The 57,671-nt window shown below is 55.3% G+C and carries 44 protein-coding genes (1 of these 44 running past the window's edge); 10 read left to right on the forward strand and 34 right to left on the reverse strand.

Translation table 11 applies throughout. The features are described 5' to 3' along the window. Positions 1-2: 2 nt before the first annotated feature. On the forward strand, positions 3-65 hold the full coding sequence (locus RO22_RS25400) for an IS3 family transposase (protein ID WP_152618913.1): 63 nt from the start codon (positions 3-5) through the stop codon (positions 63-65). A gap of 95 nt (positions 66-160) precedes the next feature. Here RO22_RS25400 and RO22_RS21350 read toward each other — a convergent pair whose 3' ends face one another. After that, entirely contained in the window at positions 161-895 is a 735-nt protein-coding gene (locus tag RO22_RS21350; RefSeq protein WP_022520897.1) for a lysophospholipid acyltransferase family protein, read from the reverse strand. Beyond that, positions 892-1,782 carry a sugar nucleotide-binding protein gene (locus RO22_RS21355; RefSeq protein ID WP_022520898.1) on the reverse strand — a complete coding sequence of 297 codons (891 nt, stop codon included), beginning with the start codon at positions 1,780-1,782 and terminating at the stop codon, positions 892-894. The genes RO22_RS21350 and RO22_RS21355 overlap by 4 nt, the downstream gene beginning before the upstream one ends. A 696-nt stretch (positions 1,783-2,478) precedes the next feature. Here RO22_RS21355 and RO22_RS21360 point away from each other — a divergent pair. The 3 genes from RO22_RS21360 (at position 2,479) to RO22_RS21370 (ending at position 14,793) form a co-directional block, all read left to right on the forward strand. Continuing rightward, positions 2,479-4,800 carry a hypothetical protein gene (locus tag RO22_RS21360; protein WP_041159370.1) on the forward strand — a complete coding sequence of 774 codons (2,322 nt, stop codon included), beginning with the start codon at positions 2,479-2,481 and terminating at the stop codon, positions 4,798-4,800. Positions 4,801-4,943: 143 nt separating this feature from the next. Continuing rightward, positions 4,944-5,429: a delta endotoxin C-terminal domain-containing protein gene (locus tag RO22_RS25110; RefSeq protein WP_041159371.1), complete on the forward strand. Its 486-nt coding sequence runs from the start codon at positions 4,944-4,946 to the stop codon at positions 5,427-5,429. After that, a complete protein-coding gene (locus RO22_RS21370) occupies positions 5,416-14,793 on the forward strand; it encodes a carbohydrate-binding protein (protein ID WP_052475744.1) in 9,378 nt (3,125 codons plus the stop codon). Before RO22_RS25110 ends, RO22_RS21370 begins: the two co-directional genes overlap by 14 nt. Positions 14,794-14,882: 89 nt before the next feature. On the opposite strand, the gene RO22_RS21375 is transcribed toward RO22_RS21370, so the two are convergent. Beyond that, positions 14,883-15,530, reverse strand: a complete 648-nt coding sequence (locus tag RO22_RS21375) for a single-stranded DNA-binding protein (protein ID WP_022520910.1) — start codon at positions 15,528-15,530, stop codon at positions 14,883-14,885. A gap of 72 nt (positions 15,531-15,602) precedes the next feature. Continuing rightward, positions 15,603-16,982: an MFS transporter gene (locus RO22_RS21380; RefSeq protein WP_041159372.1), complete on the reverse strand. Its 1,380-nt coding sequence runs from the start codon at positions 16,980-16,982 to the stop codon at positions 15,603-15,605. 193 nt (positions 16,983-17,175) lie between these two features. Here RO22_RS21380 and uvrA point away from each other — a divergent pair, with 193 nt between their 5' ends. Both uvrA and RO22_RS21390 read left to right on the forward strand, forming a co-directional pair. Further along, complete coding sequence (uvrA, locus tag RO22_RS21385; protein ID WP_041159373.1) at positions 17,176-20,022, forward strand: excinuclease ABC subunit UvrA; 2,847 nt, start codon at positions 17,176-17,178, stop codon at positions 20,020-20,022. 154 nt (positions 20,023-20,176) lie between these two features. After that, positions 20,177-20,920, forward strand: a complete 744-nt coding sequence (locus tag RO22_RS21390; protein ID WP_027958773.1) for a Crp/Fnr family transcriptional regulator — start codon at positions 20,177-20,179, stop codon at positions 20,918-20,920. Between the two features lie 5 nt (positions 20,921-20,925). Here RO22_RS21390 and RO22_RS21395 read toward each other — a convergent pair whose 3' ends face one another. Both RO22_RS21395 and RO22_RS21400 read right to left on the reverse strand, forming a co-directional pair. Then, the gene (locus tag RO22_RS21395; RefSeq protein ID WP_022520913.1) at positions 20,926-21,720 is read right to left on the reverse strand and encodes a hypothetical protein; all 795 of its coding nucleotides are present in this window, start codon (positions 21,718-21,720) and stop codon (positions 20,926-20,928) included. A 57-nt stretch (positions 21,721-21,777) separates the two neighbouring features. Beyond that, positions 21,778-23,889, reverse strand: a complete 2,112-nt coding sequence (locus RO22_RS21400; protein ID WP_041159374.1) for an adenosylcobalamin-dependent ribonucleoside-diphosphate reductase — start codon at positions 23,887-23,889, stop codon at positions 21,778-21,780. Between the two features lie 196 nt (positions 23,890-24,085). Here RO22_RS21400 and RO22_RS21405 point away from each other — a divergent pair, with 196 nt between their 5' ends. Continuing rightward, positions 24,086-24,688 (forward strand): hypothetical protein, encoded by a 603-nt coding sequence (locus tag RO22_RS21405; RefSeq protein WP_041159375.1) that lies wholly within the window; start codon positions 24,086-24,088, stop codon positions 24,686-24,688. A gap of 8 nt (positions 24,689-24,696) precedes the next feature. Here the strand turns inward: RO22_RS21405 and RO22_RS21410 are convergent, their stop codons facing one another. From RO22_RS21410 to RO22_RS21540, 27 genes are all read right to left on the reverse strand, one after another. After that, on the reverse strand, positions 24,697-26,703 hold the full coding sequence (locus tag RO22_RS21410) for a sensor domain-containing diguanylate cyclase (RefSeq protein ID WP_084625514.1): 2,007 nt from the start codon (positions 26,701-26,703) through the stop codon (positions 24,697-24,699). Positions 26,704-26,726: 23 nt separating this feature from the next. Continuing rightward, positions 26,727-27,401 carry a flagellar motor protein MotB gene (locus tag RO22_RS21415; RefSeq protein ID WP_022520916.1) on the reverse strand — a complete coding sequence of 225 codons (675 nt, stop codon included), beginning with the start codon at positions 27,399-27,401 and terminating at the stop codon, positions 26,727-26,729. Positions 27,402-27,406: 5 nt separating this feature from the next. Next, the gene (locus tag RO22_RS21420) at positions 27,407-28,228 is read right to left on the reverse strand and encodes a motility protein A (RefSeq protein WP_022520917.1); all 822 of its coding nucleotides are present in this window, start codon (positions 28,226-28,228) and stop codon (positions 27,407-27,409) included. A 40-nt stretch (positions 28,229-28,268) separates the two neighbouring features. After that, a complete protein-coding gene (locus RO22_RS21425) occupies positions 28,269-28,970 on the reverse strand; it encodes an RNA polymerase sigma factor FliA (protein WP_009288446.1) in 702 nt (233 codons plus the stop codon). 26 nt (positions 28,971-28,996) lie between these two features. After that, positions 28,997-29,428, reverse strand: coding sequence for a flagellar protein FlhE (locus tag RO22_RS21430; RefSeq protein ID WP_039860577.1), 432 nt, complete (start codon positions 29,426-29,428; stop codon positions 28,997-28,999). Between the two features lie 25 nt (positions 29,429-29,453). Further along, a complete protein-coding gene (locus tag RO22_RS21435; protein ID WP_041159377.1) occupies positions 29,454-30,026 on the reverse strand; it encodes a hypothetical protein in 573 nt (190 codons plus the stop codon). Continuing rightward, the gene (flhF, locus tag RO22_RS21440; protein WP_009288443.1) at positions 30,023-32,206 is read right to left on the reverse strand and encodes a flagellar biosynthesis protein FlhF; all 2,184 of its coding nucleotides are present in this window, start codon (positions 32,204-32,206) and stop codon (positions 30,023-30,025) included. The genes RO22_RS21435 and flhF overlap by 4 nt, the downstream gene beginning before the upstream one ends. 58 nt (positions 32,207-32,264) lie before the next feature. Further along, positions 32,265-34,352 (reverse strand): flagellar biosynthesis protein FlhA, encoded by a 2,088-nt coding sequence (gene flhA, locus RO22_RS21445; protein WP_027958766.1) that lies wholly within the window; start codon positions 34,350-34,352, stop codon positions 32,265-32,267. Next, the gene (gene flhB / locus RO22_RS21450; protein ID WP_009288442.1) at positions 34,349-35,515 is read right to left on the reverse strand and encodes a flagellar biosynthesis protein FlhB; all 1,167 of its coding nucleotides are present in this window, start codon (positions 35,513-35,515) and stop codon (positions 34,349-34,351) included. Before flhB ends, flhA begins: the two co-directional genes overlap by 4 nt. Before the next feature lie 104 nt (positions 35,516-35,619). Then, positions 35,620-36,315 (reverse strand): protein phosphatase CheZ, encoded by a 696-nt coding sequence (gene cheZ / locus RO22_RS21455; protein ID WP_009288441.1) that lies wholly within the window; start codon positions 36,313-36,315, stop codon positions 35,620-35,622. A 41-nt stretch (positions 36,316-36,356) separates the two neighbouring features. After that, positions 36,357-36,746 (reverse strand): chemotaxis response regulator CheY, encoded by a 390-nt coding sequence (cheY, locus tag RO22_RS21460; RefSeq protein WP_022520923.1) that lies wholly within the window; start codon positions 36,744-36,746, stop codon positions 36,357-36,359. Positions 36,747-36,848: 102 nt separating this feature from the next. Then, a complete protein-coding gene (locus RO22_RS21465; protein WP_041159378.1) occupies positions 36,849-38,558 on the reverse strand; it encodes a methyl-accepting chemotaxis protein in 1,710 nt (569 codons plus the stop codon). Positions 38,559-38,617: 59 nt separating this feature from the next. After that, positions 38,618-39,679 carry a chemotaxis response regulator protein-glutamate methylesterase gene (locus RO22_RS21470; protein ID WP_009288439.1) on the reverse strand — a complete coding sequence of 354 codons (1,062 nt, stop codon included), beginning with the start codon at positions 39,677-39,679 and terminating at the stop codon, positions 38,618-38,620. A 91-nt stretch (positions 39,680-39,770) separates the two neighbouring features. Further along, positions 39,771-40,643: a CheR family methyltransferase gene (locus tag RO22_RS21475; RefSeq protein ID WP_022520925.1), complete on the reverse strand. Its 873-nt coding sequence runs from the start codon at positions 40,641-40,643 to the stop codon at positions 39,771-39,773. Beyond that, a complete protein-coding gene (locus RO22_RS21480; RefSeq protein ID WP_041159379.1) occupies positions 40,640-42,787 on the reverse strand; it encodes a PAS domain-containing methyl-accepting chemotaxis protein in 2,148 nt (715 codons plus the stop codon). Before RO22_RS21480 ends, RO22_RS21475 begins: the two co-directional genes overlap by 4 nt. A gap of 60 nt (positions 42,788-42,847) precedes the next feature. After that, positions 42,848-44,110: a methyl-accepting chemotaxis protein gene (locus tag RO22_RS21485; protein ID WP_035538269.1), complete on the reverse strand. Its 1,263-nt coding sequence runs from the start codon at positions 44,108-44,110 to the stop codon at positions 42,848-42,850. 133 nt (positions 44,111-44,243) lie between these two features. Further along, positions 44,244-44,741 carry a chemotaxis protein CheW gene (cheW, locus tag RO22_RS21490; RefSeq protein ID WP_009288435.1) on the reverse strand — a complete coding sequence of 166 codons (498 nt, stop codon included), beginning with the start codon at positions 44,739-44,741 and terminating at the stop codon, positions 44,244-44,246. Then, positions 44,738-46,834, reverse strand: coding sequence for a chemotaxis protein CheA (gene cheA, locus RO22_RS21495; protein WP_022520928.1), 2,097 nt, complete (start codon positions 46,832-46,834; stop codon positions 44,738-44,740). The genes cheW and cheA overlap by 4 nt, the downstream gene beginning before the upstream one ends. A gap of 42 nt (positions 46,835-46,876) precedes the next feature. Further along, positions 46,877-47,824 (reverse strand): flagellar motor protein MotB, encoded by a 948-nt coding sequence (motB, locus tag RO22_RS21500; RefSeq protein WP_022520929.1) that lies wholly within the window; start codon positions 47,822-47,824, stop codon positions 46,877-46,879. Next, on the reverse strand, positions 47,821-48,690 hold the full coding sequence (gene motA, locus RO22_RS21505; RefSeq protein ID WP_027958761.1) for a flagellar motor stator protein MotA: 870 nt from the start codon (positions 48,688-48,690) through the stop codon (positions 47,821-47,823). Before motA ends, motB begins: the two co-directional genes overlap by 4 nt. A 246-nt stretch (positions 48,691-48,936) precedes the next feature. After that, positions 48,937-49,479 carry a flagellar transcriptional regulator FlhC gene (gene flhC / locus RO22_RS21510; protein ID WP_009288432.1) on the reverse strand — a complete coding sequence of 181 codons (543 nt, stop codon included), beginning with the start codon at positions 49,477-49,479 and terminating at the stop codon, positions 48,937-48,939. Continuing rightward, positions 49,476-49,808, reverse strand: a complete 333-nt coding sequence (gene flhD, locus RO22_RS21515) for a flagellar transcriptional regulator FlhD (RefSeq protein WP_022520931.1) — start codon at positions 49,806-49,808, stop codon at positions 49,476-49,478. The genes flhC and flhD overlap by 4 nt, the downstream gene beginning before the upstream one ends. A gap of 106 nt (positions 49,809-49,914) precedes the next feature. Next, entirely contained in the window at positions 49,915-50,208 is a 294-nt protein-coding gene (locus tag RO22_RS21520; RefSeq protein ID WP_027958760.1) for an EscU/YscU/HrcU family type III secretion system export apparatus switch protein, read from the reverse strand. After that, positions 50,192-51,607, reverse strand: a complete 1,416-nt coding sequence (locus RO22_RS21525; RefSeq protein ID WP_027958759.1) for a flagellar hook-length control protein FliK — start codon at positions 51,605-51,607, stop codon at positions 50,192-50,194. The genes RO22_RS21520 and RO22_RS21525 overlap by 17 nt, the downstream gene beginning before the upstream one ends. After that, entirely contained in the window at positions 51,604-52,014 is a 411-nt protein-coding gene (gene fliT / locus RO22_RS21530) for a flagellar protein FliT (RefSeq protein ID WP_022520934.1), read from the reverse strand. Before fliT ends, RO22_RS21525 begins: the two co-directional genes overlap by 4 nt. Positions 52,015-52,021: 7 nt before the next feature. Further along, on the reverse strand, positions 52,022-52,438 hold the full coding sequence (fliS, locus tag RO22_RS21535; RefSeq protein ID WP_027958757.1) for a flagellar export chaperone FliS: 417 nt from the start codon (positions 52,436-52,438) through the stop codon (positions 52,022-52,024). Positions 52,439-52,636: 198 nt separating this feature from the next. After that, on the reverse strand, positions 52,637-54,325 hold the full coding sequence (locus RO22_RS21540) for an HD domain-containing phosphohydrolase (RefSeq protein ID WP_041159380.1): 1,689 nt from the start codon (positions 54,323-54,325) through the stop codon (positions 52,637-52,639). Positions 54,326-54,656: 331 nt separating this feature from the next. On the opposite strand from RO22_RS21540, the gene RO22_RS21545 reads away from it, so the two are divergent. Further along, on the forward strand, positions 54,657-55,022 hold the full coding sequence (locus RO22_RS21545; RefSeq protein ID WP_039860569.1) for a flagellar protein FlaG: 366 nt from the start codon (positions 54,657-54,659) through the stop codon (positions 55,020-55,022). Positions 55,023-55,040: 18 nt separating this feature from the next. Here RO22_RS21545 and fliE read toward each other — a convergent pair whose 3' ends face one another. Beyond that, positions 55,041-55,373, reverse strand: coding sequence for a flagellar hook-basal body complex protein FliE (gene fliE, locus RO22_RS21550; protein WP_039860567.1), 333 nt, complete (start codon positions 55,371-55,373; stop codon positions 55,041-55,043). 255 nt (positions 55,374-55,628) lie between these two features. On the opposite strand from fliE, the gene fliF reads away from it, so the two are divergent. Both fliF and fliG read left to right on the forward strand, forming a co-directional pair. After that, entirely contained in the window at positions 55,629-57,419 is a 1,791-nt protein-coding gene (fliF, locus tag RO22_RS21555) for a flagellar basal-body MS-ring/collar protein FliF (RefSeq protein WP_027958753.1), read from the forward strand. Next, a protein-coding gene (gene fliG / locus RO22_RS21560) for a flagellar motor switch protein FliG (protein ID WP_027958752.1) crosses the window boundary here: on the forward strand, positions 57,412-57,671 show its start. It continues 748 nt past the right edge of the window; the window shows 260 of its 1,008 coding nt (coding positions 1-260); the start codon lies at positions 57,412-57,414; its stop codon lies beyond the right edge, outside the window. Before fliF ends, fliG begins: the two co-directional genes overlap by 8 nt.

Raw genomic sequence — 57,671 nt, forward strand, 5'->3', positions numbered from 1 at the left:
GGATTAAGACCAAATTAAAAGGCCTGAGTCCGGTGCAGTACCGAAATCAGGCCTTGGCTGCTTAGTTTTTCACTGTCCAAGTTTATGGGGTCAGTTCAATTGGGCGCCGTTTTTATGCTCAGGCTTTTATGTACAGGCGTAACGTATACGCAAAAGACGGTTACCGAGAGGTAGGCCGTGGCACGTCTGAAATTTCCTGTAACTGCGCTTCAATCCACGCCTCGACGTCTGCGAGCACTTCATCGGGCATACGCCCGGCTGTTTCAATCGGCTTACCAATGCGCACACGCAGTACGCCTGGCCGCTTAACCCAGTGGCGGCCTGGCCAGCGTTCACCCGCATTATGAGCCACCGGCAATACCGGCACCCCTGCCCGACACGCCACCACGCTGCCACTTTTGTTATAGCGTTTGCGGATGCCTGGATCTACCCGTGTCCCTTCAGGAAAAATCAGTACTGAAAGCCCCGTTCCCAAACGCTCGACGCCTTGAGTAAGCACTTGCTTCATCGCCCGTGCTGGTTTCGAGCGGTCCAGACTAATCGGGCGAAGCAGACGCAACCCCCAGCCAAAGATCGGCAGGCGCAGTAATTCGCGCTTTAACACGGTACATACCGGTGGCTTCATCACCTGTAGAAACACGGTTTCCCACTCACACTGGTGGTTGGCTTGAATCACACACGGGCCACTGGGCAGGTTTTCCCGCCCTTGGATGTCGTAGCGCACCCCGCAGGCAATACGAAACCACACCATCAAAAAGTAGTTATACAAATTAAGCAATCGGTAGCGGCCAGACAGTGGAAGAAACGGCGCAATGGGCAGAAACAGGATGCCGATCATCAGCATGGCCAAAAAGTAGCCAGCATAAAAGACCAAGCTGCGAACCACATTTATCAAGCCGACGCTCCTGTATTGCTGACACGGTTACTTTCACGGGTTAAACACCACGTATCCAACATACGCCCAGCCTCTAACCGCCACGGTTTTTGATGGACGCCAAACACATCCAGCACACGCCGGCAGTTCAAAACGCGCCGTAGCTTTGCATCATGATGATGTTTAAGCGGCTGAACCTCGCCGAGGGTAATCTGCTCACCGCGCCCCTCAAGGTGCGTTAACAGCTGAGTACGCACCATGGAGGTAAAGGTAAAGGCGCTGACCGGCTCGGTGCCAGCAAGATGGTAAGCCCCCCAAGCCTCAGCACCGCTGACCTGCTGCTGTAGCATGCCAATCAGCGCCATGGCAACGGCATCCGCGGAGGTCGGGCAAAAAATCACATCCTCCGCAGCGCGCACTGCCTTCCCGAGTACCAAATCACCAATGATGTCATTTAGCCACGCATGGCTTCCTTCCAGCGCAAACAGCGGGCCTAAGCGCACAATCAAATGACGCCGAAACTCCGCACGGATGCGATCACCGGTCTGCACCAGACGGCGCAAGCTATCATCCCGTGGCGCGGGCACCACATGCTCATCAATGGGGACATCCAAACCATCTTCATAGAGCTGATCGGAGACACACCATATCAACGCTACGTCTTGCGCCTGGCAGGCATCCAGACAAATATCTACCGCATCGGCATGCGCCGTCACATCCGCTGGCGCCATATTCAGTGGATGGGCCAACGGTGGAATAATCACGGCGTCGGGGGCTATCGCCTCAAGACGAGAGGCGGTAATGATTGTACCCTGTTCAATGACTAACTCCGTATCGGCGCGACGGCTTGCTTCCCGAGCCAGTGCCAAGTTTAAGCAGTGGCCGGCATCCAATATCAAAAGTTTCACAACCATCCTCTGCACAATTTACAAACATTAGTGCCAACCACCCAAGATCTAGGCACTGTCGTACAAGATAAGGCTCATGGCTGCCGCTCGGCGACAGGAGCGGTACACTTTACTGGTTCTCGCCCCCCGTAGGAAGCCTCCTCACCGCCGTGACCGACGAATTTGGCCGCTATTACGGTCAGAATAAACCGCGTGAAAAACCAATCTTAAATAGCTGCATAATGGATATTATCAGAGTAAAGCGCCTTAAACACTGGTGACGAGATGGAATCAACCACAGTCTATTGCTTAAAAAACTAATAACTCTCTAATGACATTCTTGACTATATAGGCAGTAAAAAGGGTTCAAATAGTAATCAATCATCAACTCCAAAAAACTAAAGCCTCATCATAAGATAATCATTTTTTTAGCCATATTTCTAAACAACTTACCAAACACTCATATTACATGAGCTATAACCCTCTACTTTCTAAAAATAATATTTAATAAACCAACCAGACAATACAACGACATTAGAAATTTAACCCTTGTGAGATATGAGAGGTTAACTAAGGTAGAAAATTGTAACGAGCATGGAGCCGAGGTGGCCACTACACGGCTCATGGGGATCTGATGCTCAGCACCTTCTCAATATCAACAACCCTAATATGCCAGGTGTTGCCTGCAATTAGCTAATTACATCACAGGGGTGTCTTATGTTCTCTATTTCTTGGGTCGATGCAGCGAGTGGTGAAGTCCAGCGTGGCTTAAACAGCGCGCAGACAGTGGCAGTAGATGAAATAGAAAATAGTGCAATCCGTATCATTCCTATCATTAATACCCCCCTTGATTCGTTATCTCTTACGGAATCAATCGAATTAACCATCATTAATAGCGAGGGTGAGTCACTAACGCTCACGAAAACATCTCCACCTTTTATCTTCGATAACCTCCCTAACCTTACCAATGGTGACGTTCAACTGCTGATTAGCGCACTCGACAGTGGAGGCAACTTAATTGAAGCTGGCAGTGAGGCGGTCACCTTTGAAGTCACCGAAAGCCTTCCCGTGCCCCCTGTTTTCATCCCCATCCGTATTCAGGCAGAAGATACCGACAATACAGATGGCGACAGCAACTATGCTGTTATGACAGGCGGCGTGACCACGTCCGCCGTCGGTGAACCCAATGCCGTTAATGCTGATGGCAATGCCTATGCCGATTTTGTCGGCCCGAGTGGTGAAACTCTTACCTTCAATATCGATGTCCCGGAGGCGGGTGAATATGAACTGGCGGTAAGCTACGCCTTGAGTCGAAACAACGATGCTGTCGCCAGCGAACGTAACCGCCCTCTGCGTCTAGAAGTGAATGATCAGTTGGTTGATCGCATGTTTGACCTACGCAGTACCAGCCCCGAAGGCAATAATAATGCAAGTGACTTCACTACCTTCGCTGAACGCACCATTATTGTGCAGCTTCAAGAGGGGCAAAACAGCGTCAGCTTTACGTCAAATGGCCTCAGCGGCCCCAATGTGGATTATCTCGAGATCCGCAAACCCGCGCTAGGCAGTCAGGTGATCCAAGGCGAAGAGCTTTTTTTGTCACCAGAACCCGACCTAACCCCAGATGGCATCGATACCAATCGCCCGGTGACTACCGCCAATATCGTAAGCCTCAACGACACCTTTCGAGTAGGTGCCGAAGAGGCTAGCTACCTGGATTGGGCATTTGGCAATGTAGATGCTTATGGGGAATTTGTTTATCAAGCCCCCGTCGCAGGCACCTATTCCATGACCGTGACCTATGCCAGTTCCAGCGGCAGGCCGCTTGATTTGTCGCTGGTCGAAGGCAGCGGCTTAACGAGTATTGGCACCTTTGCATTTGCAGAAACAACGCCCGCCCTTTATATGCCCGATGATCTCGATGATCTGCCCAGCGGCGTAACTACCAGTACGCCCGCTGCCACGCAATGGGAAGGTTGGACGACAGAAACACTCGAATTCACGCTAGCCGCTGGCGAAAACTTACTGCGGCTGGGCGGCCGCGCCAACGGCCCCAATATCGATAAAATTGAGATGGCGTTGGTGGCGGCAGAGCCTTCCGCACCCACCGCCCTGCTGCTAGATAACAACAGCGTGCTGGAAAACCAGGAAGGCGCCGTTATTGGTCAGCTCATTGTGGAAGACCAGGATGACGACACCCATAGTTTTACTGTCAGCGACGAGCGCTTCGAGGTAGATGTCAGCGGCGTATTGCGCTTGAAAAGCGGCACAAGCCTTGATTTTGAAACGACAACCTCGGTCAGCGTCGAGATAACCGCCACTGACCCGGCGGGTGCGAGTGTTAGCGAAACATTCGTCATTGCCGTTGGTGATGTTGAAGATAGCGTTACACCTCCTCCCGAGCCCGCCGATCCCATCCGTTTACAGGCGGAGGCGTTCGATACTGCCACAATCTTCACCATCGAGAACATCGCCGCCGCCGATGGCGGCCAAGCTATTCGCTTACCCGGCAGCAGCGAAGGCACGGCCAGCTATGCACTCGATGGCAAGGTGGCTGCCGGTACCTATACCATCATCGTCGGCTATATCGACGAGAGCGATGGCGAAAGCACTGCTCAACTGAGCATCAGCAACGCCGAAGGCGAAAGCTTCAGCGGCGATTGGACGTTTGACGACGATGCCGACAGCGGCAACGGTGTTCAGCCGCAAAACTTTCGCACTGCCACCTTTACCGACGTGACCGTAGGTGATGACGCTACCCTGTCACTCAGCGCCAGCTCGACGGCGCTGGAGTACGCACGCATCGACTATATCGAGTTTGTGCCCACCGGCAGCGTAGATCCGGAGCCCACTATCCTGCTGGGCATTGCCGATGCCGACCCGGTGGTAGAGAGTGGCGATGAGGGCGTCACCACGCTGAGCTTTGCGTTGAGCGCCTCAAACGCTTTTAGCGGTGACGTGGAGCTTAGCTTACCCTGGAAATTAATGGCGTTGCCGACACCCGCACGGTCACCTTCACTGACGGGGTCGCCACCCTAGCGGTTGATGTCGCCAACGACGACGAAGATAACGGTAGCGAAACCGTCACGGTCGCGCTTATCGGCGCCACCGGTGACAGCTTCGCCATCGACAGCGCCGCCGCGACGGCCAGCGGTAGCGTCAGTGAAGATGACGAAGCGGTAGTGCCTGCCGATCCCATCCGCCTCCAGGCGGAAGCGTTCGACACTGCCACGACCTTTACCATCGAGAACATCGCCGCCGCCGATGGCGGCCAGGCCATTCGCCTGCCCGGAAACAGCGAAGGCACCGCCAGCTACGCCCTGGAGGGCAAGGTGGCCGCCGGTACCTATACCGTCATCGTCGGCTATGTCGACGAGAGCGACGGTGAAAGCACTGCCCAACTAAGTATCGGTAACGCCGACGGCGAGAGCTTCAGCGGCAGCTGGACATTCGATGACGACGCTGACAGCGGCAACGGTGTTCAGCCGCAAAACTTTCGCACTGCCACCTTTGCCGACGTGACCGTGGGCGATGACGCTACCCTATCGCTCAGCGCCAGCTCGACGGCGCTGGAGTACGCACGCATCGACTATATCGAGTTTGTGCCCACGGACAGCGGCGAGCCGGAGCCGACTATCCTGCTGGGCATCGCCGATGCCGAGCGATGAGGGCGTCACTACGCTGAGCTTTGCATTGAGCGCCTCAAACGCTTTTAGCGGTGACGTGGAGCTTGCCCTGGAAATTGATGGCGTTGCCGATACCCGCACGGTCACCTTTATCGACGGTGCCGCCACCCTAGCGGTTGATGTCGCCAACGACGACGAAGATAACGGTAGCGAAAACGTCACGGTCGCGCTTATCGGCGCCACCGGTGACAGCTTCGCCATCGACAGCGCCGCCGCGACGGCAAGCGGTAGCGTAAGCGAGGATGATGCCGTTCCAGACACTGTCGCGCCCATCGTTATCCAGGCAGAGGATGCTGCTCTGGTCACCGTCAATGATAGTGGCCTACCCTCCAATGCCGATTTCACGCGAGTGGTAGATCCTAATAATCCCGATGCCTTCACTAATTACCGTGAAGGAGCCGTCGGTGGTGCCTATATGGACTTTGGCACAAACCCCGGCGACGAAGTTATCTTCAACGTTGAAACCGAGGTAGCTGGCACCTACACCGCGGTAATTCGTTACGCCAACGGTAGCGCAGGGCCCCGCCCCCTTGACCTAATGATCAATGGAACGCCTGTTCCCCAAGCGGCTTTCCCGCCGGCAGTCAATGATGGCGTCAACGACCCATGGGATAGCTGGCTAGAGCTTGAAGTGGAGATGGAGCTTCAAGCTGGCCCCAACAGCGTCTCATTTGCCATACCGGCAGTGGCCGATGGCGGTGTCAATAACGGCCCCAATATCGATCAGATTATCTTCAACTACCAGCAGGACGACGGCGGTGAAACACCCACCGGGCCCTTCCTGTTTGAGATTCAGGGTGAAGCGCTCACCATCGACGATGATGAGCCTACCCCTGATACAATGGTTCGCGACGCTAGCAATCCCGAAACCAATGCAGCCGCTGGCCCGGACGGCCTATGGGATGGTTTTACCGGCAGCGGCTACCTCGATATGGGCAACGAAGCCGGTGATGCGGCCTTCTTTGAGGTAGCCGTCGAAGAAGCGGGCACTTATACCCTGAATGTGCGCTATGCCAACGGTGATGGCGCCGGGGCTAGCCGACCGATGACTCTCCTGGTAGGTGGCGCCCCCCAGGGCCAACTGGCCTTCCCCACCACTGGCGCAGGCAACGACGGCTGGGTGAATTGGCAAGACGCCACCATTGAGCTGGAACTGATGGCGGGCAACAACACCATCCGGCTGGAGAACGTCGGTAATGCCGGCCCCAATATTGATAGCCTGAGCGTCAGCCGAGAGGGTACTCAAGAGCCACCGGTTGTCGAGCCAGGTGAGCGCTTTGCCGTCAAGATTAATTTCGAGCCCGATGGCTTTGCCACTCCGGAAGGCTATATCGCCGATACCGGCTTAGCGTTTGGCGATCAATCCGTCGAGATCGATGGCCAAGTTTACCAGTACGGCTGGGTTACCGAGGCCTCCATCGCCGATGGCACCGAAAATGGCACTATACCGATGGCGATCAATACCCTCTCCAGTGTCGCCGTCAACGACCGTACCGATGAGATTGCCGGGCTTGATCCTCGCCAGGGCACCTACGCTCACTTCGACCAGCCTGCGGAAGGCTATGTACGCGCCGGATGGGAAATGGAACTGGACGACGGCTATTATGAGGTCACGATTTCTATCGGCGATACCTCAGGGCCTTACGACAGCGTCAATCTGATCAACGCCGAAGGTGAGCAATTCAGCACCCCCTTTACGCCGTTCCGGCCCGATGATTTTCCAGCCGACAATAGCCCCAGCAACGACACCGAAGGCTTCCGCTCCGAGTTGGTCACCCGCGTGGTACAGGTTACCGATGGCCGCTTGACCCTGGATTCGATTGGCCTTGGTGATAATACCGAGGTCCAGTATATCGAGATCCAGTCGATTCCCGACCTGACACCGGAGGATGACCGTGAGGCACCGGAAGATTACGCCTTCTTCACCGACCCGCGTGCTATCGCCGGAGTGGGCGAGAACGAGATTCGGGTCGAGTTAGACGCCGAAGACGGCACGCCCCCCACCGGCGTCGATCCCGATTCGGATATTTTCGTGGGCATCTCGGTCGTCGATGGCCGTGGCGGTGCCCTGCTGGAAAGCTTAGGTGACGGCTCCGTACGGCTCTTCGAAACTGTCAGCGGCGAAGAGGTAGCTCTCAACGTCAACACTACCGGCGGCTTCGATTCGTTGACGATTTCTCCCAACAGCATGCTCAAAGAGTTCACCAGCTACACCCTGGTCATCGAAGGCTTTCAGGATCGTGGCGCCAATGACAACCCTGACGCTCCAACTCGGGAGTTCCAGAAATTCACCAACACCTTCATCACCGGTGAAGCCTCTGAAATTGTGCCAAGAGAAGTAGCATTCAACGATGTCATTGAGCTCAACGGCGCTGCCGACAACGCTTACCAGTTCACCTCGCTGGAGCTATCACCTGATGGCAGCAAGATGTACATCTCGAATATGCTGGGCGAGATCAAGCGTTACGACGTTAACCCGCAAACCGGCGCGCTCTCCAATGAGCAAGTGTTGGCACTCGACTATTTTGCAGGGGATTCGGCAGGATCGCGGGGCATTATCGGCCTAACCTTCGACCCTACCGATCCCAATGTCCTGTGGGTAAGCGATAACTATCCGATTCCACTTGAAGGGCGTGATAATGGCGTCCCCGATTTCAGTGGACGCATTTCCAAGATTACCCTGGAAGAAGGTGACGCTTTCAACGCCACTGCTGAAGCCTATATCACCGGACTGCCGCGCTCCAACGGCGACCACGTTACCAATAGCCTCGAATTCCGCGCCAACCCCGAATTCGATGCCAACACCAACCCAGACGTACCAAGCCACTTGCTGTATCTACTTCAGGGATCGAACTCGGCAATGGGGGCACCCGATAGTGCTTGGGGTAACCGTCCGGAGCGCCTGCTCAGTGCCGCTGTCATGGAAATAGATCCGACCCGTGAAGCGCCAGCAGGTGGCTTTGATGTGACCACCGAGCCCTTGCCTGAGGATGGCTTCAACCGCCGTTTCACCGACGATGACGGCGTTGATTTCAAGGCAGACCCGATTGCCATGGGTGATGACCGTTTTCTGGTCTTCGCGGCCAACGGTACCGCAACAGTAGAGGATTCCGATGGTAACTTGATCGAGAGTTATTATGATCCTTTCGCCGATGACGCTGTGGTCAAGATTTTTGCCACCGGCGTACGCAATGCCTATGACCTGGTGTGGCACTCCAATGGCAATCTCTACGTCCCGACCAACGGCTCGGCGGCCGGCGGCAATGTACCGGATGACCCTTCAACGCCGCAAAATGAATACGTAGGTAACGTCGAAAAACAGGACGACTACCTGTTTACGGTTAAGGAAGGAGGCTATTACGGACATCCCAATCCCCTGCGCGATGAGTTTATCCTCAACGGCGGTAACCCAACCGCAGGCAACGATGCCAACCAGGTAGGTAACTACCCTGCTGGCCAAGACCCTGACCCCAACTACGATATTGAGGGAGTCTATTCATTAGGCGAGAACCGTTCTCCCAACGGCGTCACCGAGTACACCAGCGGCGTGTTTGGCGGCAACCTGCAAGGCAGCGTGCTGTTCACCGAATATTCTGGTGGTGACGATATACGCTCCATTACTTTCGACGCCGCAGGCAACATCACTGGGGACGAAGTGCTCCGCGATGTGAATGGTAACGTTATCACCTACATAGACCCGCTGGATATTATCGAAAACCCGGCCACCGGCCAGCTCTACCTGCTGACGCTGAACCGCAACAACGGTCAGAGCCAGATCATTCGCCTCGACCCCGCTCCTGGAGGTGTCATCGTTGACCCAGAAGAGCCTGATGATGAGCTGGTGTCGCTACTCACTATTCAGGCAGAAGACAATACGCCCAACGATGGTACCAGCGTATCAATTGCTCAAGGTGGTGGTGCTGAGATTCAGATCCGCACGGTGAATAACCCCGAAGCCAACCAGCCAACCGGTGTCCGCCCTGGCGCCTTCGGTTTGGACGGTAACAATGATGATACCGATGGCGTATTAGGCGGCTATGCCGATTTTGGCAGTACGAATAGCGACTTTATCACCTTCAGTTTCGAGCTATCAGGGGCCGATGCGGGTGATTCAGTGCTGCGAGTTCGCTACGGTAACGGCGACACGGTTAATCGCCCGCTGGAAGTATTCGTCAATAACGTTAGCGTAGGTACCTTCGGCTTCAGCCCACCCGCTGGCGTCACTGGCGATGATGCCTGGAACGAGTGGCTAACGCTGGATATCCCAGCGTCGCTGGTATCAGGGCTTAATACGGTACGCTTCCAGGCCGTCAATAATACGGGCCCCAATATCGACCAGTTGGAGATCCTACAGGCCCCCGAAGACACATCGCCCGGCTACACCGACTACGAAGCTGAAAACGCTCAGCTCGATGGGCCGGTGATTATCACCAACAGTGAGGATGACCGCAACGCCTCGGGTGAAGGGTTCGTCGATTTCAATGGCACCAGCGACCAGAGTATTACCTGGACAGTAGAGGTCGATGAGGCTGGCACCTACGACGTTGGCTTCCGCTATGCCCTGGCAGCCTCCAAGGCTGACCGTCCAATGGTAGTCACCGTCAACGGTATCGATATTGGCACGCTCAATTTCCCAGGTCAGAGTAACGAAGCTGAGGATAACTGGTTCTTCCAGTCAACCGAGTTAACCCTGGGCACAGGCAGCAATACTATTACCGTCACAGCCCCGGGGGCCAATGGCCCCAATGTCGACCTGCTGCGCATCGCGGATACCCCATTGGATACCTTCGAGCCCGTTTACGCAGACATTGATGGCAGTGGCCGTATCGAGCTGGAAAGCGGCGATAGTGCTCGGGCTGTCAATGACCGTACCGCCGACTTCTACTTCACGGTGAATGAGGACGGCGCCTACAAACTTGACCTGGCCGCCAATGCGGGCGCACCGGATGGTGGTGCGTTGACGCTGCTGCTCAACGGGCAGCCGGTGGATGAGATGAGTTTCCCAGGCGTTGGCGAGGCCGGCGAGCAGTCCGCCTATATCGAGCTTCAGGCGGGACTCACCTACAACCTGCGGGTTGTTTCCACGGCGGATGGCGTCGATGAAATCGACTACCTTGATATCTCGCCCGCCCCCGGCGACCCCGATGCAGGTATCGGTATCCAGAGCAACGATGCGGCCTACTACTCCGACCGCTTGCACTTCAGCTACCTGGAGAACGACAGCGCCTCCAACCCTAACCGTGACTATAAAGAGGATGCCACGGTCACTATCAGCAATACCGGCACCAACGAGCTGGTTTTTATTGACGCCGATCTTGATGGCCCCTTCACTCTCGTCGATCCCGATATCTTCGCTGGCCTGACACTGGCTGCAGGAGAATCGATTGACGTGCAAGTGCTGTTTGACCGCGCGGCCTATACGCCACCCACTAACGATGCAGGCGACGGCGTCTTTGAGGGAACGCTGCGCCTGGTCACCAACGACGCCGACACCCCCGTCGCCGAGGTGCACCTAGCAGGCTTCTGGCAGGCGCGTGACGAAGGCGGCTGGGAGCCCAACGTCAACGAGGTCTGGGAAGTGTTCGGTTTTGGCAACGTCATCCAGGGGCTAACCACCGTAGGTGGTGGCGAGAACTCGGTTCTCAACGACTTCGACCTTTACCGGCCGGTCAATGATGACGAGGTGATGTCACGTTACTGGAAGATAGCCGATGGCTTTGAGTCGGCCACGATTACCCAGTTGGCGGCCTACCACGGCAACGGGGGAGCAACGCTGGGGATTCATAATCCCGGCAATAAAAACCAGGATATTATCCTTTCCGATCATGCAGGCGACAATAACCAGTCGCTACTGCCTATCAAGGCCAATGGACAATTCGCGACGGCAACGTTCACTCGCGACCAAATCCCCGACGGCTGGATCGGTAACGATATCTTTGGTATCGAGGTTGCCAATCTCTCAACCGACCCGTCGCTCAATCCCACTGGAGGCGGCACGGTACCGCCAGGGGCGGAAGACATTGAGCGTGGCTATACCGTGCGGGTATTCCAGGCACTGGATGCCAATGGCAACGTAATCCCTAACACCTACCTGGGCGTGATGGATTACACCGGCATCAACTATGACTACAACGACAACATGTTTGTCATTGAAGGGATCTCACCGGTTTCCGGCGGCGAGATCTCCATCACCAACCTGGATGGGGTACCCTCGGATGATCGCCTGGTGATGAGCCGAATAGAAAACCCGGCCAACGCCAGCCAGGTGTTCCACGACGAATCGACCTTTACCATCACCAACGATGGCTTCGCCGACCTGGAGATCAGCAGCCTGGCAATTTCCGATCCGAGCCTATTTGAGATCGTGGGAGCCACCGAAAACCTGCTCATTCCCGCCGGCGGCACACTGGATGTCACCGTTCGCTTTATCGCCGAGGATTTCGATGACGGTACGCTGTATGAGTCCACGCTGATCATTAACTCAAACGACGGTGATGAGGGAACCAAAACGATCCAACTGGCGGGGATTGCCCAGGGCCAGTCAGAGAATGGCCAGGAGCCGCTGGTACAGGAGATCATCGATGCCTTCGGCTTCTCGACCAATGTGGCCGAGGGGCAGATGAATCAGGGCGGGTTGGTGGAAGCGAACGGGGATGAGATTCTCTCGCCCTACTTCCAGCGTGCCGACGGTCAATCGCCGATCAAGATCACCCAGTTGGCGGCATATCATACCCAAGGCGATGTGGCGCGACTGTTTATCCACGATGTGGATAGCCGGGATCGTGACGAGATACTGGCCCACGACGAGCAGGATGGGCAAACGCTGCTGCCGCGGGCACTCAATAGTGGCGACTTGCTGACCACCACCACTCTGGATCGGGACGCGCCCTTTGGCTTCTTTGCGGACATTACCGGTCGCCAAGGCTACATCTCCTGGTCTGACCCCGATGCCAACCTCTACGAAGACACCATCGATGCTATCGGCAGCCCCGGCACCAACCTGAACTGGGACGAAAACGACGGCCACCTGATTCGCGTCTACGTAGCGAAAGACGCAGCAGGCAACGTCATTCCCAATACCTATATCGTGATTCAGGACTATGCGGGGGTGAACTACGACTACAACGACAATATCTTCCTGGTCGAGAATGTTCAGACCTATGACCCCACCGGGGTGGAGGATGCCGATGGCAACGGCCGCATCGATCTCTATGACGACAGTGACGGCGATGGCATTCCGAACTTCCTGGATGACCAGGCACCTGTAGAGCAAACTGCTTACAACACAGGCGAAACGCCGTGGACACTCGGGGCGGGTGGATTGACGCTGGAAGCCAAGCTGTTCGATAACGGTGGCCAGGGCGTGGCCTACAACGACACCACCACCGCCCATCAGGGTGCAGCGTTCCGCTCCGACGAAGCGGTGGATATCTCCAACGGCACCGAAGCCTTGGGCTATATCGCCGATGGCGAGTGGGTCGAGTACACGCTCAATGTTGAAACGGCAGGCACCTATGCACTGAGCTTCCTCACCTCGGCAACATCAAATGGAAAATCCATCACCGCCGCTTTTGAGCAGGATGGCAACTTCCAGAGCAGTGCCTCGATCAACCTGCCCAATACCGGCAGCTTCACCAGCTTCCAGACGGTTGGCCCACTGGAGTTCGATCTTGATGCTGGCGAGCAAGTGTTGCGACTGACGTTCAACGGCGGCCAGCTTGACCTGCAGTCGTTCAGCTTCGAGGCGATCGACCTGGGAGAGGAGGAGCAACAGCCCTTCAACACCAACCAAACGCCATGGCTGGTAGAGGATGAAGGCCTCGTGCTGGATGCCGTCAACTACGATAGCGGCGGTCAGGATGTCGCCTACAACGACAGCAGCGAGAATCAGGAAGGTAGCAACTTCCGGGGCGATGGCGTGGACATCGTCGGTGACGGTTCGGCCATCGGCTGGATCGAAAACAATGAGTGGGTCGAGTACACGCTCAATGTGGCTCAGGCAGGCACTTACGAGCTCTCCTTCCTCTCGGCGCTGGGGTCGACCGGTGGTGCCGCACGCTCCATTACTGCGTCCTTCGCCCAAGGAGATAGCCCTTACACCACCGCCTCGCCGGTCAGCGTGAACTACAGCGGCAGTTGGACGACCTTTGTACCCACCGACAGCGTACAGGTAGAACTGGAAGCCGGTGAACAGGTGCTGCGCTTAACCTTTAACGGCGGCTCCCAAGACCTGGCCTCGTTCTCACTCGCCCCGATCACTACTATCGGCAGCCAAATACCCTTCAATGACAGTGGAACCCCCTGGGAGGTGGGCGACAGCTTCACGCTGGATGCCGCACTATTTGATGTCGGCGGTGAAGGCATCTCTTACAGCGATAGCGATCCTCAGCAAGAAGGTAGCAATTTCCGTGAAGGCGGCGTTGATATCGTCGGTAATGGCACAGCGATCGGCTGGGTTGATGTTGGAGAATGGGTTGAGTACACCATCGACGTGGCCCAATCCGGCACTTACAGCCTATCGTTCCTCGCTTCGACTCCCTCAAGCGATGTCACCATCACTGCCGCCGTCGAAAAAAATGGGGCGTTCTATCTGGAAGCCAGCTCACCGCCGCTGCCCAACACTGGCTCCTGGAGCAACCCTGTTGCCAGTGACGGTATGTTGCTCGATTTACAGGCCGGGGAGCAGACCCTGCGGTTAACCTTCAACGGGTCAGCGGGCAGCGACTTGATGGACTTCCAATCATTCACCCTTGAACGTGAGAACGTACAGCAAGCCTTTAACGAGGAGGGCACCCCCTGGTTGATTGACGACGACGGCCTGTTTCTCGACGCTATCAACTACGACCAGGGTGGCGCGGGCATAGCCTACAACGATAGCAGCGAAACCCAACTGGGTAACGCCAGCATTCGCGGCGAAGGTGTGGATATTGTTGGCGACGGTGAGGCCATAGGTTGGATCGCCAATAATGAATGGGTAGAGTACACCGTCGATGTCGTTGAAGCTGGCGAACACACCTTCTCGTTTATTACCGCGACACCTTGGTCTGGCCGCAGCATAACGGTCGCCGCTGAGAAAGATGGCGTGTTCTACGCACAAGCCTCCCCGCTTAGCGTTCCCAATAGCGGCGACTGGGGAAACTATGTCCAAGGGCCGGAGGTGACGCTCAACTTGCAGGAGGGGGAACAAGTAGTACGGTTAACCTTCAATGGTGGCTCAATGGATCTTCAATCACTCATCATTGAGCAAAGCGAGAACCAGCCCTCAGCACTAAGCCTTAATAGCGGTGAAGATGCCCTGGGGGTGACGGGAGTTCAAGAGCCATCAACGAGTGAGCTGTTGTTCTAACCGCGGTTACCAAGCCTGGTACGCAATATAGCCCGCTTTTTAGCGGGCTATATTGTGATCTCGTTAATCGTTTTAGGCGTTTTACGTCTTTAGAACGGGATCTCATCGTCGAAGTCGTCGAAGTTACCCGGATCCGGAGCGCCGTAGCTGCTGTTCTGCTGGTTGGGCGGTGGAGCTTGGTTGCCCTGGTGCGGTGCTGGCTGAGCGGGCCGTGGTGGCTGCTGTGGGCTCTGCCCGCCAGGGTAGTTATTTCCGCCTTGAGGCGCACCACCCTGAGGGGGATAGCCGCCTTGGTGATTAGCAGCAGGATTATTTTGAGCCGGCGCATTCTGGGGGGCGTTCTGAGGAGCGTTCTGGGAATAGTTATTTTGCGGAGCGCCACCGCCCTGGTAATCACCGCTACGGCCATCAAGCATCTGCATATCGTTGGCAACGATTTCCGTCGAGTAGCGATCTTGCCCATTCTGATCCTGCCACTTACGGGTTTGCAGGCGCCCTTCAATATAGACTTTGGAGCCTTTTTTCAGGTACTGCTGGGCGATCTCAGCGGTTTTATTGAACATCACCACGCGGTGCCATTCGGTGCGCTCTTGGCGTTGACCGCTTTGGCGATCCATCCAGGTATCAGTGGTGGCCAGGTTTAGGTTGGCCACAGCGGTGCCGCTGGGAGTGAAACGCACCTCTGGATCCTGCCCGAGGTTGCCAATCAGAATGACTTTGTTAATGCCGCGAGCCATAAGGCGCTCCTTTAATAGCTGTCATGTAGAGTTTATTGCCAACCGCCGCCACACTTCATCGGCACGGCTGGATTAAGATTTGGGGGGTGCCATGAGCTTGTTCAACGCCGCCTGATCGAGCTGCTGGCGGTTCACCTTTAAATAGACCAAACGCTCTTCTGGCACCACCATTACGTCTTCGACGCCGACCACATCGGCTAAGTGTTCCATCAACAGGTCGAGCGCATCTGCCTGGGTCTCGTGTAGCGCCACCACTTCGCTGGAGAGCGGGGGCGGTGCGGGCATCCGCCACATGGCGATCCACCAGCATAGCGCAAGCCCAGCACAGCCAATAAAAACCGCGTTGAGGCCACCGTAATGCGCCAGTAAACCGCCTAGCGTACCGCCTAAAAAAGCGCCTAAAAATTGGCTGGTGGAGTAGACCCCCATCGCGGTACCTTTGGCGCCCGCCGGGGCTAACTTACTGAGCATGGAAGGTAGCGTCGCTTCCAGCAAGTTAAAGCCGGTGAAGAACACAAACAGCCATACAAACAGCCAGTAACTTGGCGAGAGTGGCAACCCCAGCCCGGCCAAACTAATCACAATAGCGCCGATCGCAACCAAGCACATCAAACGCATGCGCTGCTGCTTCTCGGCCACAATTATCAGCGGCACCATGGCCACAAACGATAGCGCCATAATGCCAAGATATGCCAGCCCGTGATACTCAATCGCTACACCGGCGTCTAGCAGGCGAAAAGGTACCGCGACAAATATCGCCATCAGCACTAAATGCAGGGCAAAAATCGACATATCCAGCCGCCATAAATCGGGGCGGGTGATGACACTTTTAAACTGCTGGCGATCCATGCCCACATCGCGGTGACGTCGCCGCCGCGGCGCGGCAGGCACCCAGCGCCATAGCACCAGCAGCCCCACCAGCGTTAGTAGCGAGGTAAACCAGAAGACCCCAGCCAGCCCAGCCCAGGCGGCAAGCCATGGCCCCAGCACCATCGCAATCGCAAACGAAACGCCAATAGAAAGCCCAATGGTGGCCATAGCGGCGGTGCGCACTTCTTCACGGGTTTGATCCGCCAGCAGCGCCATAATCGCCGCGGCAACGGCACCGCCACCCTGCAGCGCTCGCCCGGCAATCACACCAATAATGGTATCGGATAGAGCGGCGACCACGCTGCCGAGTGCAAATATCACCAGCCCCATGGCAATCACCTGCTTACGACCAATGCGGTCAGAGAGTAAGCCAAACGGGATTTGCAGCGTTGCCTGGGTTAAACCATAAATCCCCAGCGCCACGCCCACGAGTAGCGGGGTCGAACCCTCAAGGGTGTCGGCATACAGCGCCAACACCGGCAGCACCATAAACAGACCCAGCATGCGCGATGCATAAAGCCCGGCCAAACCACTGATCGCACGTCGTTCAGAGGCCAGCAATAGTGCGGAAACCTTGCGCATAATGCCCTTTTATATGGTGGTTAAGCATGTGGTGAGTCAGAGTGGATTGTGACAATCCTCTATTCTAGCGGTTTGGGCTGGCGCTGGAAACGTCGCGAGTTGCCGCAGGTTATCTTGGGTTATGAAAGCGGTTTTGCCGGGAGGGTGCCGACAAACGTATAATCACGCTTTTGCCGCGCGATTCGAGGTGTTGATGGACAGCATTCTGGTCAGGGGTGCCCGCACCCACAACCTCAAGCAGATCGATGTGGAGCTGCCCCGTAACAAGCTGATTGTGATTACCGGCCTCTCCGGCTCGGGTAAATCGTCGTTAGCATTCGACACCCTTTACGCCGAGGGGCAGCGCCGCTACGTGGAATCGCTCTCCACTTATGCGCGCCAGTTCCTGTCGATGATGGAAAAGCCCGATGTGGATCACATCGAAGGGCTGTCACCTGCGATCTCCATTGAGCAGAAGTCCACTTCCCACAACCCGCGCTCGACCGTGGGCACCATCACCGAAATTTACGACTACCTGCGTCTGCTGTTTGCGCGTGCCGGGACGCCCCGCTGTCCAGAACATGGCGAAGACTTGGAAGCCCAGACCATCTCGCAGATGGTCGACCAAGTCATGAACCTAGCCGAAGGCACCAAGCTGATGCTGCTGGCGCCGGTAGTCAAAGGCCGCAAAGGCGAACATTTACAGTTATTAGCCGAGCTGCGCGCCCAGGGCTTCGTACGCGCCCTGGTCGATGGCCAAGTGCTGGAACTGGACGACATCGCACCACTGGATAAGCGCAAAAAGCACGATATCAGCGTCGTCGTTGACCGCTTCAAAGTGCGCGACGACCTTGCCCAACGTTTGGCGGAGTCCTTTGAAACCGCGCTGAACCTCGCCGACGGCACCGCCATGATTCACTTTATGGACGGTGAACGCGACGATATTGCCTTTTCATCGCGCTTTGCCTGCCCGGTGTGCGGCTACTCGCTGGCGGAACTTGAGCCACGCATGTTCTCGTTCAACAATCCTGCGGGCGCCTGCCCTACCTGCGACGGGCTAGGCGTACAGCAGTACTTCGACCCGGACAAGCTCATCAGCCACCCGGAGCTATCGCTTGCCGAAGGCGTGATCAAAGGCTGGGATCGGCGCAATATTTACTACTTTACCCAGCTCCAGGCGCTGGCCAAGCACTACGGCTTTGAGCTGGAAACGCCCTGGCAAGAGCTCGCCCGCCACGAGCGGGAGGTTATCTTAAACGGCAGCGGTGACGAGCAGATCCCGTTTGTGTACGTGGGCGATCGCGGCCGTAAAGTGACCCGCGAACACGCTTTCGAGGGCGTGCTGCCCAATATGCAGCGCCGTTATCGGGAAACCGAATCCAACATGGTCCGCGATGACCTGGTCAAATACATCGCGGTGCAGCCTTGTGCCACTTGTAACGGCTCACGACTGCGTAAAGAGTCGCGCCATGTCTATGTGGACGATCACAACATCGCCGAAATTGTGCGCTTCCCCATTGGTGAAGCGTGGCGCTATTTTGCTGATCTAAGCCTGCCCGGCCGCAAGGGTGAGATCGCCGATAAAATCGTCCACGAGATTCACGCCCGGCTAGAGTTTCTGGTCAACGTGGGGCTGGACTATCTCAACCTGGAGCGCAGCGCCGACACCCTATCCGGCGGTGAAGCCCAGCGTATCCGTTTAGCCAGCCAAATTGGCGCAGGCCTGGTCGGGGTGATGTATATTCTCGATGAGCCGTCGATTGGCTTGCATCAGCGCGACAACGACCGACTGCTGAAAACCCTTGAGCGACTGCGTGACCTGGGCAATACCGTGATTGTGGTAGAGCACGATGAAGACGCCATTCGCGCCGCCGACCACGTGCTGGATATCGGCCCTGGGGCAGGCGTCCACGGTGGTGAAATCGTTGCCCAGGGCACCCCTCAAGATGTGATGGACAACCCCAACTCGCTGACCGGCCAATACTTATCTGGCTCCCGGGAAATTGCCGTGCCGCCCTACCGCATACCCGGCAATCCAGAAAAGCAGCTGATTGTGCGCGGCGCTACCGGCAATAACCTGCAGAACGTCACCCTTAGCCTGCCGCTGGGGCTGTTTATCGCCATTACCGGCGTTTCCGGCTCGGGTAAGTCGACGTTGATCAACGGTACCTTGATGCCGATTGCGGCGCGCGAATTAAATCGCGCGACGACATTGACCGCCGCGCCCTATGAGAAGATCGAGGGGCTCGACCAGCTCGATAAAGTCATCGATATCGACCAGAGCCCGATTGGTCGCACGCCACGCTCCAACCCGGCCACCTATACGGGTATTTTTACGCCGATTCGCGAGCTGTTTGCGGGCACCCAAGAAGCGCGTTCCCGGGGCTATAAGCCCGGTCGTTTTAGTTTTAACGTCAAGGGTGGGCGCTGCGAGGCGTGCCAGGGCGAAGGCATGATCAAGGTAGAGATGCACTTTCTGCCGGATATCTACGTGCCCTGCGATGTCTGTAAGGGCAAACGCTACAACCGCGAAACCCTGGACATTCATTACAAGGGTAAAACCATCCACGAAGTGCTGGCCATGACGGTGGAAGACGCCCTGGAGTTCTTTAGCCCAGTGCCCGCCATTGCACGTCGCCTGCAAACCTTGCTAGATGTAGGCCTTTCCTACATTCGCTTAGGGCAGAGCGCCACCACCCTTTCCGGTGGCGAAGCGCAGCGGGTTAAACTCGCCCGTGAATTGGCCAAGCGTGATACCGGCAAAACGCTGTATATCTTGGATGAGCCCACCACCGGCCTGCACTTTGAGGATATTCGCCAACTGCTGACGGTACTTCACCGTCTGCGCGATCACGGCAATACCATCGTGGTGATTGAGCACAACCTGGATGTGATCAAAACCGCCGACTGGATTGTCGATCTTGGCCCCGAAGGGGGGTCAGGTGGCGGACAGATCATCGCCGAGGGCACGCCAGAACAGCTCGCCAAACAGGACGTTTCGCATACCGGCCGCTTCTTAGCGCCGCTGCTCGCGCGAGGCAAGCGTGCAACGAAGCGTTGACGCTGGTTTTCGAGGGGTGAGCGCTGCTCACCCCAGGCTAAATAGGTACGCTAGTTAGCCTATTTGGGCGACGCAGTAGATGGCCACATCGTTTATAGTGGCGGGTAGATAATCGTTAGCAGTATTATCCAATCCTGTGCTGGAGGGATACGTCGTGGGTCAGGAAAACAGCTGTATTATTAAGCACTTCAATCACTACTGCTCATTAAGCGATGATGAGAAGGGATTGCTCATGGCGCTAGAGGAGAGCCCAACCAATATTAAGTCGGGCACGCTACTCTGGGAGATGGGCGATGCGGCCAATGAGTTTTGCACGCTAAAAAGTGGTTGGGCCTACTCCTACCGTCACTTAGAGAATGGTGACCGACAGATTCTCGAAGTGTTTTTGCCGGGCGATATCATCGGGTTGCGCGAGTTTGCCTTCTCGCAGCGGCTTGAAAATGTGCGCATGATTGATGATGGCGTGATTTGTCATTTCCCGCATAAACGTATGCTGGAAATATTTCGCCATTCGCTGCCTCTCACCTCGGTGATGTTTGCCATTGGCAGCCGTCAGCAGGCGCTGCTCACTGAGCGCCTCGTCACTCTGGCCAGACGCAGTGCACGTAAGAAAATGGCGCATTTTCTGTATGAAATGTATTTAAGGCTGCGCCAAACCAACCCGGATATTAGCAACCAGTTCCGCCTGCCGCTCTCACAGGAGCAGTTAGCCGATGTGCTCGGGCTAAGCCCGGTACACGTTAGCCGCACCTTTACGGCGCTTAGTGAAGACGGCCTAGTATTTCGCGACCGCCACCATGTCACCATTCCAGACTTATCCGCGCTATGCACCGAAGGTGAATTTGACGATTGCTACCTCACCGACAATGTCCGGCCACTGTTAGGCGATTCCACCTGAGAAAACTAACCACACTTTGACCAGCCGCAGCCAGCATAGCAGGTCGGGCAGCCATCCATCATGATCAGCTCACCGCGGCACTCGGGGCAGTTACCCACTATGGCTGGGCCACTGCCTTCAGGCTTTTTTCCCTTCGTTGCCTTATCACCGCCAATCGACTCCACCGCGCCTGTTTCAATGGGTGCATCATTAGCTTCGTCTTCAGCACCGGGCTGCCAAGCGTGGCCGTGAGCCATACGATGAGCATAACGCTCTACCAGCTTTTCAACCGGCACCTGGTTGCCATCCCGATCTAGAAAACCGCGGCGATAAAGAATCTGCTGAATCGACCAGGCAATCGCCGCCACTTCCGAATCGTGGAACATTGGCTTGTTCCAGCGGTTCATGCCACAGCGCACCAAGCCTTTGTCCCAGGCCACTTTGCGCAGATCCGCCACCGCTTGTGTGACGTAACCACCACGGGCCGCCAGCGAAAGGCTGCGCATGGTCGCGGTGATCCACTGGTGCTCGCTGGAGAGCTGCCCTGACGGAAAAAAGAACTCCACCGGGCGCTCAATCACCACGCGCTTACTGCCAATCACGCCTTCCACTGGCATAAACGACACCAGCAAATAGACTTTTTTGCGCCCTTCCGCGCCTACGTATGAAATCTTTTCAGACACGGCTTCCAACGTGCCTTCCGGACGGGAAGGTATACGCACCGTTAGCGGATCTTCATCTTGTAGCTCAGGAACGGGAACGGCCTGCTCCTGCTGCTTGATACGGTAACCCACAATTTTTGAAGTAATTTCTACAGCCATGGTGTTCTCCACTTAGCAAAGGTGTGCGTTTTTAAACAGGTGGCGCTTAACGCAGCATCACCATTTGCCGTAGGTGCCTTCTTTTAAGCCATCAAAGAGGTTGGCAGCGTTATGCTCTTCACCGTCGTAAATCACCTTCTCATCCCCGGCTAGTTCGAGGGTTTCACCGTTTTCCAGTTCGAATACGTAGGTCGTGTTTTTAAGATCATCTTCCCGCACGAGCACGCCCTGGAAAGCTTCGGGATTAAAGCGAAAAGTAGTGCAGCCTTTTAAGCGGCTTTCATAAGCCTGCAAATAGAGGTTCTGGAACTGTTCAAAGGGGAACTCGGTAGGCACATTGACCGTTTTCGAGATCGCTGAATCCACCCAGTGCTGGGCGGCGGCTTGAACGGCAACGTGCTGTTCGGGAGATATCGCATCGGCGGTAACGAAGTAGTCAGGCAGGTCGCTGTCCACCGCATCAGATGCAATAAAGTGACGGTAGGCGGCCAGCTCAAAGGAGACGACTTCGACCTGCTCTTTGGTCTTCTTGCCCGACTGAATAATATTGCGGAAATAGCGATGCGAGAAGGAGGGTTCGATACCGTTGGAGGCGTTGTTACCCATCGACAGGCTGATCGTGCCGGTCGGCGCGATCGAGCTGTGGTGGGTAAAGCGCGCGCCGTGCTCGGCCAGTTGCGCCACCAACTCCGGCTCATGCTCGGCCACTTGGGCCATATATTGGCTGTAACGGGCGTGCAGAATGCGCCCTGGCACTTGATCACTCACTTCGTAGCCATCTTTAGCCAACTGTGGCCGCTCACGCAGCATTTTGGGGGTAATGGTGTGCTCCTGTTCGAGCACCGGCGCCATGCCCTTCTCTTGAGAAAGCTCCAGCGCCTGTTTCCAGCCCTCAATGGCTAAATGACGGCTGACTTCATCGGTGAATACCAGTGACTGCTTAGAGCCGTAGGGAATCTTTAACATAGTAAGCGTCGACCCTAAGCCTAGAAAACCCATGCCGTGGCGACGCTTGGCTTCAATCTCACGCTGCTGCTGGGGCAGCGGTAGACCAGCAATTTCCACCACGTTGTCGAGCATACGGGTGAAGATCGCCACCACTTTGCGATAGCGTTCCCAATCAAAGCGCGGCTCGGCGCCAAAGGGGTCGATCACAAACTTGGTTAGGTTGACAGAACCCAGCAGGCAGGCGCCTTCTGGCGGCAAGGGTTGTTCGCCACAGGGATTCGTCGCACGGATATCTTCGCAGAACCAGTTGTTGTTCATCCGATTAACTTGGTCGATCAGGATAAAGCCGGGCTCGGCGTAGTCGTAGGTGGAGGACATGATGGTGTCCCACAACTCGCGCGCTTTAATCACTTCAACAATGCGGCAGGCGACGCGGCCTTCGGCATCGACCGTGTAGCCCTCTTCAACCACCGGCCAGTCGCGGTAGATCAGGTCTTCCGCTTTGACATCCTCTTTCTCACCGGGGTGCAGCGGAAAAGCCAGCGGCCAGTCAGCATTGTTCTTGACCGCTTCCATAAATTCGTCGGTGATCAGCAAGCTGAGGTTAAACTGTCGTAGGCGCCCCGCTTCGCGCTTGGCCTGAATAAACTCACGTACGTCCGGATGCCCCACGTCAAAGGTGCCCATCTGGGCACCACGCCGACCACCAGCAGAGGCGACGGTGAAGCACATCTTGTCGTAGATATCCATAAACGCCAGTGGGCCGTTGGTGCCCGCGCCAGCGCCGAATACGAACGCGCCCTTATGACGCAGCGTCGAGAAGTCGTAGCCGATACCCGCCCCGGATTTCAGCGTCATACCCGCATCGACCACTGAGTCGAGGATATCGCGCATGGAGTCACGAATGGTGCGGGAGACAGTGCAGTTAATCAGGCTCACCGCAGGCTTGTAGGCCTCAGCCCCCGCGTTGGAGAGAATACGACCGGCAGGTATGGCGCCATTTTCCAGCGCCCAGCGGAACTTCGGCAGCCACTCTTCCGCCTTATCACCTTCCACCGCAGCCAGGGCGCGAGCAACACGTTCAAACGTAGCACCGACGTCTTGATCCACGGGCTGACTATGACGATCCTTGAGACGGTATTTGGCGTCCCAGATTTCCCGCGAGGGGGCCTGCATCGGGACATCATTAGAGGTCTTCATAGCCTTGGCAGCGGTGCTCATGTCGCAAAACTCCTTCACAGCGGGGTGAATTATAGCGCTCAAATAGGGCGATTATACGTAGCATCGGAGTGAAGTATAGACGTGACCTCCCACCATATGAGGCACTTTTTTTAATTTTTTCTACCATATATAGGAAAATCAGCGCGTTACTGTTTTGCCAATCCCAAACACGATATAGACTGGGGTTTTGGGTTAAATGGCTTTGATCATGTCCGCAACTCACTTCCTGCGCTCTCCATCCCAGTATCTTTGCACGCTCACGTTTACCGTTGTGGCGATAGCGACCATGTGGATGGTCGCTACGCCCGTCACTAACGCGACCACCTTCAATACCGACGATGTGGCCACCCACGACCATTGGCAGTCAATGACGCTCTCACTGGGGGGCGAACGCCACTATCGGGCGGTAGAAACCCACAGCTACTCGGATGCGACGCTGAGCTTGAATGCCACCTCGGGCGTTTGCGATTTACCCTGGCTGGAGATGCGCGTCACCCTTGAGCAGCAGCAGGGAGAGAGCCGTACAGTAAACCTGGTGCCCACTCGGCTGCGCATCGATGAGCGGCCCGTTATCGACACCATGGCGGAATTTATCACTGAGCGCGGCGATGACGGGTTTTATGCTCACTTTTATTTAAGTGACTTGGCATCACTGATGGCCGACATGCGCCAGGGGGAGCAGCTATTTCTCGGCTTCGACCAGGACGAGCGCGAGCCGTGGTATATGACCTTTAGCCTAAAAGGCGCCGATGCGGCGATCAACCGGATGCTCACCCAGTGTGAAGGTAGTGGCACCTAAAGGTTTGCTTAAATCAGCACCACAGGCTCAAGCGCCATTTCAACGCGGTTGCGTCCGCCATGCTTAGCGCGGTACATGGCGTCATCAGCCCGGGAGATAAGGGTTTTACAGCTGTCACCCGGCTGCCAAACGGCGACACCGATACTCACTGTAACCGTTTGCTCAACGCCCTCTATACGCAGCTCTTCTACCAGCGAGCGCAGCCGCTCAGCCAGGCCAGTGGCGGCATCAACATCGGAATGAGTCGCCAGCACAATAAACTCTTCGCCTCCCCAACGGCCCAGGTGGTCGCAGCCACGCAGCGAGCTTTCCACTAAGCGCGCCAGGGCCACCAGCACATCGTCACCCACGCTATGGCCGTGAGCATCGTTGATCTGCTTAAAGTTATCCACATCGAACAGTAGCAAGGCAAAAGCGGCCGCATAGCGCTTGGCAGCCACCAGCTCTGCATTGATCGCTTCTTCGATGCGGTAACGGTTCCACACCTTGGTTAGAGGATCGAAATGGGCTAATTGCTCAAGACGCTGGTTGGCTTCGGCAAGGGCTTTGCGTTCGTGCTCCAGGTGCATATTCAGTGAGCTAATTTCATAGGCAGAAATCGCCAGCGTCAGGTCTTCCCCCAAGTCTACCGCCGCTAAGCGCTCTACCCGCAGCCACGCTTCACTTCTGCCGACTACCTCTTCAGACCAAGCAACCGATGGAGCCAATATCACGGCCGGTTTAGGGTTGGTTGTAGGCTGCATCGCCCAATACAGCGTTTCCACCTGCTCGGGGCGAAAAAAAATCAGCCAGGCGCGCTGGGTCGAACTCATTGGCAGCGGCACTGCTAGAGCCCCACACTGCTCGGGCATGGCTAGCGAAGCGGTTAACGTCTCTTTGCCGATTTCGCGCGTGCACCAAGGGCCGCTATGTACATGAGTTCTTTCCAGGCGCAGCACAAACTGGCTTATCGCTTCTGGAGTCGGCGTCACACCCGCTTGATAAGCGCCACCATTCACCCACAGCACCACGCCATGGGCGCGAAACAGCTTCATCCAGATAGCCGCCTGCTCATGAAGTAACTGTTGGGGACTTTGCGGCTCGCTGCGCGCTCGCGCACTGAGCACGAGGCTATCCTGAACCCGTTGTAGGTAGCGGGCTTCTTGACGCGCCCGTAGCAACAGCATGCGCTGGGTGGCCATTTGCACGAGGGTGCGAACGGCATCACGCACGGGGGGTTCAACCGAGTGCGGTGCTGGCGAATGGCAAAACACTAGACCCCATAAGCCAGTATCCCCCTGCATGGCCAAACTGAATGACCCACGCACCCCCAGGCGATTTAAATATCGCTGCCGCTCAGGGGCAGGGGCGCGTAAAAAGCTGCCGCTAAGGCTCACTCCCGAGTAGGCGGGAGTCAGCGTTTCAGGCGGCGCATCGACGTCTTCAATTAACCGAACGGGGTAATGTTGGTAACTTTTGCGTAAGGCGACAGGGAAGTCGCTTGAGGGGAAGCGCTGACCCAACAGCGAGGGCAGCTGGTTGCCCAGCGCTTCGGCAACCATTAAACCATGCCAATCACTGTCGAAATGGCACACGGTGACGCGATCATGGCCGGTGAGCTGTTGAATAGCGTTAACCAAGCAGTCGAGCAGCTCTTCCTGGTGGGTTGCGTCGGCTAAATGCATCAGCCGCTCATTGACTGTGCCAAGCAGGCGGCGCTTACCTTGGGGGTTGAGTGGCTCAATCTCGACGATGACCTTCCCACCTGCTCGGTAAGCATAGAGCTGAAAACGCATGTTGCTATGCTTGGAACGAATAAACACCAGCGGGCCGGAGAGTTTCTGCTGCCCCTGCAACTCGCGGCGCACCCGCTGGCTTAGCCGTTTTCCTAACACATAGGCAAGAGTGTGCGGCCCATTTTCAGGGCGCTCAATACCGGTCAAGCGGGTTAAGTTGGTGCTACTGGCTTGAATGCGGCGACAATCGGCATCTAAAACCAGCAGAGCTCCAAACGACTGCAACCGCGGGTGGTACATGGACACAAACGTGGCCTCGCAATCTATTCACCCTCGACCTGCTGCCTTAGCAACAACTCTACGCGACGGTTGGCAGCTCGGCCCTCCGCCGTTGCGTTCGGTTCCATGGGTTGGGTGTCGGCATAACCGACGGCCCGCATACGAGAGATATTGAATCCTTGGCGCTCTAAATGCCTCACCACAGCGATAGCCCGCGCTGATGAAAGCTCCCAATTAGAGGGGAAGCGGGCCGTTGAAATAGGCACGCTGTCGGTGTGGCCTTCTACCGAAATCTGACCGTCAAAACGGGTCAGCACATCGATAAGGCTTTCTACCACCTCTTGCCCACGGGAAGTCAGTACAGCTTGACCGCTGGGAAATAAAAGGCTGGTATCAATACGTAACGTGACCCCTTCACTCCCTTGCGAAACACTGACACCGGGGATGTCGAGCCCATCAAACTGCGGCTGAACCCCTGAATGGCGGGGCTGAATACCAGTGGCTAGAGACGCCAGCGGCAATGATGATACAGCGCTAGCCGAGCGCATGAAAGCAGTATCAGCCGCCTCACCGCCTCCCGGCGGTGTCAGTGAAAGCAGCAGCACAAAGAGCGTGATTAGCAGCGTCAGCACATCCAAATAGCTGGTTAGCCAACCCTCGTCACCATCGCCTGGCGACGGCGTCATTTCCAGTGCGTGGCGCGTATCACGGTCAAGCATCTGGCCTACCCCTTCGCCGCCGCACTAACCGACGAATCAGGCCTTGGTTTGACGCTGTTATCACGGATCTCATCGTGATAGTTAGCTACAAACGAGTTGAGGGTCTCTTCAATAAACGACGGCAGGCGGCGCTTGGTAATCAGCGAAATACCTTCCAGCACCATGTTCATGGTAATCAGCCGCTCTTCGGTGCGGCGCTCGAGTTTCACCGCAATCGGCTTAAACACCAAGTTGGCGAGTAAAATGCCGTAGAAGGTGGTGAGCAGGGCCACCGCCATGCGCGGGCCGATCACCTGCAGGTCGCCTGCGTCCATGACTTCCAGCATATTGACCAGCCCCACCAGGGTGCCGATCATGCCAAATGCGGGTGCGTAGGTGGCCATGGTACGGAATATTTGTGCCTCAGCATGCTCACGCGCTTTAAGACGGGCAATGCGCCAACGCAGCATGTCAAAAATTTCATCCTCTTTGGTGTTGGCAATGACCAGTTGGATCCCGGTACGCAAAAACGGGTTTCGGGTATGCTCCAACTCGCGCTCGACAGCACGTACATCGCCCTTAAACCAGAGTCGCGACATATCCACCAATTCGCGGATATCGTCACGCATATAGGTATTTTCGCGCCGGAATACCAAGCCCACCAACCGTACGACACGCAGCACCTCTTTCAGCGGATAGCTGATAAAGGTTGCCGCTAGGGTACCGGTCACCACAATGGCCAAACCCGGCAAATTGATAAAACTTTCAGGGGACTCTGCGGTGAAAAACAGCACGCTCACCAACAGTAGTATGCTGGCAAATATGCCTATCAGCGTCGAAGGGTTCATCCACGGCTCCTTGCCGGTCACAAGTGAGTAAAAAGAGGTGTTATGCCGAGTCGTGTAAACGCGCGCGTAAGCGGCTGACGGCTTGGCTGTGCAGTTGTGAAACGCGTGACTCCGTGACGCCCAACACAGCCCCTACTTCCTTAAGGTTGAGTTCTTCTTGGTAGTACAGCGCCATTAGCAGCTTTTCACGCTCTGGCAGCGCTTCAATTGCCTCAATCAACGTTTGTCGTTGCTGGCCGTCTAGCAACTGCTCGAACGGTGAATTAGCCAATTCATTATTGCTAGGCTCGCCACCATCGGCCACCAGCTCTTCAAACGGCAACAGTTGACCACTGTTGGTGTCGTTGAGGAGCTGCTGATACTCACTCAACGGCATTTCAAGGTGTTGGGCGATTTCGTTCTCTTCTGGTGCCCGTCCGAGCTGTTGCTCTAATTGACGAACGGCACTGTCAACCGCTCGCGCTGAGCGGCGCACGCTGCGGGGCAACCAGTCGCGGGTACGTAATTCATCCATCATTGCACCGCGAATACGCTGACTGGCAAACGTCGCGAACGTTGCTCCCTGGGTGGCATCGAAGCGCCCCAGTGCTTCCAGCAGCCCTACCATCCCGGCTTGAATAAGGTCGTCGAGCTCAATGCTGGCTGGCAAACGGACCTGAAGCGTCAAGGCCTGACGTCGTACCAGTGGCATGTATTGCGTCAACAGCTCACTCTGTTTGATCCTGCCTTGTGCTGTGTACATCCTCTCGCCTCGCGTCTATCCAGCCTTCACTGATAGTTCACAATCATTTGCAGCCCCTGGACACGAACAGGCCGCTGCCCCGGACGTAAAGCGAAGCGAAAATGCAACGGCGCATCCGCGGCAAACCCCGCCAGGGCAGTGGTAGTCCCCCGCATGCCAGCTAACGCAACGCACTGCTCAGGATGGCACAGCCAAGCGTTTAATAACGCACCAGGGGGATATTGAAACTGCCAATGAATACGCCCGAGCTGTGCTGACTCCACATTGTTAGCAGCAGCGGGTGGGGTAGCGTTTTGACTAGCACTTGCCCTATCACTCATCGCTACCATCAGACCTGGTATCTGGCTGCTCCAGCTACCGGGTGTCGCCTGAGCGTTTCCCGTTAACCCTGCTAGTAGACACCCTGTCAGCAGTACTGGGCTCAGTAGCAGTCTCCCTCTTAATAGCCAGCTTAGCATGCTTGGTCTCCTCAGCAGAGTGCGCTCATCGTGCAAGTACCAACAGCTCCATATTTAAGTAGTAATCAGCTGCCTCACGCAAGTTATTGAGCAACCCTTGACGCGGCAAATGCGGCTCGTGGAGCGCCAGCAAACGGCGCGGCCCGCCACGCTCATGTAATTGACGCAAGGTACGGAACATGGAAGCAAAGGTATCGGCATCGCTACTGATCCACAGTGCCCAACGGCTGTATTGATCGCAAAGTTGGGCTAGGTCGGCCGTTTCGGCCATGACGATATGAATATCCCAATCCTCAGGATCACCGGCCCAGCTTCGACCTAACGTCGACCACTGCCCTAATCTTGCTTTAACCTTGTTCACCTGGGCTGCACCACTACCTGGTAGCCCGACCACAATAAGCGGAATTTTGGGCTGGTGCGCTACCACCGTTGCTGGCTCTTCCACCGCTGCAGCTGTCGGCGTTAACAGAGAGGTAGGCTGTTTAGATTCCGGCACGTGTTCTGCCGCCGCAACATCAACTGTACCCTCAGCTTGCTGCTGTTGGCGCTGCAGGTTTGCCCACTTGCGTAGACCCGATGCTTGATCCTGTTCGCTCACACCACGCCCTCTCGACTAACACTGCCCATTTGACGAATCGCATCTCGTGCCATAAAGGCGTAGACCAGTGCATCAAGCATGCCGGTATCGCGGCGGCGACGGCTGTTGCCTAACAGGTTGAGCAGATCGCCACGCAGCGTCTGCGCCTCCTCATCATCAGCAACATCGAGATGCCCGGCGACCGATGCCACACCGCTGGCCATCAATAGGCGAACTTCAGCATTTAGATCCCCGCTATCGGCCTCTTTTAACTGCTGCCACGCGCGACGCGTCAAGGCGGCCAAGCCTTCGCTTTGCAGCTGGGTTAACAGCAGTGAGAGCACCTCTGCTCCTAGCCGAGCGGGGGTAAGCCAGTAGCGGCGCGCCACTACTTTGGCGCTTTCCGGATCGCGAACTTCACCGAACCAGGCGAGTAGAGCCGTGCCGCTGGCGTCCTCGACTTCGGCGTAGGCAGTCCACAGTTGCACCGATTGGCCACGAAAACGCACGCCCACATGGTGCGTTAGCACACTGTCACTAAATAGCTGGCGGATAGATTGACGTTCGTGGTGAAAGCGTAACCGATGACTGGGGGCCACTTGGCTGACCCAGGTCAAGTGCTCAGCTTCCAGCCACGCTAGTGCATCCGGTTCAGGGAAGCGCGGCAGTAAGTGCACCGCTACACCGCTCGATGCCGACAGCGCGGCTAAGCGTGGCTGCCATCCTGCGGCGTGGCGATGCTGCAGCCAGGGTAGCGCCAGCCAGGCACCATCCGTGTCCAGGCCAATGTCCGGCATTGCCCAGTCGCAGCCGCGCTCATTGCGCCGCGGAAACCACGCCATCCCTAAGGTGGTCTTTGCCGCTGGATAACCGGCAAGTAATGCATCCAAATGCGTTTCCTGCAAACGACTAGGCAGCGAAGCTAGGTTCCAGATCTCTTCTAATTCCGCAAATCCCGTGACACGTTGGCGCAACCTCGCCAATAGCGACGACAAACGACGCCCTTGGCCCAGGACATCCCGCGACCAGCGCGGCATTCCCATCGGCGCATCGGCACTTTGCACCCGTTCACGCTGAGGAGTCGCGGTACTCAGCGCTTGATCCACTAGCGCATCGGGGGCGGCAAGGGCCATATCTTCGGGCACCTGCTGACCATTAGAACCAAACAGGACGCGCATCCCGTGACGCATAATAATATCTAACACTGGAGCCAGACGTCCCGCCTCATCCTGTTTGGTGATAATACAGTCATCTAACTCTGCGCCCGCCGCCCGCGCGGCCTGACGGTAGCGCAGCACCACTTCTTCGAGGGTTTCCGGTTGGCTGGCAGCATTGAGTAGCAGCACCAAACGTACCCGCGAGCGTCCTCCTTGCAGGTGGGCAATCTGCTCTATCACCCGCTGGTCACGCTGACTCATGCCTACGGTGTCGATAATTACCCACTGCTTGCCCTGCAGGCGGCCCAGCAAATCGTCGATGGGCTGTTCGGCATCCAAGGCGTACATCGGGGTATCCAGCAGGCGCGCATAAATGCGCAACTGCTCATGGGCACCGATCCGGAAGCTGTCGGTGGTAACCAGCGCTACCGGGCGCGTGCCGTGGCGCATCACAAAACGAGCGGCCAGCTTGGCGGTGGTGGTGGTTTTACCTACCCCCGTTGGCCCCACCAGGGCAACAATGCCGGTTTGGTCGAAAAAGCTTGCTTCATCGTTGAGTACGTAAAGGCGATCCATTAACTGCTGTCGCAGCCACTGCAGTGGGGCTTCGCTATCGCCGTCTAACCTGGTTAGCGATGCAGGCAACCCAGCCAGCAGTTCATCGGCAATTTCGCTGCTAAAACCCACATTCCATAGCAGTTGACGCAGCCGTGCAGCCGTTCCGGTGGGCGCTGCTGGCGATGGTGAAGCAGTATGGGTTGACTGGCTGTTTGCCAGCAGCGCTCGCATATCCTGCATTTCGCGCAGTAAGCGCTCGCTCATCGCCTGCATGGGGTCTTGCGCTGGGGGTGCTGTCGGCGTTTCGGGTGGTGCAGGTTCTGGTGAGGGTTCAAAGTGGTCGATGGCTTCATCCGCCATCGCTAAAATTTCAACGCCCCCTTCGGTACGCCGATTTGCGACAATCAAGGCGTCTTCACCGAGCGTTTCACGCACTTGGCGCATCACATCACGACTATTGGCTCCCACGAAACGTCTAACGCTCATGATTTACCCTTGCCTGTTCTGAAAATGGACGACGCTAGCCTATCACGGCGTGCCATCTTTAACGTCCGCCGACCACTGTGGTCACTCTTAATGTGCGATCGTCGGGAATTTCAGCCTGGGACAGTACCGACATATGGCGTAACCGGCGACGCAAGAAGCGCGACAGCACCGCCCTTAGTGAATGTTGCACGACCAGCACCGGCGGCTCGCCGGAACTTTCGTGACGCTCCAGCGCCTGCTGGGCCTGGGTCATCAGCGTTTCTGCCAACCCGGGCTCCATGGCGCCGTTGCCATTCATGGCCTGTACCAGCACTTGTTCCAGTTGAGCATCCAGCCCCATGACATTGAGTGTCTCCTGCCCCGCAAACCACTGCTGGACAATGGCGCGCCCCAGCGAGACTCGCACCAGCGCCGTCAGCTCATTAGGATCTTTTTGCTGTGTGGCGTACTCGGCCAGGGTATCGAGAATAGTGCGCATGTCGCGGATAGAGACATCTTCGTCAAGCAGGTTTTGCAAGATGCGCTGCAGTACCGTCAATGAAATAGCTTTGGGGATCACCTCTTCGACCAACGCTTTTTGATCATCGCCCATTTTATCCAGCAACTTCTGTACTTCCTGACGGCCCAGCATCTCGGGTGAATGACGGTGCAACAAGTGGTTCAAGTGGGTCGCTATGACGGTACTGGCATCCACAACGGTGTAGCCATACACCTGGGCATGCTCACGCTGGTTGCTATCAATCCAGACAGCGGGCAAGCCAAAAGCGGGATCCTGAGTATGGGTGCCCTGCAGCTCGCCCGATACCTGCCCGGGGTTAATCGCTAGCCATTTACCTGGTTGTGCCTCGGCGCGACCAATCTCGGCGCCTTTCATGGAGAGTACATAGGCGTTCGGCGGCAGCTCCAAATTATCACGGATATGGACGACCGGCGGCAGGAAACCCACTTCTTGGGCAAACTTCTTACGTACGCTCTTAATGCGCCCGAGCAGCTCGCCTTTTTGACGCGAGTCCACCAGCGGGATTAAGCGATGGCCCACTTCCAGGCCAAGCGTATCGACCAGTTGCACATCTTCCCAACTCGCTTCGGGAGTCTCCTGTAAAGGCACCGGTGCCGCGGCAATCTCCTCCTTGACCAACGCCTTCTCTTTTTGGCGCGTTAACAGCCATGCCAGGCCAGCCAACAACGCGGTAAAGAATAGAAATACGAAATTGGGCATGCCAGGTACCATACCCAGCATGCCCATCACCACGGCAGCCAAAATCAGTACCTGAGGATTAACGAACAATTGGCTAAGCATTTGCTGGCCAATATCTTCGTTCGTATCCATGCTGACCCGGGATACTGTGACACCCGCGGCGGTGGAGATCACCAAAGCAGGGATTTGCGCCACCAGGCCATCACCAATCGCCAACAACATATAGGTCTGACCAGCAGCGCCAAAGCTCATATCGTGCTGCAGCATGCCAATCATCAGCCCGCCGATGATATTGACCACCATAATCACCAAACCGGCAATGGCATCGCCACGGACAAACTTACTTGCGCCGTCCATGGAACCAAAGAAATCCGCCTCTTGAGAAACCTCCGCGCGGCGCTTTTTGGCGTCTTCTTCGCCGATCAAGCCGGCGTTCAGATCGGCATCGATGGCCATCTGCTTACCAGGCATTGCATCCAGGGTAAAGCGCGCACCCACTTCGGCAATACGGCCAGCACCTTTGGTGATAACCATAAAGTTGATGATGACAAGAATCAGGAAGACCACTAGGCCAACAGCGAAATTACCGCCGACCAGAAACGCCCCGAACGCTTCAATGACCTTACCCGCAGAGGCGCCGCCTTGGTGGCCCTCCATCAGCACCACACGGGTAGAAGCCACATTGAGCGACAGGCGCAGCAGCGTAGTAAATAGCAACACGGCAGGAAACGCCGCAAAGTCCAGCGGCTTCTGCGTAAACATGCTGACCAATAACACCATAATGGCCAGAGCGATGTTGAAGGTGAAGAGTAAATCCAGGGCGAAGGGAGGCAAGGGCACAATCATCATGCCCAAAATCATGAGGATGAGCAGCGGCCCGACCAGCAGCTTCATGCGCACATCACCCATCCAGTCGCGCCGACCTACTAGCTGACTCAAGCCTTTCATGGTTGCGCCTCATTACCACCGGCGCCATGCCCGGGGCTTTCCATCTCCGGCGGAACCGGCAGGTTATCGGGGGTTGGGGGCACCTCGCCTCCTTGTTGTGATACTTGCTTGAGGCGGTAGGCCCAGGCCATTACTTCCGCCACCGCGGTATACAGTTCGGCAGGTACTTCTGCATCTAGATCGACGTGATGATACAGGGCCCGCGCCAATGGTGCTGCCTGCAAGCGAGGCACGCCTGCCTCTTCAGCGATTTCGCGAATGCGTACAGCCACTGCGTCGGCGCCTTTTGCCACCAGCCGCGGGGCGCCCATACTGCCTTCCTGATAAGTCAGTGCTATCGCGTAGTGCGTAGGGTTGGTGATGATGACATCCGCTTCGGGTACTTTGCTCATCATCCTGCCCCGCGCCATGGCCTGCTGCTGCTGGCGAATGCGCGCCTTCACATGCGGGTCGCCTTCGGACTCTTTGTGCTCACGCTTAATCTCTTCCTGACTCATGCGCAGCTTCTTAGCATTGTCCCAGAGCTGGAAAGGGACATCGATCAAAATGACCACGATCAACACCAGCACCATTAGCCCAGCTGCCTGAGCCGCCATGCTTAAGGCATTGGTTAGCGCTTGCTGGATAGGCTGATCCATTAGCGCCATAAATTTGCCGATGTTGAAATACAAAAACGTCGCAGCCACGCCCCCTACCAGAAACGATTTGGCAATCGCTTTTGCCAATTCGATCAGAGCCTGGGTGGAGAAGATACGCTTTACGCCCTTAATAGGGTTTAGCTTGGAAAACTTGGGCTGCATCGATTTACCCGATATCAGCCAGCCTCCCATCAGCCCAGGGGCAACTAATGCAATGATGGCTAACAGTAAAAACAGCGGCATCATGGCAAATAGCGTGCGCTGACCAAGGTCCAGCGCATTGACCAGCATCGGCGTACTTTCCATTGCCTGGCGGCGCTCAAACAAGAAAGCTTGCTCCATCACCGCACCCAGCTGGTCGTAGAGCATGTTGCCCATGCTATAGAGGCCAATCACACCACCCAGCAAAAGTAAAAACGTATTTAACTCGCGGGAACGGGCAACTTGGCCCTCTTCACGGGCTTTCTCTTTCCGCCTGGGCGTGGCCTCTTCGGTCTTTTCCTGGTCGCTATCGTTATCTGCCATACGGGTATCCGGCCAGGTGAAGCAAAGCTTATCACGTATTCAGCCGTCCATAGGGACGGCTGAATGGCGTACTTGCGTGCCCAGAGGGCGTTTAATAACGCATCTTAGAAGCCTAATTCGTCCAATAAGTCGTCTACTTGATCTTGCCCAGAGACTGTATCAGGGACATTATCCTTCACTTGCGGCCCATTCAAAAGCTCTTCGTTACGCCGTGCACTGTCGCTTTTCCACTGATCCTCGGCCTTGCGCTGCAGCGTTTCTCGTGCATGGGCGCCCGGCGCGTTATCGATCAACACTTGCACCAACTGATGTTCGATCTCATGGATCACGTCCATCATCTTCTTAATCACTTGGCCGGTCAGGTCCTGAAAGTCCTGAGCCATCATGATTTCCATCAGTTCTTTGTTAGTCGCTGAAACCACATCGGGCACTTCGCTAAGATAAGTGCGTGTCTCGACAACGAGCGCTTTCGCCTCATCCAGCTCTTTCGGTGCTTCAAACCACTCGGCCCAGCGTTTATCCAACGCTTCCGCCCGGTCTGACAACTGATCCTGCAGCGGCTGCGCACGGTCAACGGCATTGAGCGCTCGATCTGCTGCCTGCTCCGTCATGGTGGCGACATAGTGCAAGCGGTCGCGTGCATCGGGGATGGCTTCGGCCGCCTTCTCAATCTCTTTATCAAGCCCCAGTTCACGCATGTTTTCGCGCAGCATGCGCGTCAACTTACCGATGCGATGAATTAAGTCTTCGGCGGCTTGTTCGGACGATTGGGCAGAATCGGACTGCTCATTCTGGCTCATAACGTTGTCTCCTCGTTAACCAAGCACATAGGCCCAGTTGCTCACATACCCAGTTTGTCGAAGATCTTATTGAGCTTTTCTTCGAGGGTAGCGGCAGTGAACGGCTTGACGACATAGCCGTTAGCGCCCGCCTGAGCAGCCGCTATAATGTTCTCTTTCTTCGCTTCTGCGGTCACCATCAACACAGGAAGGTCTTTCAAGGCGTCATCCTGACGGATCTCCTTGAGCATCTCCAGGCCATCAAGGTTCGGCATGTTCCAATCGGAAACGACGAACTCAAACTTGCCGGCACGCAGCTTATTGAGCGCATCTTGTCCATCTTCGGCTTCATCCACGTTGGTGAAGCCCAACTCCTTAAGCAGACTACGTACGATCCGACGCATGGTGGGAAAGTCGTCTACAACCAGGAAACTCATATTCTTATCTGCCATGGGTCATCCTCTAATCAATCAGTATATGGCACAAGGGCGACTGAAAAGTACAGTCAGGGGTTTAAAACGGCTACTTTGAAACGGCTCTTTCAAAACGGTTCTTCAGAATTCCTCCCACTCTTCGTGGTCGCTGCGCTGCGAGGCTGGAGCTGGAGCTGGAGCTGGGCGACGAGCTTGCTGGTCGGCCCTAGGCGCAGGCATAACGTCCGTTGCTGGCGATGAGGAAGGCAGCGCCTGATGGGACGCCCCCTGCATACCTAACAGCTTAAACACGGCTACGGCTTGCTCCAACCGGTTGGCCTGTTCCTCAAGGGAGGCCGCCGCCGCAGAGGCTTGCTGTACCAGCGCGGCATTTTGTTGGGTGACTTGATCCATCTGGCCCACGGCTTGGCTGACTTGCTCAATACCGTCACTCTGCTCTTGGGAGGCAGCGGAGATTTCATCCATGATATCGGTAACACGGCGCACTGCAGTAACCACATCCGACATCGTGGTACCGGCCTGCTCGACCAGAGTGGAGCCTTGCTGAATTTGTGTTACCGAAGCATCAATCAGAGTTTTAATCTCTTTGGCCGCATCCGCACTGCGGCTGGCCAAATTACGCACTTCCCCCGCCACCACCGCAAATCCGCGACCTTGCTCGCCGGCGCGGGCGGCCTCTACCGAGGCGTTGAGAGCCAGAATATTGGTTTGAAAAGCAATTGAGTCAATAACGCTGGTGATATCGGCGACTTTTTTCGAGCTGGTGGAGATACCGTGCATAGTTTGCACCACTTGCTCCACCACTTGTCCACCGCGCTCAGCCGTGGTGGAAGCGTCTGCTGCCAGGGTGCTGGCTTGACGAGCATTGTCGGCGTTCTGTTTTACCGTCGCGGTCATCTCTTCCATGCTGGCCGCGGTTTGTTGAATCGATGCCGCCTGCTGCTCTGTACGTGAGGAGAGATCAGCGTTGCCGCTGGCAATCTCACGGGTGCCGTGGTGAATTTCGTTACTGCCTTCACGCACCCGGCCAACGATATTGGTGAGGTTTTGCTGCATGGTGCCCATAGCACCAAACAAACGGCCAATTTCATTTTTACCTGCTTCCGGCAGCGGGTTGGTCAAATCAGCCTCAGCAATCGCATCAAGCCGTTGGATGGCGCCTCTTAGCGGCGCAATCACTGTACGGCGTAAACCTAGGTAGATTATCAAGGTCATCAGTAAGGCAAAAATCACCGCTCCAGCATTGATCATGGCAAACAGATTGCCTTGGGCATCCGCGTCAGCGCGAATGGTATCTACCCGCTGGAAGCCGTAGGCCACAAACGCCGTCATACTTTCAGATAAGCTATTTATCGGCTCTACCAGCTCATCGCGCAGGTTGTTGTAGCTGGTTAAGTCCATATATTCAAAGGTATCGTGCTGTTGTTTAACTAGCCCCATTACGGTATTAAAATCTTCAATTAGGGTGTTCGCCAATGCTTCGCCTTGCGGTGAAAATGAGTTTGCCGCAAAGCGCTCAAAACGCTGTTCAGAACGCTCAATGCGATCAGCGGCAACGGCAACCTGCTCATTGGATTGCTGGGTCTGTCCTACCATCAGGTAGTTGGAGGCAGTTTCCATGGCCAACATGGCTTGGTTAAGCAACGAATCGGCACGGTTAACCTCATTTAACTGCGCATCGCTGATACCGCTTAGCGTGGCTAAGTTATTTTGTGAATTGCGATCGGCCACCACACTCAAGCCCGAAATCATTAAAATCAGCACGACAAAGCAGCAAAGCGATGTGACCACGGCGGCGTGAATACTCAAATTGCGCAGTAAACGGTTCATTGTGATTTCCCTTGCGAGCTTATTTAGTTTTTATGATTACTAACTTTTTATGAATTGCACTACACACGCTGGGCGCGGCCGGAGGCGGCGATCAGCGCCATCATTCGCGAGGGAATGTCATCTAACGCCACCACTTCCACAGCCCCCCCGACAGCAATAGCTTCACGGGGCATACCGAAGACCACACAAGTCTGCTCATTCTGGGCAATGGTGGGCGCACCCGCTTGGCGCATCTCTAGCAGCCCTGCCGCACCGTCCTTACCCATGCCGGTTAAAATAACACCGATGGAGTTCTTGCCCGCATGCTGAGCCGCTGAATGGAACAGCACGTCTACCGAGGGGCGGTGGCGATTAACCGGTGGGCCGCTATCTAACCGCGCTACGTAGTTGGCACCGCTACGCGCTAACTTAAGGTGTTGATCCCCTGGGGCGATATAAGCGTGCCCAGGTAGAATCCGCTCGCCGTCGGCGGCCTCTTTCACCGTAATCCGGCACAGCCGGTCTAAGCGCTCCGCAAACGAACGGGTAAAACCGCCGGGCATATGCTGGGTAATCAAAATCGCCGGGGCGTTGGCGGGCAACGGCTCAAGTACCGCACGAATCGCCTCAGTGCCCCCCGTAGACGCGCCAATAATGATCAGCTTTTCACTCGACACTAACGGGGCTTTCAGGGCTTCCGGTGGCGGAGTGTTTTTATGCCGCGCCTGACGAGGCCGTGAACGCGCAGCGGCGCGCAATTTTTCGGCAATCTCGTCAGCGTACTCCATCATCCCATTACGGATGCCCAGACTCGGCTTGGCGACAAAATCCAGCGCACCAAGCTCTAGTGCACGCAGGGTAATCTCCGAACCGCTTTGGGTGAGCGACGACACCATCAATACCGGCATAGGACGCAGGCGCATCAAACGCTCAAGAAAATCCAAGCCATCCATACGTGGCATTTCCACATCAAGGGTGAGCACATCAGGATTGTGCTGCTTGATCAAATCCCTGGCGGCAATGGGGTCAGGCGCTACCGCAACGACTTCCATATCGGGCTGGGAGTTAATAATTTCCGTTAACAAATCGCGAATTAGCGCCGAATCATCGACACACAACACTTTGATCTTGGCTGCGCTCAAAGCACGCCTCCTCTTGCTGTAGACGCCTGATGTGTTATTGCAACCGCCGGAGCCACAGCGCCTAAAGCGATTATAAAGACACGATAGTTATTCATTTTTTGGCCAGGTTATAAACGGTTTGACCACGCAGCTTGAATGCGTCGCTGATATACGAGAAGTTTTCCGAGTGGCCTGCAAACAGCAAGCCATCGGGCTTCATCAGTGGTGCAAAGCGTTTAAGAATTTTTGATTGAGTATCTTTATCAAAATAAATCATGATGTTTCGGCAGAACACGGCATCAAAAGGGCCTTTAATTGGCCATTGCGGCGCTAGCAGGTTCAGTGGCAAAAACTCCACCAGTGCGGATACTTCTGGGCGAATCCGTGCAAAGCCCGCATGGTTACCCGTTCCTTTCTGAAAAAACCGCTTTACCCGTGCCTCATCGATCTTGCGCACCTGTTCCAGGGGATAAACGCCAGCGCGAGCCCTGGCCAACGCATCCGTATCGATATCGGTGGCGATCACTTTGGCCTGCGACGCTTTAGCGCCCAACGTTTCTAACAATGTCATTGCCAGCGAGTAAGGCTCCTCCCCGGTGGAGGCGGCCGAACACCAAATAGTGACCGGGTCTTGTTTGTTCTTTATATGCTCAGCCAACAGCGGAAAATGGTGCGCCTCACGAAAAAAGGCCGTGAGGTTAGTGGTCAGTGCATTGGTAAACGCCTCCCACTCCTTGGCTTCTGGCTGACGCTCCAAGCGCACCAAGTAGTCAGTAAAGCGCGTCATGCCATGGTGGCGTAGCCGCTTTGCTAGGCGGCTATAGACCATTTCACGTTTATGCTCAGCCAGCACAATGCCGGCGCGCTGATAAATCAGCTCGCGAATCCGTGTAAAATCCGCATCCGTCAGTACTAGATCGCGCTCAATCTGACTGCTCGATGTCCACTGACCTGCGTCTACCACCCGTTCACGTTGTTCGGTCAAAACGCTTCCCACTCCTCTGCTGAGGCTGCCTGCCGTTTAACGGGCGAATTCGGCGACGATGTGCTAGGCAACTGAGCAGTGTGCTTAGTCGCTGTCACTGCTGGCGGACGTAGCGCCCCCTGACTGTTTAATCGAAACGCTTCCACCGATAGCGCTAATAGCCCCGCCTGCTTCTCAAGCGAGACCGCCGCGCGTGCGGTTTCCTGAACCCGCACCGCATTACGCTGGGTACCTTGATCCATCTCTGCTACTGCTTGGTTAACCTGGGCAATACCATGGCTCTGCTCTTCGGAGGCGGCTGAAATTTCGTGCATGATCTGCGTCACACTGCGCGCGGCTTCCGCCACTTCGCTAATCGCAGCTTCGGCTTTGGTGACCATACTGGCACCCGCACTTACCTCACGGTTAGAGCCATCAATCAAACCGCGAATTTCTTGGGCGGCACCAGCGCTACGGCCAGCCAGGTTACGCACTTCTTCGGCCACCACCGCAAAACCACGCCCATGCTCGCCGGCCCGAGCCGCTTCTACCGATGCATTCAGCGCCAGAATATTGGTCTGAAACGCGATCGAATCGATAACATTGATAATATCGGCCATCTGCTGGGAGCTTTGGGTAATCCGCTGCATGTTGTCGACTAACTGTGTCATCAACTCGCCAGTATTCGTTACCTGGATAGCATTGTTATCGGCTAGACGGCGGGCTTCTTGAGCGTTCTCACTGTTTTGCCGCACAGTGGCAGTCATTTCTTCCATGCTGGAGGCGGTTTGTTGCAAAGAGGCCGCCTGCTGTTCAGTACGCGACGACAGCTCTTCGTTGCCGCTGGCAATGTCCTGAGCAGCCGGAGTGACCACATCAATACCGCTTTTTACATCGGCGATGATGCTGCTGAGGCTTTTGCGCATAGTATTCAGCGAGTCCATCAATTGGCCCACTTCATCGCGTCTCTGGGCGGGGACTTTAGCGGCCAAATTACCGCCAGCAATTTGCAGCGTAAAACCTGCAGCACTTTTTAGCGGCCTGGTAATCGCCCGCAGGGTAACCATGCCGATCAAAATAAGTAGCAGTAAACCAATTCCAAGTACTATGGCTTGAGCGCCCAGCATCGTGGTTAGACCTTGCTGAGCATCAACGGCCATGGCCTCAGCTGCCTGCTGTTTCTGGGAAATCAGTTGATTAACCATGCCTGACAGGATGCGGCCCTCGCTGGTCATGACGCTAATCACAGCATCGAGACCAGTAAAGGCTTGGTAGGTCTCTTCTGCCTGAAGCACGCTGGCCGCCTGGCCCATGCCGTTCTGCAGGAAGGTCTGTAGCTGCTGGTCAAACTCGGTGGCAAGCTCAGTCGCATTGACCTCACGGGAATAATACTCCTGCCACACCTCAGCAACCTCTGCGGCGCTCTCCTCAATGCTTTCACCCATCTCGAAGCGTTGATTGATCAGTTCCATACGCTCTGGCTCAATCATCGCTTGGCGCGTTTGGGCAATGGTTTGATCGATTTTCTGCAGGCGAATAACATCACGCAGACCGTCATTATTCAGTTGCCCCAAGCGCTCGCCAGAGACATTCAAACCATACAGACCAAGCCCACCGCTGATTAATAACAGCAGCCCTGCAACGACAATCATGCCTACCAATTTGGCACGAATGGTGTCGAGGCGTACCCGGGCCAAACGCTTAATCACACCTTTCTGGCGTAACCGGCCTTTATCTAAGTAAAGCCGCTTGTTGCGGCCTTCGCGTATTTCAGCGTAGGCCCGCTCGGCCTGCTCAATGGCTGCGCGGCTTGCCTGTACACGCACCGAGGTGTAGCCCACGACTTGTCCATCTTCGATAATCGGCGTGACGCTGGCATTTACCCAGTAGTGGTCGCCATTTTTGCAGCGGTTTTTGACCAGCCCTCGCCACGTTTCCCCCGTTTTGACGGTTTTCCAGAGGTTTTCAAAGGCTGCCGGCGGCATATCCGGGTGGCGTATCAGGTTATGCGGCGCACCTATCAGCTCTGCGTGTTCAAAGCCGCTAATATCGATAAACGCAGGGTTGGCATAGGTGATGCGTCCCTTCGTATCGGTACGCGAGACTAGGAAGTCGTCTTCTTTTAGTTCGATTTCACGCTGAGAGACTGGTTGGTTATTACGCATGGTGTGCCTTTTTTTAATGTTTTATTTTTCAAAAAGAGTGCGCCTGCCCTACCAAGCAAATTAAAACGATGACCACTCTTCTGTTTCTGCTACTGGCTGTGGACGCCTTGTTGCGGGTTTTGACACTGCCGCTGGCAATACAGCCGGAGCGCGCGGGGCTGATAATTCAGTGACACGAAAGCGCTCAACCGCCTCGCGTAAGCGTGCGGCTTCGCTTTCAAGTTCATTGGCGCTGCGCGCGGCTTGCTGCACCAGTTGAGCATTTTGTTGCACAACCTGATCCATTTGCGCCACGGCCTGATTCACTTGGCCAATGCCGCTACTCTGCTGCTCAGAAGCGGCGGCGATTTCATCCATGATATCGCTGACGCGCTGAACAGCGCCCACTAGATCTTGCATGGTTTGTCCAGCTTGATTGACCCGCTGAGTGCCGGTATCTACCTTGCTGAGCGATGCATCAATCAGCGTGCGAATCTCTTTGGCGGCAGCGGCGCTGCGACTGGCTAAGCTACGTACTTCCTGTGCCACCACGGCGAACCCTCTGCCATGCTCGCCAGCACGCGCCGCTTCCACCGAAGCATTCAGCGCCAGAATATTGGTCTGAAACGCAATATTATCGATAACGGTAATAATATCAGCGACTTGATGAGAACTTGCGCTTATGTCTTGCATGGTGCTGACGATCTCACCAACCTCTTCTCCACTACGGCGGGCTGTCAGGGTCGCGCTCCCGGCCAATTGGCTGGCTTGGCGGGCATTTTCAGCATTATGACCCACCGTTGAGGCTAACTGCTCCATGCTGGAAGCCGTCTCCTCTAACGAGGTGGCCTGCTGCTCGGTGCGCGAAGAAAGGTCGTTATTGCCGCTGGCTATTTGCTGAGAGCGCTCATAAATCGATGTACCGCTGGTGCGCACGGTACCTACCGTTTGCGAGAGTGAGCTCTGCATATGGGCCATGGCGCTATAAAGCCGCCCTATTTCGTTATTACCCGGAGAGGTAATGGCCTGGCTTAGATCCCCCTGGGCCATACGCTCAAAATAGCCCACCAAGCGATCTAGCGGGCGCAACACATTGGCCGTCACCCCCCAGATAACCACGATTACCGTGGCGATAGTCATTACGACTATCCCGAGTAGTGCCCAGCGAATTGTCGCGGCAAAAGCACTGAAAGCGGCCTGTTGTGCCTGCACATCGTCAGAGGCCTGCACGATTGCTGCACCATGGTGCAGGGCATAAAGACCGATACCACTGGCAATTAAAACAAGCACCGAAAGTGTCGCTAGCACTAAGCCCCAACTCAAGCGCACCGTCATATTATTCATTAATTGCCGCATTCGCTGTGTCACGCCCTTTTCTCCACGCACAACCGGCACTCGCTGGCACTTTCCGTAGCGCGAGAATGCATCATTGAGTAGAACTGATTTGGCACGCTCCCTGTGCCATGTTTTTTTAGTCTTACTGGTTGCTGGTGCTTTCCACCAGTGCCATCTCGTCGCTGGTGAGCAACTTATCGATATCCACGAGTACCAGCATGCGATCATCCAGACTACCCAAACCGCTCAGGAAGTCAGACGAGAGCGTGACACCAAATTCTGGCGCCGGTTTAATCTGATCAGGGGTCAGAGTCATCACGTCGGAAACGCCGTCCACTACGATGCCGACCACCCGGTCTGCAACATTGACCACGATCACTACTGTTTGGCCACCGTATTCGACTTTATCAAAGTGAAACTTAATGCGGAGATCCACGATTGGCACAATGACGCCGCGCAGGTTGGTGACCCCTTTGATAAATTCAGGTGCATTGGCAATCCGGGTTACGTTTTCGTAGCCACGAATTTCCTGCACTTTCAAAATATCAATGGCGTACTCTTCATCGCCTAATGAGAACACCAGGAATTCGCGGTTTTCGGCTTCTGCGGCTAGTACCGCACCATTGTTGGCTTGACTCATGACGGCTCAGCCTCCTTAAAAGATGAAAGGTTTTGATTGTTTACTACTTTTTTGCCTGCCTCTTTTTTATATCGGCTCAGGCGGTGTAAACCAGTAATATCCAGAATCAACGCTACACTACCGTCACCTAAGATGGTCGCGGCCGAGATCCCTGGTACTTTGCGGTAATTGTCTTCCAGATTTTTGACCACGACCTGCTGCTGTCCGATCAACTCATCGACCAACATGGCGTAACGACGGCCTTCGCCCTGCACAATGACAGCGATGCTTTTGGTCGGGTCGGTAATCGCATTCTCGACGTTCAGCACTTCGTGAATGGCAATCACGGGCAGATATTCGTCGCGGACTTTGATCACCACGTCGTCACCGGCCATGGCGTACATATCGTCTTTGGCGGGCTGCAGTGATTCAAGTACGGTAGAGAGCGGAAGAATAAACGTCTCGCCGCCGACCTTGATCGACATACCGTCCAGAATGGCCAACGTAAGCGGCAACACGATACGGGTGTTGGTGCCTTCACCTAGCTTCGACTGGATTTCAACCCGACCGCCCATGCTCTGAATGTTGCGCTTCACTACATCCATGCCCACGCCACGCCCAGATACGTCGGTCACTTCATTCGCCGTTGAGAAGCCGGGAGCAAAAATGAGCTGGAAGACCTCTTCGTCCGACATGGTGTCCGACACATTGAGGCCGTTTTCGCGCGCCTTGGCTAGCAGGCGTTCACGATCCATGCCGGCACCATCATCGCGCACTTCAATCAAGATATTGCCACCCTGGTGACGTGCGGAGAGGGTTAATTTGCCGACACGCGGCTTGCCAATGGCTTCGCGCACATCGGGCATTTCCACGCCATGATCGAGGCTATTGCGCACCAGGTGCGTTAACGGATCAGTGATCCGTTCGACCAAACTCTTATCCAGCTCGGTCGACTTGCCTTCGGTAATTAATTCGATCTCTTTACCCAGCTTACCGGCGGTGTCGCGCACCACGCGGGGGAAGCGACTGAATACAAACTCCATGGGAATCATGCGAATAGACATGACCGCTTCTTGGAGATCACGGGCGTTGCGCTGCAGTAGGCTCATGCCATTTTGCAGTGAGGCATTGCCCACCGACTGATCTTCTAAATCGCTAACCGTTTGATCGAGCATCGACTGGGTGATAATCAGCTCACCCACCAAGTTGATAATTTGGTCGACTTTATCTACCGATACGCGGATTGACGAAGACTCGGCGGCAGCTTTTTTGGGCTTCTCTTTGGCAGCAGGCTTTGGCGCGCTTGCCTTAGAGGCCGTGCTTTCTGCCGGCGCTTGCGGCGCTGGGGCTGCAGGCGTCGAGGCTTCTGGCTCGGCTGGGGCTGGCTCAGTAGCGACGCCCTCAACAGCCGTAATCTCAATCTGATCAGGTTCGATAATAAAGCACATGACCGCTTCAATATCGTCAGCACTGTCGCTGCTTTTGAGCACTACCTCGTAACGCTTTGCGTCGCCTGACTGGGACTGCACTTCACCGAGCTGCTCTAACTCTTCAACCAGCAAAATGCGGTCTTTATCTTCAACGTTGAGCAGTGCCACTAGCAGATGGCCGTTCGAGGACGCCTCTGCATTATTACTGTTTGCTTCCGCGTCGTTTTCACTTGGCACAGGCGTCGGCGCAGCCTTGGGCTCAGCAGCAGGAATAGTCGGCCCATCGAGCTGTTGGCCAATTTCGTCCAAGGCAATTTGCTGCAGCGTTTGGCAAATACGTTCAAATGCCTCTTGATTAGGCTCCTCTTCGCTGCGGTAGGCATCGAGTTGCTCATGCATGATGTCTTTAGCCTCTAAAAAGGTATCCACGAGGTCGGCTCGCAGCGTCAGTTCGCCTTTACGTGCGTAATCGAGGAGGTTTTCCAAAATGTGCGTGGTTTTCTGTAGCACGGTAAAACCAAAGGTTCCCGCCCCCCCCTTGATCGAGTGGGCGGCACGGAAAATAGCATTGAGCTGCTCACTGTCTGGATCATCAACATCCAGTTCCAGTAAATGCTGTTCCATATCCGACAGCAGCTCTTCAGCCTCTTCAAAAAAGGTGTCAAAAAAATCCGCTATATCCATACACCGCTCCACCTTAACGTCGTCTTTTATGACAGGCTCAGATCACTCTTGCGCTTGAACCTGAGGCTCGTCTTGTTGTGTTGATTCAATTTGCGCTTCGGCTGAAGCTTCTAGTGCTTCGATTGAAGCTTCTGGCGATGCATCTCCCGACTCCATTACAGTAGGATTGCGAATCGCATCAGCAATTTCCGGAAACAACACCACCAGCTCTATGCGTCGATTGATAGGATCGGTTGGCTCAGTCTCGGGCAATAACACACGATCTGCAAAGCCCGACACGCGAAGTAACTGACCTGGATCAAAGCCACCCGCAATAAGCTCGCGGCGCGACGCATTAGCGCGATCATTGGAAAGCTCCCAGTTACTGTAACCACGATAGCCTCCCGCATAGGGAACGCTATCGGTATGCCCGCTGATACTTAGCTCATTGGGAAGCTCATTTAGCAGCGGTGCGATGGTACGTAACAAGCTGCGCATATAAGGCGCCACTTGGTCGCTACCCAGCTCAAACATGGGGCGCTGGTCGGTATCGAGTAGCTGTATGCGCAGCCCTTCGCGGGTCAAGTCAAACCGCATTTGATTGCGCAACTGGCGCAGCTCGGGATCTCGCTCAATGGCCCGTTCAATACGCTCTTGTAAATCCCGGAAAAAGTTTCGTTCCTGCATGCTTGGACGAGTGCGCTGAAGGCTATCAATGCGCGCCCGCTCCCCATCGCTATGCGTGGGATCGGGCCCGCCGCCGGGAATCGCGCTGGTGCTGCCCGAACGATCGCCACCGGTTATCGCCGTCACCAGGGGGGTGCTAAAGTACTCTGCCACCCCCTTGCGCGTCTCTTCACTGGAAACGCTCAAAAGCCATAGCACCAAAAAAAAGGCCATCAGAGCAGTCATAAAATCCGCTAGGGCAATTTTCCAGGCACCACCGTGATGGGCATGGACGACTTTTTTGCGTCGAATGACAATCGGACGCTTGTCACCACCCTTACTCATGCGTTACCGGCCTTTTTTGCATCCCTTACATACTCTTCAAGCTCCGTAAAACTAGGACGCTCGGCGGCAAACAGTGCCTTGCGGCCAAATTCAACAGCCAACTGCGGCGCATAACCGTGCAAGCTAGCGAGCAGCGTAATGCGAATACACTGGAGCATTTTTTCGGCTTCTTTCGCCTGCCGTTCGATGTAACTTGCCAGCGGACTAACAAAACCATAGCCCAGCAAAATACCCAAGAAGGTGCCCACTAGCGCTTGGCCGATCATCACACCCATCTGAGTCGGCGTAGCATCGGCGTAGGTGAGTGTTTTAACGACCCCCATTACTGCCGCCACGATGCCGAAGGCAGGCATGGCATCGCCGACTTTGGCAATGGCATCGACAGGAATATGAGCTTCCTGCTCAAAGACCTCAATCTCGTGCAGCATCAGCTCATCAATTTCCATGGGTTCCATGCCGCCGCTTACCATTAAGCGCAGATAGTCCGTTAGAAAATTCATGATATGAGGATCAGCCAATACCGTAGGATGCTCTTGAAACAGCGGGCTCTCCTCGGGATTATCAATATCCCGTTCAATGCCTAACATGCCTTCACGGCGAATTTTGGAGAGTAATTTATACTGCAGCGCCATCAGCTCCATATAAAGTTCTTTGTTATATTTTTTGGCGCGCTTGAGCCGGGGCAAAATTTTAAAGGTCGCTTTAATCGCTTTGCCATTGTTCGCTGCGATAAATGCACCAACCCCGGCTCCGCCAATAATCAGCAGCTCAAGTGGTTGATACAAGGGGCCTAAGCTGCCACCTGCCAGCACATAGCCACCAAACACAGATAGCAATACGATTACATAACCTAGAGGTATCAGCACAAGCAGGATCCTTGCGGTATTCAGTATTAAATTAGGGAACCAAAACTTAGCCACCTGATCTGATGTTTAAGCAATGTTCCATTCCAAGCATGTCTTAGCCCTATTATACTAGGGTCAGACGTCTGTTTAATGAAAAAGCACCACTGGCTTTTAGGCCTATCTAAGCCAATACACTTATTTCTTGTTAGTACTCATTACTGTCTTATACCCTACTTCACACCATCAGTGATGTAATCGCAGAGATTGTTACATTTTTTCACTATTCTCCCGCTGTGCTTTGCGCGTTTTACCCGCTCTTGAGGGGGGCTGACAAATACCGCACACATAGTGTTGAGCGGGACTATGAGCGTGCGCCACAAACTGCCCAGTGCAACGCGTACACTGATTAAGCTGGAGCAAATCACTCTCGAAAAAGCGTATCAGCGTCCACGCACGGGTTAACCCGAGAACCGGCTCCACTTTTTCCAGCGACATTTGCTCGTCATAGAGCCGATATGCTTTGACAAAGGCATCGATGCGATCACAGCCTGCCGCCTCCTTCAGGCTTAAATAAATGTTGTAAAACAGCGACGAATGCACATTGGGAAGCCAAGTAATAAACCAGTCGGTGGAAAAAGGCAGCATGCCCTTAGGCGGTGACATGCCACGCACTTCCTTATACAGCTTGATCAAACGCGTGCGGCTTAATTCCGTTTCTGTTTCCAGCACCTGAAGGCGCGCACCCAGCTCAATCAATTCGATTGCCAGCTGCACTTGGTGCATTTCATCGACCAAGCTTTTCTGGCTCACTTCTCGCCTCCCGATGGCATTGGCTCAAATGCATCGCTTGCCAACAGCAGTGATGCATGAAGCCCTGCCAACCCCTGATCGCGGGGATTATCTGTAAGCTGTCGAAGCCGCTCGGCACTCGTTTGGCTAAACCGGCACAATAATTGGCTGGTTCGTGCCAACTTGGTAAGCTGGCGAGCATTAAGCGAGACAATCAGCTCGGCAACATCGCTGTCTATTTTTAAGCGAAACATAGCAGCCTCACGATCTTCATCAAGCAAGCGCTGCGCCAGAAGCAAATAAGCTAAATTAATTTCCTGAATTTCATCGAGAAAGTTGGTTTGACTCATAATGTCCCATTAAACGACTCAGGCGCGGTGTTGTGACCATTATACTGGCGCCATTAATGACTTTTTATTACCTACCCTCATGGTTGCATACAATGTCTGTAAATGGCTACTCAGGCGTTTCACGATGAGTTAGCCCTTCCTCTGATAGTTCGAACACCCACACCAGCAGTTCTGCGACAATTTGATAGAGACTCGCCGGAATTTCCGCATCCAGATCTAGCTGCATTAAAAGCGCTACCAACTCGGGCGCATCGTGCACATAAATACCCTGGCGATGAGCTTCAGCCATAATACGTTCGGCCAGATCACCATAGCCTTTCGCCACTACCCGTGGAGCACGGTCATTATCCTGGTAAGCCAGGGCAACAGCTTGACGGCGTCGCTCACCCGGCGTAGCCATGGGGTGCCTCCGCTTCGATATGGCGCGCGCGAAGCTGCACTTTTTGTAAGTCCAAGGCGCTAAGGCGCTTCTCTAACGCGGGCAGTCCAGCGTCAATACGCTGATAAACGTGCGTACTTTCGGTGGTAAAATCGATGCTTAACACGTTTCGATAGAGCCATAGCGACGCGCTGAATGCCCCTAAACTGGGAACATCGAGCTGCATATCAGAACGCCATCCACCGTCTGGCTCTCCCCCCTGCTGTTTTCCTTCCTGGCCCTCTTCACGAGTAGGCAAATTGATTACTAAAGCCATAAAAATGCCTGCCCAGACATCACCTTCCCAGCGAATAGACGGCATCACCAACATTTCAAGCTGGTGGCGCACCAGGCTCTGCAGGCTTTCGTGAACGACCTCGCGAGCCGGTCGATTGGCCATCAGATCGCTCATCTCCCTAGCCTGGCTATACTCCGCCCTTGCCTGATGGCTGTCGCGCGCCTCGCCAGGCATAGGGGCCGGCTGGGCAGGATTAGTCGACACCTGCGAAGCAGCCCCTTGAGCGGGGGTAGTGGAGGCAGCAGCCGTCGAGCCAGTTGCTAAAAAATGGGACGCGCTCGCCAACCGAACCGCTAAGCCTTGCTCATGAGTAACAGGCACTAGCGGCACGTTGGGTAAAATAGCCATGCCTCCCTGCCCTACCAGGGGAGCTGCCAAAGGCGCTCCCGCCCCCACCTGCGTAAGCGCCTGTGCTGTCAGGGGCGCTCCAGCTGACTGCGTAGGCATTTGTGGAGTCAGTGGCACCCCAACTGAGACAGCTGTAGACAAGGCAGACGCCGTCGAAGGCGCTGCAGCTGGGAGCGACACATTCGGGCCTGTCGATAAAAGAGGAGTAAGCGGGCGAGGGCCGGATTGCATTTGCGGTTGGTTCATTAGCTGCTGGCGGGTTCCCTCACCTTGAAACCAGCGCTTTAGATGCGACTCATAAAACAAACCACTATCGCGAATACTTGCCTCTAAGCGTGTTGCTACTGTACTCGCTGCTGGCGCTTCCTGACTGGTGATAAGAGGTGCTTCGGGCCGCATTACCGAGGGAGGGGCTGGAAAGCGCAGCAGCACGTCGGCGATTGTTCGTGCTGCAGGACTAAAATGGGTCTGCGTTGAACCTGAAGGCGAAGGCTGCGCCTCACCTCGGGGCAACGTTCGCCCCCCATCAAGAGGGTGCGGTAAACGCTTTAGGTCGCCTAGCGGCGATGTCGACGCACGGCCATCCAGATTGGCATCACCCATTACAGCACGCGGCCCCTCGCCGGGTGAAACGGGCTTCACAGGCTGACTCAATGCTCGCTGCAGCGACAACTCGCCTTGCCGCCCAAGCACTTGGTGCAAGAGCGTATCAATCAGAGGGGTAATACCACTCACGATGACCTCGTGGAATCAGCATCATCGGCGTCATAAGCTACCGGAGCCCCTTGCTGTGGTGCGTAGGCCCTATGTAAATTCCGCTGACGCTGGGATACCCCTATGAGCTTACCCAGCTCATCACGGCGCGCCACCAAACGACGCCGTATTTCCACATCGTGCTCAAGGATGCGCTCCAGCAGTTCTGCCTTACGCTGCTGAGCAGCGGCATCAAGCACAACGGTGGTATCCAGCTCACGCAACTGATCCACCAACATTACATAGTTGGTACGCTGATCAATTAGCTCTGCCCACTGTTCGCCATTAGCCAGTTCGTGCATGTGCTCAACGCGGCTCAATAGCGTTTCATAGCTAGTGAGCAGCGTCTGTTGAGCATTTTTATCACGAGCGGATATAGGAGCTGACATTATTGCCTCACGCGCTCTGCTGTTGACCAATATCACGCCAGGCTGAGGCGATATCTTCGAGCAGGCGTTCGGCCTGATTTAAGCTCTCTTCATCGTTACGCAGATTCGCCGCCAACAGTAGGCGCGAAATATAGTCATAAAGCGATGCTAAGCGTTCGGCAATCTCGCCGCCCTGCTCTTGATCAAGAGCGGCTACGAGACCGTTATTTACAATATCCAGCGCTTTCGATATCGACTTGCCTTTCTCGGCCGTATTACCCGACTGAATATGGATGCGTGCAGCACGAATAGCGGCCTGGGCGCCGTCAAACAACATCACAATAAGCTGATGAGGATCTGCCGACATCACTCCGCTTTCTACGCCAACACGCGCATAAGCGTTAGCTCCCCGCCCATAGGCGGCGCCACCGCGAGAGTAAGTCATAAGCGGAACTCCTGTGCGTGGTTTTATGCTCACCCTGGATAAGGAGAGACCACGATTATTAAAAGATAAAAATAAACAACAAACGGCACTACTAGTATCTATCGGCGTGAGCCTGGGGGACTTTAACGGCTTACAACGCTTTTTTCAGCGCAGCTCATGACTCGACCAACTGCCATCACGCATTAACTTCCTGCTTACTCAAGTAGACACGGCGATCTCACCGACAGTTCGCCCAAGTCGCTCAGCGATATTACTCCCCACGATCACTCCCACATTGTCACGCATTGGCGGCTCGACCTGTGGCGCAAGCAACACCTCTGTGGGGTTGCCTTTAGCATCAAGACGTAAGATCCACCCCTTCTGCTGGCTAGAGAACTGCGCCAGCGAACCTATTGGCAATCCCTTGAAATGATCGATATAGCGTTTAATCCAACGCATATCAAAATGGTGTGGGTGCTGCAATAAATGCCGATAAATTTGCTGTGCTGTTTTAGCTGGACGATCTGCACGGTCACGTCGCATAGCTTCTACTACGTCGACAACAGCACTCGCCTTAGCCAGTTCACTGAGGTCAGCCCCACTCAACCCGCATGGATACCCACTACCATCCATACGCTCGTTAACCCCCCCAATCACCGCCTGGACAATACCCGCAGACAGCCATTGGCAGTTATGTAAGCGGTCTAGCAACAGCTGGACATGCTCACTGATCGCCTCTCGATGCTTAGCTTCAAAGTGCGGCGCCTTGAACAGCACCTGAGGCACAAGCGCCTTGCCAAGATCGTGAATAAGACCGCTGGCCACTATCGCCTTGCGCAACTCACGGGGCATGCTGGCACCCACAAAATCGAGCAAATGCACAGCCACAGCAATACCGTGGCGCACTATTAAAGGCTCGGGAGATAAGCAACGTGAAGCAAATAGCAGCGCCTCACGATCCTCTTCATGAAGACCCAATATGCGATCAGCATAGCGGGAGAGCTGACGCCCATCGATATCGCTACCTTGTTGTAACGACAACAACTGTGTATCCAGATAGGCAGCGACTTTGACAAGCCGACGCGCCATAGGGGTCGCGTAGCGCTTGACATCACGCCGCCCAAGCAACTCTCCTGCACCGGATCGTTTGCTTGGCAGCGCGAACAGCGGAGAGGGCTGACGCTCGTTTTGTTCTTCTTTTTTATAGCGTGCCGCTTCGCGCTCTATTTCACACACGAAATACCAAATTTGCCGCTCTTGCTCCGCACTACACTCAACGAAGTTAAAACCGACGCGCAGTAGATGGCGCTCAGCGTCGGTTTTTTGATGACGAGCCTCTCCAAGCACTTCAAAGTAGGTGCCGTCGGGGAAGGTAAACGCCAACTTTAGCGGGCTAGCGGCTCCCGCTAGCAGCCCGCTAGCGGCCAATGGCAATTCAAGCTGGCAGCCGTCCTGGGATAAATCCCGCAGCTCACCCTCTATCTCGGCATCACCACCATACAAACCTGCCGACACCACCATCCCCATGCGCAGCTCAGCACGGAAGGACTCACGACGCTGCAGCACTTCCAACGATGCAGGATAATCACTGCAACACAAAAAGCGCCCCCCGGCCTGACGCGTCTCCGTCAGTTGCAGGAGCGGCGTTTGCAGCACTTTCCCCTGCGCCTGCCCGCGCAAGTAAAACGCAGCACCACCCTGTAAATGGTGAAGTAAATAGTCAACAGAGGAAAGATCCATCACCAATGCTTGGCCCTGGTGCTGCTCCATCAAGACAATGGGCTCTGGACGAGCTCCCGTCGCAGCAAGACAGAGCGAGACGCCACCGGTTTCGATCAAGGTATTCAGCAGAGACTCGATCACTGTTGTACTTACTATTGTTTCAAACTCATCCTGCTGCGCCACCATTCTCGCCTCGCTTACTCTTATGCGTTAATTAGTTCACCGCAAACTCGAGAAGCATATCAGATGCCCACAGCATGGCGTATGCACAAAAAGCCACCATTTTCATACTTATTAGGCAAGCCATAGCAAACAGAGAGAGGAGGCTATATGGCTGACACTCCCAAGAACCAGAAAACAAAACGCCACGTCGGCAAGAGTAAAGTTTTTTAGCTGACTGCCGATACTGATATAGAAACACTTATTGATAAGCAAAATTCCAAGCTATGGCTGCCGCTCCACGCTGTTGCACTCCTAACTGGCTGCCAGAGCTGATCTTAAAGGAGGAACGTGCCCCATGAGCTCACTACCCACCGAAGCAACAACGCTGCAGTCATCAGGCTTAGCCCAGCTGAACCCAAGCCAACGGCTCGAAAACACTCTAGCTCAGCTAGCAACAACGAACACTCAGATTAAAAACATAGACATTAATGAGCAGGAAATATCATCCGAAGAGCTCGTCAAACCCATCCAGCGCATTAACGAGACAATGCGCCCACATGGCTTAGAATTCGAATTAAGCGAAGTAACATCACGCGTGATCACGCGGGTCATAGATAGGGAGTCTGGCGACGTCATACGCCAGATCCCAGCAGAAGAAGTACTCAAAATTGCCGAGCGACTTGAAGAAATGCAGGGACGAATAATCTCAATTGAAGCCTAATGCGTGACGTAGACAACCCTACACTTGCATGTTCATAACATCACGATATGCAGATACCAAACGATTGCGAACCTGAAGCCCCATTTGAAACGCAACGCTGGCCTTCTGCATGTCAACCATCACGTCATTGAGCTGCAAATCAGGATCACCCGCCTGAAAAGCCATCGCCTGACTGTTAGCCGTCTGCTGAAGTCGGTTAATGCGCTGAATCGAGGCCTGCAGCTCACCGCCAAAACCGCCCTGCCCGACAGCCGCTGACGCCTGCGCACCACTAAGGGGCTGCGTGGATGCCGCTTGGGTCGCCATGCCTTGCATCTGCTGTAGCGCAGCCTGTATTGCGGGAGTACTCATACGCTCACCTCAATTCGCAAAAAATATCTAATGCAAAAAGCCTAACACCAAAGCGCCCCGCCTCATACGGACAAATGCGCATAAAAAGCGAAGCTTATCGTTCCTTTATGCTCGACTAGTCACCGGATAATGACTGTCATCACAATTCCGCCTCATCTTTTTGGCGGATAACCGCGATCGACGGATATAGCCTATGCCTTCTTTGGTGATGCGCCTGGGCCGACACCAGTTTTGCCTGCCCCTCTGGAGGGTCGCATGAGCGAAACCGGTGCAACGGCAGGCCGTCAAAACAGTACGAATCAAGCCGCTCCCCGCAGTGGAAATATCAATAGTGGAAGCACCGGTAGTGGAAACACCGAACGCGACACCAGCGGCTCAGCTTTTGAGCGTACGCTGAAACAGCTGCGTGGCAATCCGCTAGTCGCACTGCTTATCGCAGGCGCCGCCTCAATTGCTATTGTGGCGGCTCTATTTATGTGGGCCAGCAGTCCCGAGTACCGCGTGCTGTATAGCAACCTAAGCGAAGCTGATGGTGGCAGCATCATCAATGAGCTCGATACCCGCGGCATTCCTTACCAGTTCAGCGAAGGCGGCCAGGCATTAATGGTGCCTAGTGATCAAGTCCACACACTGCGCCTGCAGCTTGCTGAGCAGGGGTTACCCCGCGGGGGCAACCTTGGCCTTGAACTAATGGACAGCCAGGCATTTGGGATTAGCCAGTTTGCCGAGCAAATTAATTACCAGCGAGGTCTTGAAGGTGAGCTTGCGCGCTCAATCGAATCGCTGGGGCCGGTGGAAAGCGTGAGAGTGCACCTCTCCATGGCCAAGCCATCAGTCTTTATTCGCGACCGTGAGCCAGCTAAAGCATCCGTTGTGATGACTCTTTTACCGGGCCGGGTTTTAGGTGAAGGCCAGGTCAGCGCGATCGTTCATATGGTTTCGGGCAGCGTGCCTGACCTAGCCGCTGAAGATGTCACGGTGGTTAATCAGGATGGCCGACTGCTGTCTGCCGAGACAAGCAACGGTAATGACCTGGATGGTTCACAGCTTGAATATATTGTCGAGGTTGAGCGCTCTTACCAGCAGCGTATTGAGCATATTCTAACGCCCATCTTGGGTCGTGATAATGTGCGCGCCCAGGTTGCAGCGCAAATCGACTTCTCTCGACGCGAGCAGACCTCTGAACGCTACGGGCCCAATCAGCCCCCCAACGAAGCAGCCGTACGTAGCCGCCAGTTGAGCCTTACATTTGACGGTGAAGACCCATTGGCCACCGGCATTCCAGGCGCGCTGAGCAACACGCCGCCAGGCACACTGCCCTCCCCCATCAACCAGCCGGAGGGCGAGGAAGAGGATGCTAATCAGCAAGAGGATGTGCCCCCCGAAGCGTTGCGCAACTTGCGTCAGGATGACGTCATCAACTACGAAGTTGATCGCAGCATTGAGCATGTCCAGCATCGCCTTGGTCAGATAGAGCGGCTATCCGCCGCGGTGGTCGTAAACTACCGTTCGGAAATGAACGATGAAGGCGAGTGGGTCGACGTTGCGCTAACCGATGAAGAAATTGCCCAGATTGAGCGTCTAGTTCGTCAAGCAATGGGCTTCTCGCAACTGCGAGGCGATGAAGTGGAGGTCGTCAACTCTCCCTTCGCGCGCAGTGTCGAGGAAACCGCGGAGGTCGAATGGTGGAAAGATCCCAGCGTTCTGTCACTGGCTGGCAAGGTAGGTCGCTACCTATTGGTTGCCCTGGCGATTCTATTGCTCTACCTGCTGATTTTGCGCCCCTTAATTAAACGCTATACCCAAACACCGGTTATGGCGGCAGCAACGCCCGGCGGCACGCTGGCCGCCAGCGTAGGCGGTGAAGATGATGACGAAGAAGGCGAAGAGCCATCAGGCGAGAGCGATGAGACCTACGCCAAGCCGAAGCGTCGGCGTAAAACCTCACTCTATGAGCATAACCTCAATGACCTGCGTGAAATGGCTCAAGAAGACCCCCGCATGGTCGCGATGATCATTCGTAGCTGGATGAATGCCAATGAGTAGTTCAATTGCTGAAATGAACGGGGCTCGCAAGAGCGCCATCTTATTGCTTGCACTCGATGAAGACAGTGCCGCTGAGGTCTTTAAATACCTCGGCGCTGCGGAAGTGCAAGAAATCAGTATGGAGATGGCCCGGCTGAACCAGGTCTCCCATGACGACATGAAGGCGGTGCTCGAAGCATTCCATAAAGAGACCGAAGAGTTTGTAGCGCTTAATCTTAACTCCAGCGATCACATTCGCTCAGTGCTGACCAA

Source organism: Halomonas sp. KHS3, assembly GCF_000830495.1.
Taxonomy (GTDB): domain Bacteria; phylum Pseudomonadota; class Gammaproteobacteria; order Pseudomonadales; family Halomonadaceae; genus Vreelandella; species Vreelandella titanicae.

Coding starts and splice junctions, on each gene's coding strand:
- RO22_RS21405 (WP_041159375.1), top strand. CDS start 24,086: ATGGCTTTGATCATGTCCGCAACTCACTTCCTGCGCTCTCCATCCCAG.
- cheW (WP_009288435.1), bottom strand. CDS start 44,741: ATGAGTCAAGCCAACAATGGTGCGGTACTAGCCGCAGAAGCCGAAAAC.
- flhB (WP_009288442.1), bottom strand. CDS start 35,515: ATGGCAGATAACGATAGCGACCAGGAAAAGACCGAAGAGGCCACGCCC.
- RO22_RS21400 (WP_041159374.1), bottom strand. CDS start 23,889: ATGAGCACCGCTGCCAAGGCTATGAAGACCTCTAATGATGTCCCGATG.
- RO22_RS21520 (WP_027958760.1), bottom strand. CDS start 50,208: ATGGCTACGCCGGGTGAGCGACGCCGTCAAGCTGTTGCCCTGGCTTAC.
- fliE (WP_039860567.1), bottom strand. CDS start 55,373: ATGAGTACTCCCGCAATACAGGCTGCGCTACAGCAGATGCAAGGCATG.
- RO22_RS21375 (WP_022520910.1), bottom strand. CDS start 15,530: ATGGCTCGCGGCATTAACAAAGTCATTCTGATTGGCAACCTCGGGCAG.
- RO22_RS21410 (WP_084625514.1), bottom strand. CDS start 26,703: ATGTACCACCCGCGGTTGCAGTCGTTTGGAGCTCTGCTGGTTTTAGAT.
- cheA (WP_022520928.1), bottom strand. CDS start 46,834: ATGGATATAGCGGATTTTTTTGACACCTTTTTTGAAGAGGCTGAAGAG.
- fliF (WP_027958753.1), top strand. CDS start 55,629: ATGAGCGAAACCGGTGCAACGGCAGGCCGTCAAAACAGTACGAATCAA.
- RO22_RS21360 (WP_041159370.1), top strand. CDS start 2,479: ATGTTCTCTATTTCTTGGGTCGATGCAGCGAGTGGTGAAGTCCAGCGT.
- RO22_RS21380 (WP_041159372.1), bottom strand. CDS start 16,982: ATGCGCAAGGTTTCCGCACTATTGCTGGCCTCTGAACGACGTGCGATC.
- flhA (WP_027958766.1), bottom strand. CDS start 34,352: ATGAAAGGCTTGAGTCAGCTAGTAGGTCGGCGCGACTGGATGGGTGAT.
- RO22_RS21465 (WP_041159378.1), bottom strand. CDS start 38,558: ATGAACCGTTTACTGCGCAATTTGAGTATTCACGCCGCCGTGGTCACA.
- RO22_RS21420 (WP_022520917.1), bottom strand. CDS start 28,228: ATGAACCCTTCGACGCTGATAGGCATATTTGCCAGCATACTACTGTTG.
- fliS (WP_027958757.1), bottom strand. CDS start 52,438: ATGACTTACTCTCGCGGTGGCGCCGCCTATGGGCGGGGAGCTAACGCT.
- fliT (WP_022520934.1), bottom strand. CDS start 52,014: ATGTCAGCTCCTATATCCGCTCGTGATAAAAATGCTCAACAGACGCTG.
- flhD (WP_022520931.1), bottom strand. CDS start 49,808: ATGAGTCAAACCAACTTTCTCGATGAAATTCAGGAAATTAATTTAGCT.
- flhF (WP_009288443.1), bottom strand. CDS start 32,206: ATGAGCGTTAGACGTTTCGTGGGAGCCAATAGTCGTGATGTGATGCGC.
- RO22_RS21480 (WP_041159379.1), bottom strand. CDS start 42,787: ATGCGTAATAACCAACCAGTCTCTCAGCGTGAAATCGAACTAAAAGAA.
- RO22_RS21425 (WP_009288446.1), bottom strand. CDS start 28,970: ATGTACACAGCACAAGGCAGGATCAAACAGAGTGAGCTGTTGACGCAA.
- RO22_RS21540 (WP_041159380.1), bottom strand. CDS start 54,325: ATGGTGGCGCAGCAGGATGAGTTTGAAACAATAGTAAGTACAACAGTG.
- RO22_RS21395 (WP_022520913.1), bottom strand. CDS start 21,720: ATGGCTGTAGAAATTACTTCAAAAATTGTGGGTTACCGTATCAAGCAG.
- RO22_RS21415 (WP_022520916.1), bottom strand. CDS start 27,401: ATGCTTGACCGTGATACGCGCCACGCACTGGAAATGACGCCGTCGCCA.
- RO22_RS21485 (WP_035538269.1), bottom strand. CDS start 44,110: ATGAATAATATGACGGTGCGCTTGAGTTGGGGCTTAGTGCTAGCGACA.
- RO22_RS21545 (WP_039860569.1), top strand. CDS start 54,657: ATGAGCTCACTACCCACCGAAGCAACAACGCTGCAGTCATCAGGCTTA.
- RO22_RS21370 (WP_052475744.1), top strand. CDS start 5,416: ATGCCGAGCGATGAGGGCGTCACTACGCTGAGCTTTGCATTGAGCGCC.
- uvrA (WP_041159373.1), top strand. CDS start 17,176: ATGGACAGCATTCTGGTCAGGGGTGCCCGCACCCACAACCTCAAGCAG.
- cheY (WP_022520923.1), bottom strand. CDS start 36,746: ATGGCAGATAAGAATATGAGTTTCCTGGTTGTAGACGACTTTCCCACC.
- RO22_RS21430 (WP_039860577.1), bottom strand. CDS start 29,428: ATGCTAAGCTGGCTATTAAGAGGGAGACTGCTACTGAGCCCAGTACTG.
- motB (WP_022520929.1), bottom strand. CDS start 47,824: ATGAGTAAGGGTGGTGACAAGCGTCCGATTGTCATTCGACGCAAAAAA.
- cheZ (WP_009288441.1), bottom strand. CDS start 36,315: ATGAGCCAGAATGAGCAGTCCGATTCTGCCCAATCGTCCGAACAAGCC.